The sequence below is a fragment of the Nitrosomonas communis genome, from assembly GCF_900114745.1.
In the GTDB taxonomy this organism is placed as follows: domain Bacteria; phylum Pseudomonadota; class Gammaproteobacteria; order Burkholderiales; family Nitrosomonadaceae; genus Nitrosomonas; species Nitrosomonas communis_A.
The window spans coordinates 1-57,286 of record NZ_FOUB01000022.1 but is presented as its reverse complement, the minus strand read 5'-3'; the positions used below and the strand labels follow the sequence as shown (position 1 = coordinate 57,286).

Sequence of the window (57,286 nt, the reverse complement as noted above, 5' to 3'; positions counted from 1 at the left end):
GGAAAATTGCTGTTTCGAACACATCAATTTTACTCCATCCCCAAGCCCACTCAGGCTTTATCTCTCAAGAGTTTAGGGTTAACCGGACAGTAGTGTATTTATAATTGAATTATCGCTACTTTTAGAAGTATGGTTAATTTCATTATAAAATTCTTGTGGTAAAACCCCCGAGAATTACCCCAATTAGTGGCCAGATATATTTTTTGTTTAACGCTTTCTCTTATGAAGGTATATCAAATCAACTGTTCTGCGGTCTAAAAAATGCCTGACTTGATTGAATCAGACGTTTTTGGAATTACCGGTACTTTAGTTTGTTTTAAATTTATTAAGAAAAACTCTTCTGTAACATCAACCCAAAACGGCTTTCAAGTATAACTTGCCTTCTATAAAAATCAGCCCTAATTTCTAGTGCTTCAATTTCTGCATTACTACTTCATCAGTAATCAAGATTGAATGTGAGCAATCCCAACTAGTTGCAGTTGCTCACTCTCCAGTCCCTATATGGTTTGTCATGGAGTATGATGCATATCTTGAGATGCGGTATTTAGTCATGTACCCAGAACCATCCACAGTCATGCAGGGAAGCATGGTTGCCCCCGGTTCTGATTTTTTAACGGTTTACTTAAAATTTGCACGTTATTTGGTACTGATTATTCAAGTAACGTACAAATTGTTTATCTGCTGTCAAAAATCGATTCATTCATCTAAAGTAGGATAGGTTGATATTTCTATCGGTATTCCAAATGCAGCTAATCGTTCATATGATTTAAGCTGTACAGTGCAAGTAACTGTATTATAGAAAATGCTAATTCGTAATGCCCCTTCGTAACTATTAAAGGTTTTTATCGATGGGCTAAGCGGTTCCAGAATGCCATTATTGTTGCAATCAGGGACATTCTTGAACGTCCGGCGCTATGCAGTGCGCCTTATGAATTGTGCGCGAAATAGGCTTCGGCCAGCGCGTAATCTTCGGGTCGCCAATTTAAATCCGTGGCAGCGGCTGCTTCTTTTAATTTCTTTTCAAAAACAAAGCGCACTGCTTCAGGACGAATCAACGACAGTTCCAATTTCAATAAAAATACCCACCATAGTTAAAAAATATTCTGATATCTCAAAGTGGCACGAGCGCACATGCAAAAATCCGGAAGTATTCGACGAATCAGACCGAATCTATGAACTGAATAATTTTGCAGAAGGCTCACTCATCGTTATTGACGAAGCCTACAAGCTCTGGCCAGCTGCTGGACGTGCCAAAGCGTCAGAAGATATCGAATACCTAAGAGAGCACCGTCATCACGACCTTGATATCTATATAGTCGCGCAAACACCCAGCTACATACATTCTGACGTACTAGGACTGGTCGAAAAGCATTTACACATCACGCCCACATGGAAGGGGAGACGTATCTATGAATGGTCAGAATATTGCAGTACGCCACGCCTTAAAACATCAAAAGAAAATGCAGTTGAAAGCGTTTATAAATTGCCGACAAAAGCGTTCGATCTGTACGAATCAGCATCTATTCATACTAAACAGAGCAAAAAAATACCTCTCAAATTCTGGGCATCTATCGCAGCCATCATACTTGCACCATTAATGGCGTATATGGCTATAGATCGCATCAAATCGCGTGTTACGGGTGAGGATGTTGCAAAACAGGAAGAAATCAAAAAGGAAAAAGAAGCGCCAAAAACGGTCGAAAAAAACGCCTGACCTGATTGAAGCAGTCGTTTTGGAAATTATCAGTACTATATTTTGATTTAGATTTACTAAGAAAAGCTTCTTTGTAATATCAAACCAAAACGACTTTCAAGTATCACTTGTCGCCTGTAAAAATCTGCTCTAATTTCTAGTGCTTCGATTTCTGCGTTACTTTCTTCAAGCTGTCTCTTTAATAACCGTATTTCACTTTCAAGGCTTGCAACAAGCTGACATTTCCAGAATAAGCTCTAATTTCACCTGGAGTGAAACCACGCCGCCATTCAGGCACAAACAGCATTCCGTCTTTGAAAACATGACCCTCCCAATCTTTGCCTAACAAAGCAGTAGCATCACCATTGACATACAGCTTTAATAGCCTGATAGCTGATTCAGGGATCTTCTTTGTTCCTTTCTTCCAGCGCTTAATAGTTTCTTGACTTTCACCCGTTATTTTCTCAATTTCTAGACTGTTTATACTTTTCATTAAGTCGTCCATTCTATTTGCCTCCTTAAGGCAAAATCATTGCAAAACGAAAATCAGGGTGATGCTTTTAAAAGAATGATGATAAGTATCTATCATCTAGGTTGATATGGCTTGTCAGGAATAGGGTTATCGCAGGGGAGCTAAACTTTGAGTGATAAATCTGGTTGGATCAATCTTGAGAATAATCTAAAAATATATTCTAAAAATCTATCCGATGTTTTTTTGGAATTTCTTCTACGATAATTCGTTTTAACATAATATACATTGCTGAAAGCTTGGTGTCCCCAAGACTAGCCGCTTGTACAGATTTGATGGGGGAGAGGGTCAATACTGTAGTTAATAAAATTACCGTAGCTATGCTTGCTGCAGCATTGCTTGTTTTCTTGAAACAGCTTTCAAAAATTCTTCTTCTTTCTTCATCTTTTTCTGTTACTAGATTACTAGCTGCAATCACTTCTAACCGATCAACTTCAATATAATCGGCAAGCTTGATGCAAATTGCGTCTGGTAATCCGTTGTTACCTAATTTAGCAAGTCTTAATGTACTGTCTCTTACGTTCAGGATTCTAGCCAATTCGATTTGTTTTCCGGCTTTCTTTTCGCCCATTTCTATATATTTTCTCATTTCCATAGCTCTATCCTCTTGACAGTTAAAATTTCAACTGTTATTTTCTTGAACAGTTAAATTTTCAACTGTTGAAAATTTAACTGAGTTAATCTTAAAGCTTCAAAATCCCTAAGTCAAATAGGGATATTTATATGAAAGAGCTTTCGAGGAGCCAGAGCAGGCGCCTAGCGCCTGCGAAGCGAAGAAGAAGGCGATGAATAATTAATTAAATAATCGGGAGAAGAAATGAGAGTTTTAGTACTAAATGCAAAACGTACCCACGGTCTTAAAAAAGCAGATGGAAAACCTTATGAAATGTATGAATTGACAGTTGCGTTACCACTTCGGCCAGTTACTCAAGGTAACTACAACATGGAAGGCTTTGGTTACGATGTTGCATCACTCCCTCTTGACTCGGCAGCTTTCCAAAAATTTGCCCCAGCTCTCACACAGCCCAGAATTCTTGAACTGATCAAAGAACCGATGATTATGTTCGGAGAATTGAAGGATACCGTGATCGGTTTTAACGAACCTAAATAGCCCGAACGGATAGTAACACTAGTCCGTTTAGTCTCAATTTGAGACTTTTTCACTGTTAAGTCCATTAACTTTAGGGCGGGAAAATGGGTCATGAAAAAGAAAAAACCGTATTTATTGACTGGATCACCATTAGTCAAATTCATGAGGGCGCAAGCCTCCCAGTCATTGCAGGGGGAGCAGTCGTCTTTTATGACGGATTCGGTATACCACGTTTTGAAAAAGCTAGCCCCGCGCGCTTTAGCGGCTCACATGAAACAAGTTTGCAAATCAAATGTGACGGTAGCTTTGTTTCACTCAATGGAAACGTCGGAAGGTTTTCTCGTAGTGACAACCTTTTCAACCATAGTTGGCGAGAAACTCTCTCGAAATGTAACCGAATCATGTTGGATAAATCGCTCCCAATTTTCACTCCTAGAGGACTTTCGGCTGATCTCACAGAATCATCTGGTGCGCGTCTATCACGTCTGGACATCACCGCTAATTTTGCGTGTGGTTCAGAGTCCCAGGCTCGACACCTTATCCGCTGGCTTGGTGACCGCTCCGTTTCCCGCATGAAAAAAGGTAGGGCAGGTGATGTATCTGTTTGGTGGTCAAATACGCGTCATATGATCAAAGCCTATATCAAACATATTGAAATGGAGAAACATGGCATGAAAACAGATGATCCTGTGTATCAATGGTGCAGAGATAACGGAATAGTGCGGGTGGAAGTAGAACTAAAAAAAAGGATGCTTCATGATGAAGGGCTTAACAAGCTGGAAAATGTTACTGACGAAAAATTACAACAAGTATTTGAGGCAGAAACAGAAATATTCCGCCGTGTTGACCGCAGCGACGAACCGGACATTTTAGATGCTATTCCACCACGTTACCGCTTAACCGCTGCTGCGTGGTTATCAGGTGATGACTTATCTTGCCTCATGTCGAGAGCTACGCTTTTCCGCCATGCCAAAGTGTTGAGGGAGTACGGCCTAGACATTATGGAACCTCGCAATGTCACCAAATTCTCCACCAAGGTTCATGTCATCGAGCTTAAACCAGTTTCTCCTCCTGACTGGTATAGGTTCGATGACGAATTCAATCAACCCTTAAAACTGGTAGTGAACAAATAAGGAATACGTTATGAACTCTTTCTTAAATAGAAGAATGGTGCACAAAGAAAAGATGAGAGAGAAGCAATGTGCACCATATGAGGGGAAAATCCATTGTGGAACCGATACACACCTTTATAACAAGGAGAGAGGAGAGTTACAGGTCTGTACCAATGCTCTTTTTTAACAATGGATATGCAAATGATAATTGTTTTCATTTGCAATTGCAACTTATTATTACAAAAAATATTGGTGCACAAGTGAAAAGGAAAGGAAACCAATTGTGCACCCTAAATAAGAATCAGAAGATTAGAAGTAAAACCGACACACAACTGCAACAGCAAAAGGGAAACGGTTACAGATGTGTATCGAAACCCTTTTTAACTCTTTTTAACAAAGGGTTAAAAATAAGACCCATTAAAACGATAAAAGTTTCAATAGTTTATTGATGATTAGTACCCAGCCTCAAGCCAATAGTTACGCTGTAACGTCGATTTGGGGGTGTGCACAACCAAAACCATTATTAACTTTTTTAAGGAGTTTCAAATGAACCGAATTGTTAATTCGCTTTATATGCTGCACATAGCATTATGCGCTGCTGTCTTGTTTCCCTTTGTTTTGGCCTTCCGCTTAGCTGAAAGCCTGTTCAATCAGTTGTATTATTTATTCAGCTTCAAAATCGCTCCATACCTGCTGAATCTTTACAAGCAGTCTCGTCTATGGCTGAGCTTCAAAGCATCACGTGTAATTTCCGCTTTTATGCTCTTCTTTGCCGCTTTTGCTGCTAAAGCCGAAGTTCCCGCTTCTGTAACGAGTGCTATTACCGGCGCAGTTACTGACGTTGGAACAATCGGCGCTGCTGTATTGGGCGTGATTATCGCGATCATGGCCTTCAAGTGGCTGCGTAAAGCGTTCTAACCATCCCAACCGCCTCGCAAGGGGCGGTTCTTATTTCAGGAGTAAAAAATGTATTCAGATGAAGAAGAACTCGAAGACGAAGAACAAGAAGAAGACGAAGACGAGTAAAACATGAGTTACCTATACAAAGCCCATTGCTACGACACAACAGCCGAACTTCACGCAGTGATTGCGGCAGATTGCTTTCATACGGACGGTCAAAAAATCGTCCAGTGCATGCCAACCGTGAGCGGGTTTGATATGTCGATCTACGACATCCCATCCAATATGACACAAACTATCTCAATCACACCCGTGCAAATTGAATGTGCCCCTGACTTAACCAACATCATTGACCTCTCCTGGAAGATCGTGCTTGTTTTCGTCGTTGCCTGGGCTGCCCGTCAATTAATTTTTACGGCTAAAACATCATGAGTCTAGAATTCTATTACCAAGCTGTCATCATTGCTGTCATAGGTGCCACATGGCTGATGCTGCACTAAAACAAGCTACTTTTGAAAGAATAGTGAATTTCTTAATGCTGGTGATTGCATGCTATTCATTATTTATTGCGGCCTTGATGCCTACCCATGCTTATGCAACCGATACCGCAGAAATCGCCAATATCCCTGCATGGCAAAGCGCCAATGATCTACTATTTGGCCAAGCCAAAGCAGGGGATACCATTACACTCACCACAGATGCGAACGGCCGCTATATCAACATCAAAACCCCAATCGACTATAAATCGACTGCGGGCCGAGTATTTCAAATCGTAGCAGACAAAACCGCACAGATAGAAGCCAGCCGCATGGGTAAAGCGGTGATCGGTGTCGTCAGAACAGTTAGCCCGATTGGATCAGTAGCGATACTGGGGAGTGTATTTGTCTCTCTATTGTGTTCTGAAACCCAAATTTGTCAAAAATCTGGCACGGATGATTTAGAAAAAGTTGGAGATTCAGCGTATAACGGCTATCCCACTGAAACAACATACGGTAGATGGTTTGGTTGGGCAGGCTCTCCAACCTATCCCAGTGCTGAATTAGCCTGTGGCGATCCAACAAGGCTACAACAAAACATAGGTGCAAATACTGTATTTGATCATATAGAAGCCACGACTGACCCTAATGTATATAAATGTTACGGAAAACGCACAACAGATAATACTGTTTGGTATGCATCCAATACGTCCAGAACAGCAAATTCATGCGCTACTGGCTACACCTATAATTCTGCTACCGGTAAATGTGTACTTGACAGTCAACCTCACGCAGTCACCGAAGCTGACTTAACAGCGGCCGAAGCAAAAATAACCTCGCCCAACTGGGATCAAATCTTAATCGACAAAGGCGTAGCATTACCAGTCAAAGACACGCCAATTCTTCAACCCTTAACACAAACCCTTGGTACTGAAACCACCACCAACAAAGACCAAGCAGGCAACGTTATCGGCACTACCACAAAAACAACAAGCCTCACACTCAATGACTCGGCTACTCGTGCGCGTCCTGGCTCGGTCTCCGCCACAGAAACCCAGACGATTACCAATTACAACACCAGCAATCAAGTCATTAATAGCACCACAGTGCAAACCTCCGCGCCGCCGCCGGAAAAACCGCTACCACCCATAACCGTTCATTTTGATAACGCGGAAGATTTCCCGATAGAAACCAAAGATATCAACACGACAGTGAATAGTCCTACATGGGGGGAGAGCACCTGTCCGGCTCCTATAAATGTGGCTACTTCAAACAACAGCTTCACGATTCCAACTCAGCCCTTATGTGACTTTGCCACTGGAGCGCGTCCGATTGTGCTGGTACTCGCTACCATTACCTCAATGCATCATAACAGGCTTTAAATTTTAAGGATAACTATGGATATCATCATTGGTCTTGCTGCATTTCTACAGAACACAATTGGTCCCTTAGCGCGTCGCGTCCTTGCTGCGCTTGGCCTAGGCTATATCACTTATTCCGGCTTATCCACGACCGTAAATAATTTCATTGCCCAAGCCAAAGACTATTTCAATGGTATTCCGGTCATGGTGCTATCTATCCTGGAAATGGCAGGGGCAGGGCAGGCATTCGCACTCATCACGGGCGCAATTATTGTCCGTCTCATTTTTGGCACGGGTACTAAAACCATTGGTATCCTCAATCCATAAGGTAAAAGTTAACATGAGCATTACGCTATTGTCAGCCGTGCCGGGTGGGGGAAAAAGTTCCTATGTCGTCTGGCATGAAATCAAGCCAGCGGTAGAAGCAGGGCGTATAGTCTATACAGCGGGCATTCCTAAGCTCAAACTTCCTACCATCGTAGCTAGAGCTACGACAAATTAAGCCGATGGCATGAGCGCACGCAAAAGAACCCTGAAGTGACCAATGAAGCCGATGCAATTTTTGAACTCAATAATATTGCTGAAGGTTCCTTAATCGTCATTGATGAAGCATGGAAATTGTGGCCAGCAGCAGGGCGGGGAAAAGTATCTGAAGATATCGAATATCTACGAATGCATCGACATCACGGCCTTGATTTTTTGCTGGTCGCTCAATCACCGAACCTGATTCATGCAGAAGTGCTTTGCCTGGTTGAAAAACATCTGCACATCACGCCAACATGGTCAGGAAGAAAGATATACGAATGGCCGGAATATTGCAGCACGCCACGCCTCAAAACATCCAAGGAAAACGCAGTCAAACGCCCTTACAGAGTTCCCACCAAATCGTTTGAGTTGTATGAATCAGCCTCTATCCATACCAAACCATCTAAAACCATTCCATTCAAGCTATGGACTTCTATTGCCGCCATAGTAGCTGCGCCGTTGCTGGTTTATTATTCATATGACCGTATTATGTCCAGGCTTGAACCGCAGGAAACACAACTTGCAGCAAAAGATAATAAAGAGATTGAGACACCCAAGCCAACATCACCAATCAATCAGAACATACCAGTAATGCCAGCAATACCGCTTCGTGTGACCAATGCTATTGTGTCCGATCAAGTAGACTGGTCTAAAGTCATGAGCTGTGTTTCAAGCGAATCAAAATGCATCTGTTACGGTTACAGCGTTGAAAAGCTAGCAATCCCTAATGAAACCTGCCGCTCCGCTGTCAAACATGGCTGGCCTCGCAAGCAAGATCCAGCTTCTCAAAATACCACTCAACAAATCACAACCGTTACTACTATGTAACGATCTGAAGAGGGGTTTAACCGACGACTTGCAGGAAATGTTGGTGAGTTCCTTGACTGAGCGCTTGCCCCGTTAGGGGCGAGCTGTCGAGGTGGCACCGGCTTTCCGTCGCGGGTTTAACCGCTTTTTATCCAGCTTCACGCCGAACCTAACACCCCATCCCGACAAATAATATTTAAATAACGACTAGCTATTTTAAGTTTAAGTATGTTATTGCCGTTATTAGCATCTTAATTAAATTAGATAAGATGAGAAATGGGTATACAAGATCGTGATTATTATTATGAAAAACGTGATGAACAGAACCCAATTAGAAAAGATAGAATACATGCTATAAAGAACTCTTCTAAGAAGAGTTCTTTTAAAGCTATAGCCCGAGTCATTTTTATCTGGTTTTTCATAATATTAATATTTTTTATAATTTTTTATTACTATAACCCACAATTACGGAGCAAGTTACAAGCTATTCAAAAACCACTTACTTATGAAAGTTTAGCTGCTAGTTTTGCAATTCCGCGCAATTGTGAACTCTTGCCTTCTCATGGCTCTTCTTATGTTATTGAGCCATCAGTAATGAAACGTTCAGACATACTTTATTCCGGGTTGGAAATAGAAAATAAACACAACTTCCCAATAGTAGTGGTTTTGTCTGATGTCTCAGGTTCCAAAAGATTCTTAGCTGTTTCAGTAGCATCGTATAACTTTACTCAAGTTAGTATTCCGATTGGTCAGTATGGGATGCAGGTTTTAACTGGGTCTGAATGGTGTAATCTTAATGAGGGATTCTCAGACGGAGTAAATATATCTATTACGGGTGGAATTTTAATCAAGGCAGGCGAAACAAGCTTCTTAAGCCTTAAAGCTACAGGGCAACAACCAGAACAATTCTCAGTTAATTCTAATGTATATCGTTCTTTTAATTATAAAATATTAAATCAACCTGCTGAAGTGTCCAGCTTAAAAAGGCTGGACCTTTTACAAACTCGTGAAGGTCATTATTTCAGCTCAGGAACTATAAACCAATTACCAGTTGTTTTTATGATTGATACTGGAGCTACTAATGTATCAATTTCTTCAGAAGTCGCGTCTAGAGCTGGGATAAAAAAGTGTTCTCCTAGGCTGGTATCAACTGCAAATGGCAATGTTAATGCTTGTTCAGCAATTGTGACTAAAATTACGTTTGGGAAATTTAAACTTGATAATGTAGAAGTGACAATTATGCCTAATATGTCATCTGACTCTTTATTAGGCATGAATGTTCTAAAGAATTTCAGAATTGAACAAGTAGGTAATGTTATGAGAATCTCTTCACAGTAATATCTATATTCTGACTCTAAATTATTTATTAACTTAGGGTCATATTATAATAAAAAACCTAAAGGCGACTAGCAGAAAATAAGGGGGGGTACCCTGACAGGTCGCTTACCCCGAAGGGGTAGGATGTCAGGGGGGAACCCTTTTTTCGTCGCGGGTACAACCGGTATATCGCCAGCTTCGCGTTTATTTCTGCACACCATCTATCACTTTACAAGACCATAACTTTAATTATAATCATTTGTTCGTTATGCATTAATGGATTGCGTTGGGGTAAAATCAAGCAACTTTAATTGGTTACAAGAAGGCTGTTGCTAGTTGATGCAAGGCTGCTGTTGTTTGATGGTGATTGATTACTTGCATAATTAACGATGTTGCTTACGACTTTTTCTAGAGAAGTAGAGCGCTGGTTACTTTTCCAACTGCTTTCCAATGCCCTTGAAATAGCCAATGGATTCTTATTTAATTTCGGTGCGTTTCCATAAGCCGCGCAAGCATTGTCATAATGATCCTTCCAACCCTGGCCAATTTCGTCAGCTACAATTTTACCAAGATCAGTTTTCCATACAACCAAATCATGCTTCCAAATGGTGTCATCTGGCCAGTAACACTTTTCTTCATAGCCCATCAGAGCTAATATATTTTTGTTATCTTTCTCATGTTTTTGAGCTTCACTTCCATTTTTTATATCTGTATCTGCGTCAAAAATTACAAAAAGGGGAATATTTAGCAGCTTTGCCATTGCTAGTGGCTTAATAAGTTCACTTTTTCCACCTACTGGAACAATGTGGCAACCATGCCGACGAAATTCACTCATTATACCGCTGAGGGACAGATAGGCCGTTAGATAAGCAACATCTTCAATGCCTTCTGTTAAAACCAGAACTTTACAGAAGAACATCTCGTTTACTATTGGGTTGAGGGAAGGGTATAGCTTCGCGAGCATTCCAGATTCTTTTAGTAGCGTCTTCCCTGTTGGTTTCAACTTATTGGCTAAATCGCTATATTTAATTTGAGCAACTGAAGAGGTTCCTGGGGTACCTATATCACGTATTAAGCGTATTGTTTCAAAATCATCACCAGGTATAAAAAATGGGCTATGGGAGCAGATAAATATCTGTGAGCCGTGCATTGATAAATCATGAAGAATATCAGCAAGATATTTAGCTTGTGGTGGGTGTTGATAGAGTTCTGGTTCTTCTATTCCCATTATTAATGTTGGGGCATTCACGTCTTCTATCGTTGCAAGCTCTTGGAGTAAAGTAAGCATGTATGATCTTTGCATTCCGTGCCCAAATCTTGCTAGTTCTCCCTCAAAACCTCTTTCACCAATTCTTATATACGCCCAAGGTTCTTCTAATTTCACAGATTTTTCTGGGTCATGTTTCCACAAAACTTTTACGGTGGCGTTAGGATGGGCCCAGTTTTTCAATTTAAGCTCAAGAGACACCGATAAGCTATCTAATACTGATTGCTCTGCATCTAATATCGATTGATATTCACTACGGATATCCTTTCGCAGCGTAGCTACCTTCTCATCAAAGTTAACTTTAGATCGTATTGTGCGTGCGAGTAACTGCCCTAGTGCAGAGTTCTTAGTTTCTTGACTTTCTTCGATTATATCTTTAGCAGCGGGTACAAATACCCATTGGACATGCGGCGCTAGCCTGTTAGCTCCTTTTGATGCCCCATAAAATTGGTCTTCACTAGGAATCAATTCACACTTATCTGGATGTTCAGCTTCATATTTTCTGAGGGCTTCTGCCATTCCTTCTTTTGTTTTTACCTCAGGTAGATCCGTGTATGATTTTCTTAGTTGGTTGTAGATATCCTTGAGTTTAGTAGAGCTTGTGCCAGTTTTCTTGTGCTCATCAAAGTATATACGGAAGTCATCCATACCAAGTCGACTGCCATACTGTTTTACTTCTGCACGTTCTGTAATGGAGTCATACGTAGCTATTGAAGAAATAACCAATTGACCTTGCCGAACATAATCAGCTAGATCACCTTCCGCTTCATCGGATAAGCTATTGAAAGTGACTGTAATTTTTATTGGCTGACTGACATTTTTATGATGAAAATCTTCCACAGATAATTTGCTTAAATCAGTCTTTGAATCTTTATATTGTCTAAAAAAAACATTTAAGGCCGCTAGCACAGTAGATTTGCCTGCGCCATTAGGACCAACAAAGCATGAATAATCGTTAAAGTTTATTTTTTCATCTTTAAAACTACGGAAATTCTCAATGCGCATTGATTCTATTTTCATGCTATCTCTCCCTAATTCGCACGAATACTAATTTTTACCTTTATCAATTAATTTACCCATTTTCTAATATTCTCTTGTTATTAATAATATGATAAATCAATTTTTATTTATGAAAAACTCCTCTGGAGCATCATCCCAAATCTGCTTTCAAGGATGACTTGCTGTCGGTAAAAATCAGCCTTTATTTCCAAAGCTTCAATTTCTGATTGACTTTCCTCAAGCCGCTGTTTTAATAATCTTATCTCACTTTCTAAGCTAGCAACGAGCTGGCACTTCCAGAACATTGCCCTAATTTCGCCAGAAGTAAAACCGCGCCGCCATTCAGGCACATACAGCATATTGTTACTGAAAGTGTAACCCTCCCAATCTTTGCCTAACAATGCAGTAGCATCACCATTGGCATACAGCTTTAAAAGTCTGATAGCTGATTCAGGAATCTTCTTTGTGCCTTTCTTCCAGCGCTTAATTGTTTCTTGACTTTCACCCGTTATTTTTTCAATTTCCAGACTGTTTATACTTCTTATTAGGTCGTCCATTTTATTTGCCTCCTTTAAGGCAAAATCATTGCAAAACGAAAATCAGGGTGATGCTTCTAAAAGAATGATGATAAGTATCTATCATCAAGGTTGATATAACTTGTCAGGAATAGGGGTATTGCAGAGGAGTTAAACTCTAAGTGATAAATCTGGCTGGATGAGTCTTGAGAATAATCCCAAAATATATTCTATAAATCTATTTGAAGTTTTCTTGGAATTTCTTTTCCGATAAATACGATTTAACATAATATACATTATACGCAATTTGATAAATATAAAAATGTCAGGAGGAAATGTAACCAAATGACAAACTTTTCTATCGATTTTTAGATTCGTTCCGCGAAACGGTTTCGTCGCGGGTTAGCCAAATGACGGGTATAAAACTGCAATTCCTCGGGATCATCCTCCGGTTGACTGCATAAGTTCTGCAACTGTAAGGGCCGAAAGAAAAAAAGATCATTAAATCCTTCCAGAAATTGAGCAGCTTTTTCATTTCCTCGAAAGAAGTCAATGAGGATACAATTATCCAGAGATAGTTAGCTATTTTTAACGGTCGAATTCGTCACGAATATTCTGCATGCGTTTAGCAGCTTTTTCATTATTGGCCCAGATGCCTTTCATATTATGTTTTCGGATAGTAGCTAGAGTTTTATTAATCACATTTAAGTACCCTTTATAGCCGAAATATAGCAACAGGAGGAATATGAAAAAGATAAAGTATAGCAAGCTATGGGTACACACTTCTCAAGCTTATATGAAGCGCGAGCTTGTGTCGGCAATCAAACGCGATTTTGCATTTCATCAACCCGATTAAGGAGCCACGTGATGTGTTTTAGGTTGCGTTTAAACTTGCTCTACCTCCCTAATTACAGTTATGTTTAAACTTTCTTTGAAATACGAAGTCATATTAAGTAATCCTGCTTTACGGGGGTTACGGTACACAACTGCTAATGTTCTTCTCTCTCTCTTCTATAGCTGCTGTGTACCGGCTTTCTTTCGGAGCTTTCTCCATTTTTTACGGTGCAGAGCTTGTTGTTTATTAATCCCCTTTCTGCTATGCACCGTCTTTTCGATGTGTTGCTAATTTTTCATTATGTCTAACTCACATTAAAAAGCTATTTCACCCCCGCTTCATGTGCTTGTTGATCGGCATGGTAACTGGAACGAACCATGGGGCCACAGGCAGCGTTACTGAAGCCCATTTCTATGGCAATACGCTCAAACTCCTTGAAGCCCTCGGGTGATACATACCGCATGACAGGTAAGTGTCCGATGCTGGGTTGTAAGTATTGGCCAATGGTGAGCATATCGACATTATGTTCACGCAAATCTCGTAACACCTCAATAATTTCACTATCGGTTTCTCCCAGTCCTAACATTAAACCAGATTTGGTGGGAATAGCTGGAAAAGCAGCTTTAAAATCTTTCAGCAATTTTAAAGAATGCGCATAATCTGCGCCCGGTCGGCATTGTTTATATAAACGTGGCACTGTTTCAAGGTTATGATTGAGCACATCGGGTGGACATGCAGATAATTTTTCCAAAGCCACGGACAATCTTCCACGAAAATCCGGCACCAGAATTTCAATTTTAGTGAGTGGAGAATGAGCACGGATCTCACGCACACAATCGACAAAGTGTTGTGCTCCGCCATCGCGCAAGTCATCACGATCCACACTGGTGATCACTACATATTTAAGCTTCAATGCTGCGATAGATTTTGCCAGATGCAAAGGCTCTTCAGGATCAGGTGGTGATGGTCTGCCATGCGCCACATCACAGAAAGGACAACGTCGGGTGCAAAGATCGCCCAAAATCATGAAAGTGGCGGTTCCTTTACCAAAGCATTCGCCAATATTAGGGCAGGAAGCTTCCTCACAAACCGTATGTAGTTTATGTTCCCGCAGCAAGCGTTTAACTTCGGTATAAGTCTGACTATTAGGTGAGCGTACCCGTATCCATGACGGCTTGCGCAATATCTCACCAGGCTGTTGAATATTTATTTTGATTGGATTGCGCGCTGTTTTAGCAATCCCTCTTTCGTGCCTATCAGTAGTCATGGCGTTAGATGTTTCTCCCTTCAGCAAGTTTTATTTGTAGTTTTTTTATCATTTTCAGGCCTAGCACTTCCATTTCATCGGCAATGCCCAGATCTTTTGTTTGGGTAACACGTAGACCGGCATAACCACATGGATTGATTGCAGAAAAAGGTGTTAAATCCATGTCTACATTCAATGCAATACCATGGTAGCAATAACCATTTTTAATTTTTAATCCCAACGAGGCGATCTTTGCATTACTCACATAAACGCCTGGCGCATCTACGCGGCCTTCTGCATTCACGCGATATTCTTGTAGCAAGTCTATCACAGCCCCCTCCATCTTTCTGACCAACTCCCTTACATGAAGCTTCAAACGGCGCAGATCAAGTAATAAATAGGTGATGAGCTGTCCCGGACCATGGAAAGTAATTTGCCCGCCGCGGTCGGTTTTGATGACCGGAATGTCATTCTGATAGAGCAAATGCTCCGGTCTGCCGGCAATACCTTGGGTATAGACTGGCGGGTGCTGCAGCAGCCAGATTTCATCAGGTGTATGCTCGGTACGGCGAACGGTAAAATCCTTCATGGCTTGCCAGGCTACGAGATAATCTATCGTACCCAGCTTTCTTATTTTCATGGCCGAAGGTACGCGTTCTGGCCTACGCCGTAAATTTTCCACTTTATTGAAACTTCAAAATACCAGCATGATCATTGGGTGATCATGAAGCTCCTGATAGAGTGCATCCAGCTGTGCACGTGAAACCGCCCAAATAGTACAGGTTACACATAAATAGTTACCCTTCTTGCTCGCTCTTACTTCAAGTGCTGTTTCCTTAAAATCCGGTGCATGATTTTTGACAATATTCAGCACTGTTTCAGTAAACCCCTGCTGCGCCCGACCCATAATCTTAATTGGAAAGTCGCAAGGATATTCAATAAGCGAAGGCTGCTCTGTCATAATCTGTGATAAACCGTTTATACTCCAAAACTCATTATTCTGATAAAACGGCAGAATTTCCAGCACGCATGGTAACTGCCTTATATTGCTGATAAAGCTGGTTGAGCTGATTGAACATAGAGCCAGGTTTCCCATTCCCGATCGGTTTCCCGTCAAGCGATACGATTGGCATGACTTCCCTGGTAGATGAAGTCAGCAGCACCTCATCCGCTGTACGAAGCTCCTCTTCCGTTATTTCTCTTACCTCATGGGAAATAGCGTGGGCTTGAGCTAATTCCAGAACGACATCATAAGTTATTCCCGGCAACATCAAATGGCTCTTGGGCGGGGTTAACAATACATTATTTTTTGCAATAAAAATATTGCTGGCGGCACCTTCGGTTAAAAAACCGTCGCGCAGTAGAATCGTCTCCATAGCACCGGAATCAATTGCAAGTTGACGCAGCAAGACATTCGGCAGCAATGAGATAGCCTTGATATCGCACCGCCCCCATCGGTTGTCGGAAGCAGTAATGGCCGGCACACCAGTCAACAATAGCTCCCGGGGTGGAATTAACAACGGGTTGCTCATCATGAACACGGTAGGAGAAACACCTGCCGGGAATGCATGATCACGCTTGGCTACGCCGCGCGTGATATGCAGATAAAGATATTGATCATCAGCAGCATTCCCGGCAATGATCTTCTCTATGAGAGCATGCAATTGTTCATTAGTATGAGGATTTTTAAGCCGGATGCCATTCAGGCTATGTTGCAAGCGAGCCAGGTGCTCTGCGAGGCGAAATGGCTTGCGGGAGTAGACTGGGATGACTTCATAAACACCATCACCGAAAATGAATCCTCGGTCTAGTACCGGCACATAGGCCTCTTCAATCGGCATAAACTTACCATTGAGGTAAATCATATTTTTTCCAAGAATTAATTAAAGAGCAAATGGATGCTATCCCAGGCGCGACCAAAAATACTGGCTTCACCTATCGTTTCCAAGGAAACGAGTGGATAAGCCGCGATTTCCTGATTACCCAGGCTAAATTTAACGGTACCCACTTCTTGCCCTTGATTGATAGGTGCAATGACGGGTTGCTTGTATTCCATTTTAGCCTTTATTTTTTCAGCCTGCCCTTTGGGCAAGGTAAAATAGATATCACGATCAAATCCTACTTTGAGCGTGTTTTGTCCGCCTTTCCAGATTTGGAGAACAGTAATTTCCTGATCCTTTTTATAGGGATGCGCCGTATCAAAGAACTGATAACCGTAATTCAATAAACGTTGACTTTCCTTGGAACGTGCATTAGCTGATGCAGTTCCCATGACGACTGAAATCAATCTGCGCTCATCACGCTTGGATGAAGTAATCAAACAATAGCCAGCAGCCACAGTCCAGCCTGTTTTCATACCATCAACATTGGGATCTACCCATAGCAATCGATTACGGTTGGGTTGAGTGATGCCATTATATGTATATTCACGCAGAGAATAGAGAGGATAATACTCTGGAAATTCACGAATAATGGCGGCCGACAAGAGTGCAAGATCATGTGCCGTGCTGTAATGTTTTGGGTGGGACAGTCCAGTCGAATTGGTGAAATTAGTATTGGTCATATTCAAACGAGCCGCTTCCTCATTCATCTTATGAGCAAACATATCTTCAGAGCCAGCGATCAGTTCAGCCAACGCAACACAGGCATCATTTCCAGACTGCACGATCATGCCACGAATCAATTCATCCACCGTCACCGGCTTATTGGGTTCGATAAACATGCGAGAACCCACCATTTTCCAGGCTGCTCTAGAAACGGGAACAACTTGATCGAGTTTGATACGATTCTGCTTTAGCTCGGTAAAAACAACATAAGCCGTCATCAGCTTAGTTAATGAGGCTGGCTCAAGACGCTCATGCTCATTTTGACTGATCAGTGTTTTACCGGTGTGAAAATCAACCAGCGTGTAAGATTTTGCTGCGACAGACAAAGTAGGCTGCTGTGCAAAAACAGGCAGTACTGCCAAGCATAGCACTAGCCAAAGTATGCTTTTCATAAGAATACGGGAAAATTTCATTATAGCTTGCTCATCAAAATTCATAAATTGACTACATAGAACGGATGGTTTTTAATTTAATTTGCCAGACAGGGAATAACATAATATTTCTTGATGAATAACTGGAGAGAAGAGGAAACCTGCTTGATTGCGTAACCCAAGAAATTCGTGAATATCCAGCTTAAATGATTAGCAAACGTGGATTGGATTTGATTATCCATAATTGCAGTATTGAAATACAAAGATAGTATGATAACAAATAATATTGGCTGTTATTTCAAATTCTCTGAGGCGATGCATCTACTATAAAGAAATGAAGATTAACGTTACCTGAATGGCAAAATAAAGACAGCACGAATTCTCTTGGCCTGGAGAATTTCATCGGCAGGTTTCTTGTCAAAGAACAACACATTTTCCTCCATCTCTTGGATATAAAACAATCCGGACGGTACCGCAGAAGGTATGCATATTGCACTCATGTAGCTGCTCTTCTTACCGAAAGGTGGATTGGTCAGTAGCATGGCAAAGCTATGTTCAGCTAACTAGTTTAGCTCTTTTTCTATACTATTTTTATGGTAGTAAATCGCGCCTGATTCGGGTGGCAGCCTTCTGCGCCGCTTCCACAACGGTTTCAGCATCCACCCCTGTCAATTCTCCTTTTCCTTTCAAGGCTCGTCCATCGACAAATACCCACTCAACATTCACAGGCTGACCGTTAAAAACGATTTGATTGACCCAATCAAAGCTCGGAGCAAAGTTGACATTTCCAGGATTGATGATAATTAAGTCAGCTTTTTTACCAGGTGTCAGGGAGCCAATGCGATCAAACATATCCAACAGCTTGGCTCCATCCACCGTGGCCATGCGCAGCACGTCAGCAACCCGAGGAAATATGCCAGCTTGAAGTGATATGGCGCGTTGCAACCCCAGTGCAGCGCGCATGTCATTAAACATGTCACTCGTGTCATTCGTCCCGCCATCAATGCCTAGACCCACTTGAACACCAGCCTGTTTCAGCTCAGGCAAACGGATGACCCCGGAAGCTAGCCGCATATTACTAAGCGGATTATGCAAAATACGCACATCATGTTCAGCCAGGGTATTAATTTCTTGATCAGTAAGATGTATCCCATGAGCCCCCAGCAAATCTGGCCCCAGTGCATTCGCCTCTTTTAGCACATCAAATGCTTTATCTTCACGTTGCGCAATGTTCTCAAGCAAATGCACATGCAGTTTTACGCCCAATTCCTTGGCCAGCTTAGACATTGCAATAAGATCGGATCGAAATGCCTCCGAAGGGTGTGAAGCCACTTGAAAAGTGGCTCTGGGGTTGGGGTCAATCATTGTCTGCTTGACAAGCTTCATATCAGCTATGCTGGCAGGATCAGCGGTACCAAGATACGCGAACACAAACCGCAATCCAGAGTCACTGAGGGCACGAACATTCCCCCGCACGAACTGGGGTGTAAAGGCATGCGACCAATCGACCGTTGTGGTGATTCCTGTGTTAATCAGATCCAGGGTGCTGAGCCTAACTCCAGCATAAGCCTCGGTTTCAGTAAGCGTAATGTTAGGATTAAACAGTGGGAACACACAAGCATCTAGCCAGCCCATGAGGTTTTTGTCAGTGCCACAGCCACGGATGAGTGATTGCCATAAGTGATTATGCACGTCAACAAAGCCTGGCATGACAATTTTGCCCGTCGCATCCACAACCTGAGCACCATTCGCCTGTAAGTTTTTACCTACTTTAGCGATCTTATCTCTATCCAGCAAGATATCGGCATTCTCGACAACCCCTAACTCACCTGTGCCTATCGTAGAATCCATGGTGAAGATAAGAGCAGCGCCACGAATCAGAGTCTTTGAAGGTGCCGCTAGTGCCAATGCACAGAAGGAACCCGCTATAACGCTCAGCATGAAGGAACCTAGAATCACAGAATACCAGCGCTTATATTTCAATATCATTTCATTCATCTCTAACCGTTGATGTGAGATTACCTAACAATTTGGATATATTTCTGAGCTTGTGATCCGCTTTTATCTATACCTCCTAGTCAACCCAACTTCTGAACCGTCCCAGCACCGCTGCCTAACAAGCCATAGCCAGATCGATGATGGGGATGGTCCCAGTTACAACACAGTAATGTAGAAGTTGGCCACATCATAGCCGTTCCCCTTTTGAGAAAACATCGACATCATTGAGAATCTCACGAAACTGTTCCAGGGCTGCCTCCAGATCCTCTACAATCTCCTGTGCAATCACATCCGGCGGTGGCAGATTGTCGGAGTCCGACAAAGATTCATCCTTCAGCCAGAAAATATCCAGGCTGATCTTGTCGCGCTTGATCAGCTCCTCATAGTCAAAGGCACGCCAGCGACCGTTTACTCCCTCTCCTTCTGGGTTGGGGTGAGGGGCATTACCTCTCCCCTTCCCTTTCACCGTCATTCCGGCCTCCGAGCCGGAATCCATTTCTGGACACCACGTAGGTATACGATTAAACCTGTTCTCAGGTTTGAAGCATTTCACAAACTCATCCAGATCTGCCCGTTTCAAAGGATTTGTCTTCAGGGTGAAATGCATGTTAGTGCGCAAGTCGTAAACCCACAATTTTTTAGTCCAAGGCGTCTCAGAAGCAGGCTTCTTGTCGAAAAACAGCACATTTGCTTTCACTCCCTGCGCGTAAAACAAGCCGGTAGGCAAGCGCAGCAAAGTATGCACATCGCACTCATGCAACAGTTTACGGCGGATGGTCTCACCCGCCCCACCCTCAAACAACACGTTATCCGGCACGACCACCGCAGCGCGTCCATTCTGCTTGAGCAATGCCTTCACGTGCTGGACGAAGTTGAGTTGTTTGTTCGAGGTGGTCGTCCAGAAATCGCCGCGCTCGACAATGTCGCGCTCACGGCTCGCCTTGCCCTCCTCTCCTACGATGGTAGTACTGCTCTTCTTACCAAACGGCGGATTGGTGAGCACCAGATTAAAGCGGTCACCGGGGTCAGCGGCTAGCGAGTCAGACACTACAATGGGCTCAAACTCCTGGCTGCCGATGCCGTGTAGCAGCATGTTCATCGCGCACAACCGCGCTGTGGCCTGCACCAGCTCCCAACCCTTGAAGGTTGCTTCCTTGAGCTGCTTGCGCTGATCCTTGGTCATGTGCGGATTATGCTTCACCACATAGTCGTGCGCTGCGAGCAGAAAGCCGCCGGTGCCGCAGGCTGGATCTGACACGGTCTCACCAGGCTTCGGGGCCATGACATCCACAATGGCCTGGATCAGCGGGCGCGGGGTAAAGTACTGCCCCGCGCCGGATTTAGTATCCTGGGCGTTCTTTTCCAGCAGACCCTCGTAGGCATCCCCCTTCACGTCGGCGCTCATCGATACCCAGGTTTCCTTGTCGATCAGATCGACGATCAACCGTCTCAGTTTGGCAGGGTTCTGGAACTTGCTTTGAGATTTGGTGAATATCAATCCAAGCAAACCTTTCTCCTTACCGAGCGCCTCAAGCATGTGCCGGTAGTGATCAAATAGCTCATCTCCGTCTTTATCAAGCAAAGTAGTCCAGCTATATTCCATCAGAACTGGACTCGGCTGGTGATACGGCGCCCTGGTGCGCTCATCAGCCATCTTGAGAAACAGTAGATAAGTTAATTGCTCGACGTAATCGCCATACGACATGCCATCGTCGAGCAATATGTTGCAGTAGTTCCAGAGTTTTTGGACGATGTTAATTGAACTCATGCGTTGTCTATCTAATTGAACAAGACAAGGTAAAACAAAGTGATTTCTCTTGCGCTACTTAACATGGCTTGAAGCTATAAAAACGTGGAGCGCCTGCTTTCGACTTTTCAAAAGCTAGTATCTCGCCTCCATCTTCGCGCAGTAACAACAGAACCGTAACATGATCATCTAATATCCTTAATAATGATGGCGCATTGGTTTGCTTGCTGTCCAATTCTCGAACAACGTTTGCAATAATCGCCTGTCCTCGCACTGTTCCCTTGTATTCAATTCGATAACGTTCTTTAGTGAACTTAGTGTTTGAATCAGTACCGGCAAATATTGTTAAGTCAAGCAACCCGCCCCCAGAAGATCTCTCATAAGTACCGGTTGCGGTGAATACTGTTCCTTCAAGAGTTACATTCAATACGCAATCAGGTCCCTTCCAATGTGTGGCCAAGGCTTCCGGTGTGGGCATCGCAACAGCTCTGCCGAACTCTTTGTAAAACTCACTGATTTGCCTTGCTTTCTCAAAAGCTTCCGCTTCTATTTTGTCTTCTTCTTCTGGTATCTCTTTTATGCGGCTTAGGGTGCTACCAACATTCTTGTGCGCATCCTTGAGCATGATCGCCTTATTACATATCTCTTGAGCCTCAGGCAAAAAACCCGATCCAATCAGCTTATTCGCGAGATTACTCATGGCGAGCGTTTCGCCCATCTTTTCTGCCTTACGGTAGGCGATGACTGACTTGGCTTGTAGGTTCATTCGATCAAACGCCACACCAAGGTTGTTCCACGTTACGGCTATTCGCTCTGGATAGGAAATCCTTGTATAGTGCATCGCCGCCAGTGCGTCGTTTCCTTGTTCAGAATATTTATAAGCAAGTGCAAAACGAGTATCTGTGTCGGCAGGGTTTATCTCGAGTTGTCGCTCCATTGTGCCAATTATTACTTCATCATCTTTTGTTATCTCAGCCAACTTTCGCATAGCCTGCAGGACATCAGCCTCGCATTCGATTGAGTCCGCACACTTGGTCCTCATTTGCGCAAGAAGTGCAATAGATGCATGAGTATCATTATTTCTTTGATGCGCACACGCTGCCTCCCCGAATAGCTCTAGTTGCTTATGGATATCACCGGCCACACCTGCAGCGCGCTCAAGTGTCAGAGCAGCATTTCCATACTCCTCATACTGCAAATAGACTCGAGCCAAATAATCTGATATTTCCCACACACCAGGATTTTCATTCGCTAGCTTTGTTAAGCATGATAAGGACCCACCTTTCCCAAAAACTAGGTCTATATATATCTTGAAGGCGTTCCAGGTTGTCGGGTTCTGCCCCTGCGCACCTAGTTCAGTCGCAAGGTACTGGTCACTTATTGACTGTGCTTTCTCGGCATCGCCAGTAACAACAGAATACATAAACGCGATCTCATAGTCTTGTCGTTTCCACTCTGGTTTCGAAGTTGCCCAATTATCACCCTCTGGCACTTGCTCTGCGTTTCTTTCTTCAGGTCTTGATGATTGCGACTCGGACTCCACCAAGATTGCTTTGGTGGCTTTGGGAGATAGTGCCGATATCATTTCAAGGAGTTTTCCGAAAGCCTTCTCAGGCGCTTCTCTTTCGAACTCAATTCGCTCTAAATTACCTTGTAGGCTACCTGGCGCTCGGAGGCCTTGTTCAATCAGAAGTATGACGTTCAGCCCTCGCCCGATTGCCAAACCAATCTCTTGAATAATCCAGTCTGACGTCTTCCATACAAAGTCTTCTTCCTTGGTAATTAATCGGCTGAAATTAAAAAGTATGCTCCTCTTCTTTAAAGCACTCGCTGCTATTACGCGTTCTTTTTTTGTACAAATGGCAATGAACAGATTCTTGCTGTCTAACAAACTCAAAACTTTCGCATCAATAACTCTGGGTTCAGCCGACTCTGCATGCGCCCAAGTGAAATTCGGGTTTAATTCGGAGATTTGATCCAGGAATTTAAGAAACTTATCGACGACAATTTTATCGTCCTCAGTAAAACTATGTCCAACAAACGCCTGAATCGGTGTCATATATGAAATCCCATGGCTGGCCTTAAGGGGGTGGTGAGAATGCCGATGCCAATACTGATTGACGAAAGTGTTTAACACGCTGGAGGTTGGCGTCTACCTGGGATTCAGTTTCGCGCAGAATGGAGAGGCGGCGATCGACTTCGGCGATAATACGTTTTTGCTCTGGGTTCGATGGTAGTGGCACTGTTATCCACACCATGCGCGTAAGCCCAAGATCTTGGTTGCCCACGCCATGGGTGAGCTTTTGCGCCTGTCGATAACAATGTGGAGAATTTAATGGTTTGAGCACTGCCACGTGAACCCACACACTGAATTCACGTGTTTCCGTGTTTACTCTTGCGATACCTGTCGTGCCTCCTTTCGTGTATAGCAAATCACCATACTCAGGCTTACATCGCTTGGAAAATTCATCGTGCAATTCAGACGATATGAATTTCGTAGATGAAAAGTCGATACCTTCTGGACGTATGTTGCCGCCAGAAATAAAGGGGATTCCTTCTTCCGAGTACTTTGGGCTGAAATGGGGTCCATCTTTAACAGACCATACCAGTTGCCCAAGCGTGGTCCATACCCACCCCTCCGGCAATTTAGGCAGATCGGTAGTATCAGGCGCAGCGGGTTCTTTGTATTTGCCCTTGCCTTGCCACTGGTTGCGGCGGGTTTCGAGGATGCGTTGCAGGAGTTGCTCACCGGTCTCAAAACTGCGGCCTTCGCGGCGGGCGAGTTCGGCTTCGGTTTCGACAAGTCGACCTTCGACAGCGGCTTTTAGGACGGCAGCTTTGTAACGCTTGAGGTTAGCCTTGACGCGCTTGAGATTGGCGACGGCTTCGTCGAGGCGGGAGAATTGTTTTTCGATTTCCGCGACGATGTGTTTTTGTTGGTCGATGGATGCAACCGGAAATTCATAAGGTGCCAGTTGATCGAAGTCGACACGAGGGCGATCACCGGTGTTCAAATGTGATGCGAACGAAACAAACGCAGATGAATTCAAAAAATATTGCAGATACCGGCTATCCACTCCATCCGCCTTCGGAAAAACAATGAACTCCGCTGAACAGAGTCCTTCGAAATCCGGTCGGTAAACTTTATTGAGATAGGGGCGCAGCCGCCCATAAAGTACATCACCCGGCTGGAAGTGCACCGCTGAGCTTTTCATGGTACCAGCGCGTACCGTGCCTAGGAGTCTCATCGTGTGAGCCTCAACGTGCTCCATGCCGATAAACGGAAGATTAGGTTTTTCCGATGGCTTAACGCGAGGGCGTGCTGGCCTCACAACTTCACCTAGCGGCCGCATCTCCCAACCTTGTCCCATAACTTCCTTGTGTACCACATTCGTACTCATGCCGCCAACGTCTCGTTCAGCTCTTCAATGATTGCATTCAACTGATCACCGAACAGTTGATGCACTTTGCCGAGGCCGCCCTGTTGCGTAAATGGCGGCAACTCGAAATCAACTGGCTCGATGCTGAGGTTAGCAGCAACGTGGTCACGGATCATTTCGAGCCAGTGGAATTGTTCGCGGGTAAAAGGCTCTGGATTCCGGCCTTCGCCGGAATGACGGGCCTGAGTGGCTACCCAGGCATTAAAGTTGGCGTTGACACGCTCGGGGAACGGGATGAGTTCGTTGTCCTGGTGGATGGCGAAGCGCACCAGCGAAACAAGATCAGTAAGGATGCGGCGACCAGAGGCACCTTTGACTTTAGATTTTTCCAACGCAGCGTAGGCGCTCCACAGTTGCGATTCGTTCCACAGATACGGCGGCTTTTCGATGGCATCGGCTAATTCTTTTATGGCCTCGAAGGTGAGGCGCTGTTTGTAGGGTTTGCTGTAGAGCACTTGCAAAGCGGTGATTTCATCCTTGTGCGCTTGGATGAATTGCTCGAAGGATTGGACCACACCCTTGGCACGGTTGAGGGCTTCAGGCGAGAAGCCGACGTCGATGATTTCATCGGCACTGATGATATCGATGACGACTTCATTTTTCTTTTTGATTTCGGTGAGTAGCGCGCGTAGCTCTGGATCGTGGAGCGGCTTTATTGCATTCTGGATGATACGCACACGGGCTTCGTTTATCTGGGTTTCTGGATTCCGGCTTTCGCCGGAATGACGGCTTGCCTCACCTTTATCTTCTGCAGTAAAAAGAGGAAGAACGATGTCAGGATCGAGCGATTGAATAATGTTGTGGGCAAGATCTTTGAGGCTGTAGCCGCCACTGAGTTGGCGAATTTGTTGATCATCTTGCGGTTTGAGACGATGTTCCATACGTGCCAGGCGACCAGCGAGCGAGGTCAGTACGTCATCTTCAGTGTTGCCGAAGGCGACGGCCTGCAGAAGTTTTTCAAAGCTGACGGTGGGCTTCTGCTCCATCGGGCGGGAGTCAGTTTTGTCCTGCTCGCAGACGCCGACGGCGTCGACGATGACGAAGTGGTCCTTGGCCTTGGCATCGGGGGTGACGCTTTGCAGGTCGTCGGGTTTGATGACGCGCACGCCGCGGCCTTTCATCTGCTCGAAGAAGGCACGGGATTTGACAGCGCGCATGAACATGACGATTTCCACCGCCTTGATATCGGTGCCGGTGGCGATCATGTCTACTGTGACAGCAATGCGCGGCATGGGGCTGGTGCGGAATTCGTTGATGAGGTCTTTGGGTTTCGCGCCCCCTGCCCCATAGCTGCGGTAAGTGATCTTCTGGGCAAAATCGTTACCTTTGCCGAATTCCTCACGCACGATCTCGACGATATTTTCCGCGTGCGCATCGTCCTTGGCAAAGATGAGCGTCTTGGGAACCCAGCTGCGGCCAGGGAAAATTTCGGTGAACAGTTTGTCACGATAAGTCTGGATAATGGTGCGGATCTGGTCCGGGGCGACCACATTGCGGTCTAGCTGGTTTGGGTCGTAGCTGAAATCGTCGTCGAGTTGTTCCCAGCGCTTTTTGCGTGTGTCGCGTTCCATGATCTGCACGGCGTAGCCGGATTCCACCTTCGAACCCTTCTCAGTGATCTGGGTACGGATGCGGTAGACGTCATAGTTGACGTTGACACCGTCGGCCACAGCCATTTCGTGGTTGTATTCCATTACCAGGTTCTGGTGGAAGAAGCCGAAGGTTTGCTTGCTGGGTGTGGCAGTGAGGCCGATGAGATAAGCGTCGAAGTACTCCAACACCTGCGCCCACAGGTTGTAGATGGAACGGTGGCATTCGTCAGTCACAATGATATCGAAGGTTTCAATAGGGATTGCCGGATTATACTCAATCGGTTCTGGTCGTTTGAACAGGCCACCGAGCTTGTCCACTGATTCTTCTTCGAGATCTTCCGCCAACTCCTTGCCTTTAAGCATGGCATACATACGCTGGATGGTGCAAATGCATACGCGCGCGGTGGTGTCGATTACATTCGATTGCAGACGTTGAACGATGTATTCCTCGGTGAACTTGAAATTGTTGTAGGGCGAAGCGTATTGCTGAAATTCCTTGAGCGTTTGGTCGCCAAGGTTGCCGCGGTCGACCAGGAACAATACCCGCCGGGCGCCAGCGAATTTGATCAGACGGTAGATGAAGGAGATGGCAGTAAAGGTTTTGCCAGAACCGGTAGCCATCTGAATGAGTGCGCGTGGGCGATTTTCCTTGAGTGATTGTTCCAGATTCTGGATGGCTTTGATCTGGGCAGGCCACAGCCCTTCTTCTCTCAGAGGTGGCATCTGTTGCAGGCGAGCAAGGAAAGTACTGCCCGTTTGATAATACTGTGGCAGGCTCTGCTGTATAGTGTGTGTTGGTGGATTAGGTGGATTGTTCAGCCATTCCGCTAGCAGTCCGGGTGTATGGAATGCAAATACTGACCTCGAACGTGGAGCGGGATCAAGACCATTGGTAAAGCGGTTTTCGTTTCCCGTCGATTGATACGAGAACGGTAGCGGATTGCTCCAGTGCGGCAATCCATCCGGCAAGCCTTGTGTGTATTTGTCCGATTGCGTTTCAACGCCGGTAAGGGTCACCCCTGCTTTCTTGGCTTCGATTACCCCTACTGCTTTACCATCGATATACAGCAGATAATCTGCAAAACCATATCCAGTTTTCAATGGAAATTCGCGAATAGCCACGCCGCGTACGGCATGGATATTAACTTTTTCCGCATCGCACACCAACCAGCCTGCTGCCGTCAGCAGACGATCGATATTCTCCCTTGCGTGTTGTTCCAGTGGCAATTTTTATTAGTATTGTAGGTAGATCATCAAGTCATGAGCGGCAAGACAATAGCATAAAAAGCTGTCACTCAGCTAGTCTTTCTACAACTTACTCGCGCACTGTTTCCCAGAACTTCTGCAGGCGTTTGACGGATACTGGATAAGGGGTTTTCAACTCTTGGGCGAACAGGGAGATGCGCAGTTCCTCGATTTGCCAGCGGAATTCGGTCAGATTGGGGTCGCTGATACCGGCCTTACGATGTTTTTCCAGGCGCTGCAGATATTGATTCCACAGTGCCGCGATACTGGCCCCATGCTGGCCATCGCGTGAGGGGTTGCTGGCGTATTTATCGAGGCGCAAGACCATGCCTTTTAAATAACGCGTAAGATGCGGCAGTCGTTCCCAGCTAGTTGCATGCAGAAAGCCGGGATAAACCAGGTGATTGAGCTGATCGGCCAGTTCAGTCTTGAGGCGAGGATTGCTGATCGGGCTGGCAGCGAGGCGTTGTTTCAGTGTCTGGTATTCCTGCGCGATATCCTGGATGAGCCGGGCGACAGCATCGGTCACGGGGCTGAGGCGTAGCCGCGCACGCTGTTTCTGTGCGTTAAATTCGTTTTCGCTACGCGGCAGCGCATCATCGCCGATGAAAGCCCGATCGCTGATGGCATCGAGCATGTCCCGTTTGAGCGTTTCCGGATCGATCAAGGTGCTCAACTGCATGATGGCCTGCTTATACCCCGGCAGATTTTTTTCAAGCTGCTTCATCCTGTCTTTAAGCTCGAAATTCAATAATCGCCGCACTCCTGCCCGCATGTTGCTTGCGGCAGCGTCACGGGTATCGAATAGGCGTATGGCGACATGATCCGTTTGATCGACCAGAGCAGGATAGCCGGTAATTTGTTTGCCTGCGCGCGTGAAAGTGATTTCCTCGGGCAGATCACCAAAATCCCAGCGCGTGAGTTGATCGCGTTCAATGCCGATTTGCTCGGCTGTGTCTGACTGGGCAAAGGTCAACTGCGCGGCTTGTCCCAATTGTGCCTGCAATTCTGTGAGATTGCGGCTCATGGCAAGTTCCTGGCCGGCGTCATCGATGACTTTGAAATTCATCTGCAAATGCAGCGGTAAAGGTTTGTCATCCCAACTGTCCAGCGGCACTTTGATGCCTGTTTGGCTCTGGATAAAGCGTGCCAACGCTTCTGACATCAGTATGGTCTCTCCTTGTTCCTGCTGTTCCAGAAAACGGGTGACATAGTCGGGCACGGGTACCAGATTGCGCCTGATCTGCTTGGGCAGCGATTTGAAATACCAGGTTATTTTTTCCCGCACCAGTCCCGGTACGAGCCAGTCAAACTGCGCTATAGTTAACTTGTTGAGAAAAGGCAGCGGTACGGTGATGGTCACGCCATCCAGCACATGTCCTGGTTCAAAACGATAGTTCAGTGGGAAAGCATGGCCATCTATGCTAACTGTTTCAGGAAATTGCACTTCGTTAACACTGCCTGCTGCATGGCGCATCAGGTAATCACGCGTGAGATAAAGCAGTTGTGGATGGGTTTGTTCCGCCTGCTTGCGCCATTTTTCAAAAGCTGCTCCGCCATAGATGTCTGCCGGAATAATGGCATCGTAGAACGCAAAAATTTCCTGCTCATCGACCAGCACATCCTGTCGGCGTGCCTTGTGCTCGAGTTCTTCGATGGTTTCAATCAGCTTGCGGTTGTGCTCGAAGAACGGCGCTTTAGTCACGTATTCCCCTGCTACCAACGCATTGCGGATAAAGATCTCGCGCGCTTCCTTGGGATTGATTCGGCCATACGCCACGCGCCGCTTCGGCACGATAGTCAGACCATAGAGCGTAACACGTTCATAAGCGGCCACCTGGGCAGGTTGTTTTTCCCAATGAGGGTCAAAATAATGTTTTTTACAGAGCCTGCCAGCGATGTTTTCCAGCCAGGACGGATCAATGGCTGCCACACAGCGGGCATACAATTTGGCGGTTTCGGTCAGCTCTGCCGCAACGATCCATTTGGGTTTGGTTTTTTTCAGCGATGAGCCCGGAAAAATCGAGAATTTGATGCCGCGCGCGCCGAGGTATTCGCCTTCACTTTCAGATTTGAAGCCGATATTACCGAGCAGTCCTGCCAGCAAGGCGCGGTGGATTTCGTCATAATTTGCCGGCACCTGATTCGGCTTGAACCCCAGCTCCATTACCAAAGTATGCAATTGCCCGTGAATTTCACGCCATTCACGCATGCGGCGATGGGAAATGAAATGCTCCTGGCACTGGGCGATCAGTTTTTTGTTGGATTTTTTATGCTTGAGCTGCTCATCAAAAAATTCCCATAGCTTCAAGAAACTCAGAAAATCCGAGCGCTCATCGCGGAAAGGTTCATGCGCGCGGTCAGCTGCTTCCTGCTTCTCGAACGGCCGGTCGCGCGGATCTTGCAGACTTAGGGCAGAAGCGATGATCAGTATTTCGCTCAGGCAGTTCTCCTGTTTTGCCGCCAAAATCATACGCGCAATTTTCGGATCGATCGGAAATTTGGCCAGCCGCCAGCCGATCGCGGTCAGCGCATTGTTGTCATCCACTGCGCCCAGTTCGGCCAGCAGTTGATAACCATCCGCGATCATGCGTGGTAGCGGCGGCTGAATAAACGGAAAGTTTTCCACATCGCCGATTTTGAGTGATTTCATGCGCAAAATAACAGCCGCGAGCGATGAACGCAGAATTTCCGGGTCGGTAAACTCGGGGCGCGCGCGATAATCCTCTTCCCCATACAGGCGCACGCAGATACCACTCATGACCCGTCCGCAGCGCCCGGCACGCTGATCAGCGGAGGCTTGGGAAATCTTTTCGATCAATAGCTGCTCGACTTTATTGCGGTAACTGTAGCGGTTAACGCGTGCCAGACCCGTATCGATCACGTAACGGATACCCGGCACGGTCAAGGAGGTCTCCGCCACATTGGTCGCCAAAACGATGCGCCGTACCTTACCGGGCTTGAACACGCGTTCCTGTTCGGCAAACGATAAGCGCGCAAACAATGGCAGGATTTCCACCCCTGCCCCACCACCCGGACGGCTAAAAGCATGTTTGCGCAGCGATTCAGCAGTTTCTCTGATTTCACGTTCGCCCGGTAGAAAGATCAAGGTATCGCCCCACCCTACCCGCATCAGCTCATCGGCTGCATCGATAATCGCCTGCTGCAAGTCCACCTCTTCCTCATCTTCAGAAGCCAACGGACGATAGCGTATTTCCACCGGATACAGCCGGCCGGATACTTCGATCACCGGGGCGTTATGGAAATGCCGGGAGAAACGTTGCGCATCAATGGTGGCAGAAGTCACAATCAGTTTCAGATCAGGCCGTTTCAGCATTAATTGCTTGAGATAGCCCAGCAGGAAGTCGATATTGAGACTGCGCTCATGCGCTTCATCGATGATAATCGTGTCATAAGCGCGCAATAGCGGATCACCCTGCGTCTCTGCCAGCAGAATACCGTCTGTCATCAGTTTGATATAGGTATCCTTGCTGACACTGTCGGAAAAGCGCACTTTATAACCTACCGCATGACCCAGCGGGCTATTCAGCTCAGAAGCAATCCGCATCGCCACCGTGCGCGCGGCAATGCGGCGCGGCTGGGTATGCCCGATCAGTCCTGCCACCCCGCGCCCAAGCTCGAGACAGATCTTGGGTAACTGTGTGGTCTTACCTGAACCTGTCTCACCACACACAATGACCACCTGATTCGCCTCAATGGCGCGTGCGATTTCTTCCCGCTTGCCAACGACGGGCAGCTCTTCTGGATAGGTTGGTTTGGGCAGATTGGCTAGACGCCGATCCAGCTCAGTGACAGCAAGTGGTAATTTCATGAAAAACTTATTGACAGAAACTTAAGGATAGAACGAAGGCAAGCATCAATAATAAGCTTGCAGAATTAAAGGATTAGACAGTTAAAAGCCATTACGATTCTCTGCTCACGATCACGGTTTCTTTTTGATTACTCAATGTACCCTGTTCAATGATTGCCACGGTCAATCTGGAAATCGCCACACGCTTGCCAGTTGATTCTTCGGCGATATCTGTTTGCCAGACTTGAGTGCGGCGGCCGATATGCAGCGGTGTACATATCCCGATGACATTACCCTTCGTGACCGCGCGAATATGATTGGCATTGATATCAAGCCCAACTGCGCGATATTTTTCCGGATCAATCGTCATCCAGGCTGAGACACTGCCTAATGTTTCTGACAAGACGCAGCTTGCGCCGCCGTGCAAAATGCCAAACGGCTGGGTTGTCCTTTTATCCACCGGCATCCTTGCTTTCAGAAAATCCGGGCCAATTTCTGCAAAATGGATGCCGATATGCGCACCCATATTAGCGTTGCGTAGCCCTTCCAGATAATCGAGTGTGTACTCCTTGAACCAAATCGTGCTCACTAGTTCCCCTTTATTGATTGATCGTTTAAAAAATTAAAAGCGTTCTATACCGCAAACTCTGCTAAACAGAATATTATAAAGGCAATGGCCAAATTAATTGACAGGTTACTTTGTTATAGCCATGCTTTTCAGGGTGGTTATGGCGGTTTGGTTCTTGAGCAGCCTGTTACAGCCAAGACAAATCATTCAGGAGCGAGCGATATGATGGAAGGTGCGATTTTCATCGGAACATCCGGCTGGTCATACTCTCACTGGCGAGACCTATTCTATCCGCCGGGTTTTTCCCAGAAAGAATGGCTGTACTATTATGCAAAACACTTTAAAACTGTCGAGATCAATAATTCGTTCTATCAATTGACTGATAAAAAAACATTGCTGCGATGGTATGACATGGTCCCTAAAGACTTTATCTTTACCGTCAAAGCCAGCCGTTACATCACTCACATACAAAGACTGAACGATCCGGAGCAAAGTACTGATACTTTCCTGGAACGAATACGCATGCTGGAAGATAAACTAGGGCCCATTTTGTTCCAGCTCCCGCCTCGCTGGCATTTCAATCCCGAGCGCTTGTCTGCTTTTCTCGATACGCTCAGCAATGATTTCAGATATGTCTTTGAATTTCGCGACCGTAGCTGGCATAACGCACAAACTTATCAACTGCTCTCAATGCATAAGGCAGCCTTCTGTATCTTCGATCTGGATGGTTTTCTTTCACCCAGGGAAATCACTACCGATCTTATTTATGTGCGCCTGCATGGCCCAAACGGTCCTTATGAGGGCAGTTATAGCAAATATTCTTTATCTGAATGGGCAGCTACTTTTGCTAACTGGTCAGCACAGGGTCATACCATTTATTGCTATTTTGACAATACCAAGAGTGGTTATGCCGCTGCACAAAATGCGCTAACCTTGCAAACTATGCTGCACAGTACCCAATAATTGAAACCGGGGTTAATACCATTTCCAAATCAAACCTGACGTGAAGGCGAGCCGCAGACATAAATAACTTATAAACAATGAATTTCTTATCACGTCGTATCGCCCATCTTGATATGGATGCATTTTTTGCGTCTGTTGAGCTTCTCCGTTATCCGCAATTACGCGGGTTGCCCGTTGTCATTGGCGGGAAATCGGAGCATAAACCGGTGCGACTGGAAGATGGAAGCTTGCATTTCTCACGGTTGCGTGATTATGTGGGTCGTGGTGTGATCACGACAGCTACCTATGAAGCGCGGGCAGTTGGCGTATTTTCTGCGATGAGTATGATGAAAGCGGCTCAACTCGCCCCTGATGCCATTTTGCTGCCAGTTGACTTTGATGCGTATCGCCATTATTCGCAGCTGTTTAAAATTGCCGTGGCAAACATTACACCTCAAATCGAAGATTCCGGCATCGACGAAATTTATATTGATCTCAGCAGTCTGCCAGAGGATAGCTTGACGCTCGCTAAACGTATCAAACAAGCGGTATTCGATGCCACGGGTCTCACCTGCTCAATTGGTATTACGCCGAATAAACTGCTTTCGAAAATGTGCTCTGATCTTGAGAAACCAGATGGTATTACTATTCTGGACATGTCTGACATTCCAGAGCGCATTTGGCCGCTACCGGTACGCAAAATCAATGGTATTGGCCCCAAAGCAGAAAAGAAACTGGCATCACTAGGCATTTCGACCATCGCCGAGCTGGCCGAGATCGAATTAAGTTTTCTTCAAATACACTTTGGCCGCGGCTATGCAACCTGGCTCTCTGAGGTTTCGCATGGCATTGATCATCGTCCAGTCATGGCTCGCTCGGAACCTAAATCGATCAGCCGGGAAACTACTTTTGAGCATAACCTTCATCCACGCTATGATCGCACTGCTTTATCGGAAGCACTTACCGCCCTGTGTACACGTGTTGCAGAAGATTTGAAACGTAAAGGCTACCTTGGTCGCACCATTAGTATTAAATTGCGCTTCGAAGATTTCCATACTGTCACCCGAGACATCACCTTGTCTACATTCATTGCCGATCCTATTGCTATCCGCCAGGCTGCGCGAGAATGTTTACGACGTGTACCACTGGAAAAAAAGCTTCGATTACTTGGCGTACGGGTCAGTATGCTGTCTTCTACCCACTCGCTGCAGGTAGCGAATGTGTTAACTCAGGGTGAATTGCTCCTTGCATTCCAGGAATAGGCATCATGGGGTGACCCATTCAAATTTTCTGTTAATTCTGCTAATTAAGCGAATTGTATTCCTATTCCTTGTTTATGCCTTTATCATTATCTCAGGGAATAATTGTCGTGTTTCCATTTACTACCAATGGGTACGCTAAATTTGTTATTTCCTTGTTAAATATGACCTATAAAGTTCGAAAGAGTATAATAACCGCTCCGAAAGTTACAAATAAGCAGGTTTGTCAATATTTTATGTCAAAAAAACTTTTTCAGAGAACACCGATACTCGATGGTAACGACGTTAATGCTAAACGTGAAGAAATACGATCCTATTTTCATACTACGCTCGATTATTACGAGCAACTTTTTGAAACGTTACGCAATGATGAGGCTTATTACGCTAAGCCGATCACGCTGAGGCATCCTCTGATTTTTTATTTGGGACATACTGCTACTTTCTTCACTAATAAACTGATTCTGGCCGGCTTGATTACTGAGCGAATCAATCCCAAAGTGGAATCAATGTTTGCAGTCGGCGTCGATGAAATGAGCTGGGATGATTTGGATACGACTCATTACGATTGGCCATCCGTAGAAGAAGTACTGACATATCGCCGCACCATGCGCAGTATTGTCGATAAGCTCATCAGCGATACGCCCTTGACTCTGCCGATCGGCTGGGAAAGCCCCTGGTGGACCATTATAATGGGTATTGAGCATGAGCGTATCCATCTGGAAACCTCTTCGGTATTGATTCGCCAGCATGCACTGCAATACGTTCAACCCCATCCTGCCTGGCAACCCTGCCGCAAAAGCGGAATCGCCCCGGAAAATCAATTGGTGACTGTGCCGGCTGGCAAAGTGCAGATAGGTAAAAACAAGACTGACCCTGTTTTTGGATGGGACAATGAATATGGTCACCATTCAGCAGAAATCCCGGCATTCCAAGCAAGTCGTTATCTGGTTAGCAACCAGGAATTTCTTGCTTTTGTTGAGGCCAATGGTTATGGCTTAGAGGATCACTGGGAAGAGGAAGGCCGTGGCTGGTTAAAACATACTCGTGCACAATACCCTACCTTCTGGCTCAAACGAGGCAATGAATGGTATTTCCGCTTGATGACCGAGGAAGTGCCTATGCCCTGGGATTGGCCAGTAGAAGTAAATTATCATGAAGCCAAGGCATTTTGTAACTGGAAAGCGAAAACCAGCGGCCTACCGATGCGTTTACCGAGCGAAGATGAGTGGTACCGATTATATGATGTAGCCAATTTATCCGAGGTACCTCATAATGCTCCAGCCGTTGGCAATATTCATCTCGATTATTATGCTTCGAGTTGTCCCATTAATGAGTTTCCTCAGGGTGAATTCTTCGATATCGTAGGTAACGTTTGGCAATGGACAGAAACACCAACTTACCCATTTGAAGGGTTCGATGTTCATCCACACTATGATGATTTCACCATGCCTACTTTTGATGATCGGCACAATCTCATCAAAGGCGGCTCCTGGATTGCCTGTGGTAATGAATCATTGAAGGCATCGCGCTATGCCTTTCGTCGTCATTTCTTTCAACATGCCGGATTTCGCTATGTCGTTACTGATACGCCTGCCTTCCAGCCCAGTTCTCATTATGAGACAGACAAATTGTTGTCCGAGTATGCTGAATTTCATTATGGTGATACGTATTTCGATGTACCCAATTTCCCGGCTGCTGTGGCTAAACTTGCCATTGCTGCCATGGGCAATCGACCCGCACACAAGGCACTTGATCTGGGATGCGCCTCAGGACGAGCCACATTTGAATTGGCAAAACATTTCGATCATGTCACAGGTGTTGATTTCTCTGCACGTTTTATCAATCAAGGTGTGCAGCTCATTCAACAAGGTGTGCTGCGTTATACCCTAACCGATGAAGGTGATCTGGTTTCTTACAAAGAGCGTTCGCTTGCCAACCTGGGACTTGATGATGTCAAGCATAAGGTTGAGTTCTTTCAAGGTGATGCTTGCAACCTCAAACCCATTTTGACTGGCTATGATCTCATCCTTGCAGTCAATCTGATCGATCGTTTATATGATCCGGCCAAATTCCTGGCAAACATACACAGCCGGGTCAATCCTGGTGGATTGTTGCTGATTGCCTCCCCTTATACCTGGTTAGAAGAGCACACTAAGCGGGAAGCATGGATCGGTGGATTTAAGCGGGATGGTGAAAGCTTTACTACATTGGATGGTTTGAAAGATATACTGGGCAGCCATTTCAAACTGATTCAGGGTCCACAGGAAGTCCCCTTCGTAATCCGTGAAACTAAACGTAAATTTCAGCATACACTATCAGAAGTAACGATCTGGGAGAAAATCGCGTGAGTGATCCATTCGACCGCGATATCAAACGGGTCGGAACGAATAGCACCAAGTTTGATGGGCGTCTGAGTACATTCGGCAATGCCAATGTGATGCCGTTGTGGGTAGCTGATATGGATTTCGCTGCCCCTGCAGAAGTCACGCATGCTCTGATTGGACGTGCCACCCATCCGATCTATGGTTATACGCTTATCCCGGAAAGCCTCTACCAGTCGCTCATCGACTGGTTATGGCTACGCTATCATTGGAAGGTAGAGCGTGATTGGATCATTCTCAGCCCTGGCGTGGTTCCCTCGATAACCAGTACGATCATGGCACTCACTCAAACAGGTGAGCAAGTCATCATACAGCCACCGGTGTATTTTCCCTTTTTTTCGGCAATAACCAAAACAGACAGGCAATTGATACTCAATCCTTTGCAACTGGTAAATGGCCGATACACGATCGATTTCGATCAACTGGAGCAGATCGGTATGAATGCGCGCATGCTGCTATTCTGCTCTCCCCACAATCCTGTGGGGAGAGTGTGGAGCAAATCTGAATTAGCGCAGCTTATTAAAATGACTGACAGACATAACTGGGTGATTATTTCGGATGAAATTCATGCTGATCTGGTTTATCCAGAAAACCAGCATCGCCCCTTGGCAAGTCTAACTGAAAATCCAGAAAATATCATTACGGCTATTGCACCGAGCAAAACTTTCAATATCCCAGGACTTCATCTGTCTGCCCTGATCGTACCAAATAAAATACATCGTGCTGCCATTACGCATTTTTTTGATATGATTCATATCAGTGCGGCTAATCCCTTCAGCATAGTTGCATTTGAAACTGCTTATCGGACAGGAGCAACCTGGCTGAATGAATTGATGCTGTATCTAACAAATACACGTGATCAGGTCGACGACTACCTGTCCGAACATCTACCAGACATTCAATTAATTAAGCCTGAAGGAACGTATTTACTTTGGCTGGATTGTCGCGCCCTGAATATGAACGATAAGCAGCTTAAGCATTTTTTTGTGCATGAAGCTGAAGTCGGATTAAGTCCTGGCGCATTATTTGGGAAAAATGGCAGCGGTTTCATGCGCATGAATATTGGCACTCCCCGCCACAATATTATGACAGCACTTGAAAATATTAGAAAAGCTTACAATCGAGTAAAGATAAGATCAGGAAGAATATTATAAAACGGCTATCGTTGTAATCTACCAAGAAACATTGCGATGTTGGAGCTGTTCCATGGCAGGATATCTTCGTCTTTCAAAAGATCAGGAAATTTCCTGGCTGGCATGTCACAGGCTTCCTCATCGCCAATCAGCATAACCTTCATTTTTGCTTCAAAAGCACAACGAAGTTCCCATAATTGCCCATCAGCCCGAATGGTGTTAGGGGTGATGAGACCAATTGCCCCATTACACCCTCTAACCTTTTCCCGGCATTCTTCTTTCCATGCGCTCTCCCATGATCTCTTTTCGGGCATGAAGACACATGTGATTTCCGGACTCTCTTTGTTTATCTGCTCTATAAGCTTATCTCTAAGCTCAGCATCCTTGAGTGCAAAGCTGACGAAAAGCTGATTTGTTGGTTCCATTTTGCTCCTCCCTGATTTGTTTTCAGCAAGGGATACCCATCTATCCCTTGTAGATTCTTTCCTAACTGGACGGAATATAGCATTCAGCCAATTAAGCGTCAACGCGCAGGCGTTGCAGTAATCCTATACCCAGGCTCGCCATTACCACAGAAACAATAGGATTAAGCACATTCAAGAAAGCATAAGGAGCATACTCTAATACTGAAATCCCGAGTGTTGCTGCATAAAAAGCGCCTGCCGTAGTCCATGGAATCAACGCTGTTGTCATCGTCGCCCCTTCTTCTACCGAGCGGGAAAGCATCGCACTATCCAGTTGGGCTTTATGATAAGCGTCCTTAAATAATTGACAATTCAGAATGATCGAAATATACGCTTCCCCCATTCCTATATTGCTGATAAATCCAGACACTATCGTCATGACAATGAGCGTGCGCACACGCTTAATACGTAAAATTACATGTTCAAGAATAACGGAAAGAAATTTTGCGTGGTGCAAGATACTGCCCAACGCCAACGCCATAATCGATAACAACAAGGTCCAGGCCATGCTATAAATGCCCCCACGACCAAGCAAGGAATCGATATGGTCTATGCCTGTGCTACCAGGCTGATTGAGCCAGAGTGCGTTTAATACCTCGATGAAGTTTCTTTCTTGATAAAAAATGGCAATCACCATGGCCAGTACGATACTGCATGACATGCTTATTGCCGCAGAATAATTTTTGATACTCATACCCAACATGCACAACAATGGTAACGACGTGACCCATAGATTTAATTGGAATGTGCTTGCTAGCACAGTTTGAATCGCTGTTATCTCCTCTGCAGGCAGTGCATAGTCTTCATATTGAAGCCCTACAAAGATAAATAGGATAAGCGTCAGTATAAAGGCTGGGATGGTAGTATACAGCATGGCATAAATGTGGCGATAGAGGTTGGTGCCGGAGCTGATAGCGGCGAGATTCGTTGTATCTGACATAGGTGATAATTTGTCACCAAAGGTTGCGCCTGACACAATCACGCCCGCTACGATAGCCAGCGGAATACCGATAGCCTCTGCAATACTGATGAGTACCACCCCTATCGTTCCTACCGTTCCCCAGGAAGTGCCCGTTGCCAGTGACATGAGACTACATAAAATTAATCCGGTTGCAAGAAATACTGTAGGGTTGAGTAATTCCAGTCCATAATACAGAAGACTGGCAATTGTGCCACTGTGCATAAAACTTGCGATGATCATTCCAACCAGGATAAAAATGTAAATAGCAGGCAGCGCGTGACTGATACCCGTATTCATCATATGCTGAATATCAGTGAAAGTATGGCCCAGCATAGCTGAATGGATACCCACCCATAGCAAGCATATGAAAATGATGGTATGAATATGGATCTCCAGTACGAAGAGTCCCAGTGAGATCATTAAAAACACACCAAGCAAACAAATAATCGCTTGGAAAATAGAGGGTTCTTTGAGATCTTCTTGTTTAATAGTATTAATCTGTGTCATTTTTACTCAGTTATTGATCAATCTAATCAGTTCTTGTGTACTGAATCTTGTATCCGATTCCATTTCTAAATCAAAAATGACGCGAAGGCGAGCGGCAGACAGTAAAAATAATACGGCAAGGCCACACACAAGGTTTAGCCGACAAAGTCAGTTTTGATTTCGAGATGGAGTGAGGCATCATTCGCATGGCCACTGATCTCTAAAAACAGAGAAATTCAAGGCGAATTTGTTAATCAAGCTATATCCATTTAAACATCGGTCATGCAATTTCTCCCAGCATAAGCGGCCTGAAGAATGACACTTTTTTCCTTAATTTCTACCTTAAAAGAGAGAAATAAATATTTATATGAACATTAATATTCAAATCACAAGCTTCAACAGCAAATCTCAATATCAAACACTAAAAATTTTCAGATACTCATGACATTCTAATATTTAATCCTAGCCCATCTGTACAAAAAAATAATAAATATCCTGTTTCGCAAATATATCCATTAAAATTTCTTGCGCACTGAGAACGGCAAGGTGTAGTATTTTTTTATAGTTAATTTAAGAAGAATGAGGGAAACTAAGAGTCATAACTTGTTTTTTTCGTGAATAGCTTAATAGAAACTATTCTTCTATTAATAGCTACTTTCAAGTTGAATCTTATCACTTAAGGATCTGTTGACATTAGCTGCTCTTTAATTGAATAAAGGAGATGGATATGACACAAAGAATTGCCCACGTTGATGATGATCCTGATATTCGAGATACTGTTCGTCAAATCCTCAAAAAGCATGGTTATGAGGTCGACAGCTATCACACAGCAAATGATTTTCTCAACTCACTGAATGATCCTGCTGTAATTCCTGATTTAGCTATTCTTGATGTGATGGTTGAATCGATGGATGCAGGCTTAAATACATATGTGGAATTGCACAACCGTTTCCCTAAAATGCAGGCAATTTTTATGACTTCACTCGGTGATATGATTTTGCCTTATTTCGAAAATAAGTCACAAGAATGGATCTGTATCATTGAAAAGCCTATTGAGCCATCCGTTTTGTTGTCAATCGTCCGTGAGCGTCTGAAGACAGTCAAGCCCGAAATGAGTGCTTCTTAGGATAGGTAATCATGGCTACTGCCGATTTCTCCTGGAGCACGCCTAAACAGCAATTTAACCTAGACGGGAAAAAAGAAAGTAAGCAAAAATTAAGTGATGAAATATTAATAGATAATATTCGCTGGTTTATCATTTTTCGATGGGCTGTCATTGGTGCACTGATTCTTTTTCAGATCGTGGCTTTGATAGCATCTGAGGAGCTTACTCAACTGGGAATCAGAGAACAGCAAGTTTGGCCGCTTGCTCTTACAGTCATTTTGAGTGCTGCCAATTTTGCCTATATTTATGCATTGGATTTCTGCCAACCTTCAAAGTACAACTCACCTTCAATCAACATTTGGCTGCAGATCATTGTTGATTTATTATGCTTATCGATAGTTGTGCATTATGTAGGCAGTACCGCAACGCCTGCTCCCTTCTTCTATATCCTCCATATTGCTTTAGCATGCATCTTTTTCTCGGCGCTGGAAAGCTTATTTGTTGCAATCCTGGTTTCTGCGATGTACACGATTGTTTTACTCGTTGAAAATGAAATGTTCTTTCAAGTCTCACAATCAATTCTTATAGAGCCACGCTTTTCGAATGAAAGCTTACAAAAAGGTAGAGTTCTAGTATGGATGATTGCACTCGATACTTTATTTTTTATTGTATGGTATGTTGTTTCACGCCTTACGCTTGTTGTTCGTAAGCATGAGCAATATCTCCGGGATGCTTATGATCAAATCAATCAAGCTCAAATTGCAAAAGATCAGTACGCTATGCTTGTTACACATCAACTTAAGGCACCGCTTGATGCTATACGTAGCAAAATTAATCTGGTCAAAGAGGGATATTGTGGAGAGGTGTCGCGTGAAATTGAAGATGTGCTAACCAGAATTGATAAACGTGGCCATAATATGTCAAATTTAATTCTGGATGTACTTAGACTTGAAAGACTAAAAACCGCCGGACAAAATACCAATGCAATGGAGTACGTTGATATTTCGGCAACGATCTATAAGTGCATTGATAAATTAGAACCAGTAGCAAATTCAAGAAATATTAAAATAAAGCTATCGATCCAAAATTTTTTTGCCTTTGGTATTCCAGATCAGATAGAAATATTATTTGAAAACATTATTGCTAATGCCATTAATTATTCTTATGAAAATGCAGAAATTGATATTACTTCTATCGTTAAACTGCCAGGTAACTTAGCAATTGTAACAATTGCTGATCATGGAATTGGAATTGAAGCAAAGGATTTACCGAATATTTTTGACGAGTATTTTTATTCTCCAAGAGCGGTGATGCATAACCAGTCCTCTAGCGGCATTGGTCTGTCACTAGTCAAAATTGCCGCAGCTAATAATAATCTACAACTTAAAATTGACAGTGAGCCAGGCTTGGGGACAGCATTTTCTGTGATTTTCCCGAATATAGAATTTCTAAAAGAGAATCATAACGATCTTGAATATTGATGCTCTATACCAAAGATAAGTAAATTAAGCAGAAAATAGATAAAATTTAGGAGATTTATGAATTTTAAAAGCTGACTACTCTGAATTCTATCAGAATAGTATTTTATGCAAATATCGAGAAGGCTAAGATTCTCTCCAGCTGTATCACAACACCCAACACTTTGTAAGTTTTGGACAAATAACCTATTAAAAGGTAAAATTCTAGGTTCTTGAAATAGGTTAATTAACAAAACTGGAGAAAATTAATTATATGGGAGTTACAACCGAGCAAAAAGCCCAAGTAGTGCGTGATTATCAAAGAGCCGCAGGCGATACTGGATCTCCTGAAGTACAGGTGGCACTTTTGACTACTCGCATTAATGATTTGATCAATCACTTCAAAACACATGTTAAGGATCATCACTCCCGCCGCGGCTTACTTAAAATGGTCAGTCATCGGCGTAAACTACTGGATTATTTAAAAAAGAAGAGTAACGATCGTTATCTTGCGCTAATTGAGCGCCTTGGTTTACGCAAATAATTAATTTATTAGCTTTCTTCCCTAAGTCAGAGAAAATTTAAGTAATCGTTTAATTAAACAATAAAAATGGGTTATAAAGTAGGGAAATAGCCAATCAAACAAGGATGATTACATCAATAAAGAAGGATTGCTAATTGGAACTAATAAAGAAGAGTATTACCTACGGTCGCCATAAACTTACTTTGGAAACCGGAGAAATTGCGAGACAAGCTCATGGTTCAGTGATAGTTTCGTTGGATGATACAGTCGTATTGGTGACTGTCGTCGGAGATAAAAATACCAAACCTGGACAAGATTTTTTTCCGTTGACCGTTGATTATCAAGAAAGATTCTATGCTGCAGGTCGTATTCCCGGAAGTTTCTTTAAACGTGAGGGGCGCCCTTCCGAGAAAGAAACCCTTACTTCAAGATTGATCGATCGTCCTATTCGGCCATTATTTCCTGCTGGCTTTTATAATGAAGTGCAAGTGGTTGCAACTGTTTTATCGGCTGAAGTTGAAGTGGATGCTGACATAGCAGCAATGATTGGTGCTTCTGCTGCGCTAGTACTTTCGGGTATTCCATTTGATGGTCCCATTGGGGCCGCCCGTGTTGGTTATATCAATAATGAATACGTACTCAATCCAACTACCACCGAATTAAAAGAAGCTCAACTCAACTTGGTTGTTGCTGGAACACAGCAAGCGGTCTTAATGGTTGAATCAGAAGCAATGGAATTATCTGAAGAGATCATGCTAGGCGCTGTTATGTTTGGTCATGAGCAAATGCAAACAGTCATTAATACCATTAATGAATTTGTTGATGAAGCTGGCGTTACCGCATGGGATTGGAAACCAGCTGAAAATGATCCGGTATTAATTGAAAGAATTTCACAATTGGCAGAAGCAGATTTGCGTAATGCTTTTCAATTAAAACAAAAGCAAATTAGAAACGAAACCATTAGAGAAATTTGGCAACGCGTCTACACAGAATTAAATGTCGGTGCTGAAGAAGGTCCTGATGAGCACTCAGTCAAAGAAATCAGCTTTGAACTCGAAGCTCGCATTGTTCGTAGTCAGATTCTTGATGGAGAAGCCCGTATAGATGGACGTGGAACAAGAACTGTGCGCCCTATCTCGATACGCCATGGTGTACTTCCACGAACACATGGCTCAGCATTATTTACACGAGGTGAGACACAAGCGCTGGCCGTGGCTACATTAGGAACCGCACGCGATGAGCAGAAGTTTGATACCCTACAGGGAGAATATACCGAGCGCTTCATGCTTCATTACAATATGCCTCCTTTTGCTACCGGAGAAATTGGGCGCGTCGGTACGCCAAAGCGACGCGAAATAGGCCATGGTCGTCTCGCAAAACGTGCATTGGAAGCAGTGCTTCCTCCACCTGAAGAATTTGGTTATTCGTTAAGGGTCGTTTCGGAAGTTATGGAATCTAATGGTTCCAGCTCTATGGCTTCGGTTTGTGCAGGATGCCTTGCATTGATGGATGCAGGCGTTCCCTTAAAAGCGCATGTGGCAGGTATTGCCATGGGACTGATTAAGGAAGGGAATCGCTTTGCCGTGCTTACTGATATTCTTGGTGATGAAGATCACTTGGGCGATATGGATTTCAAGGTGGCAGGTACTGAGAAAGGTATTACTGCACTGCAAATGGACATAAAAATTCAAGGGATTACTAAAGAAATTATGCAAGTAGCCTTACTACAGGCTAAAGAAGGCCGGTTGCATATCCTGGATATCATGAAGAACGCTCTTCCCGCTACCCGGGAAAACATTTCGACTCACGCTCCGCGTATTATCAAATTTAAGATTAATCCGGAGAAAATTCGTGATGTTATCGGTAAAGGGGGCGCTGTCATCCGCGCGCTAACTGAAGAAACTAATACGACAATAGATATCAGTGATGACGGCACAGTTACGATTGCCTGCATCAATAGTGAGGGGGGAGAACTTGCAAAGAAACGTATCGAGGATATTACCGCAGAAGTAGAAGTAGGTAAGATATATACTGGTGTAGTATTGAAACTGCTGGATTTTGGAGCAATTGTCAGCATACTGCCTGGAAAAGACGGCTTATTGCATATTTCTCAAATTGCTCATGAGCGCGTTGAAGATGTGGCTACTCATCTTAAAGAAGGTCAAACTGTTCGAGTAAAAGTCCTGGAAGCTGATGAAAAAGGCCGGCTCCGTTTAAGCATGAAAGCAGTTACTGAGGTCGAAACAGAGAGCGTAACTTCTTAATACGATATTAGTCTCATTCTGATGTAACTCCTAATTTGCCAAAATAAGCGTTATCTTGTATTCACTTCAAACATGGTAACGCTTACTTTGTATCTTCTATTATTGAAATTTTCTAGTCATTCTCTAATGTTTGCAATCCACTTGCTCATAAGGGGTGCCTCTAAAAATTCAAAGTTCTAAACAAGACAATGCGAGAACAAAAAATGTTGACGCAGCATATAACTGATATGTAAGGAAATATTTTTTGTGAACAATGAAGTATTGTAACGAAATATGAATTTTTAGAGGTGCCCATAAGATAAATACTCAAAAAAGCCACAGGAGTGTTCAGGATTACTTTTTTTTCACCCGTCGGCGCAGACGCTTCACTCCGAAATAAACGATCGTGAGCACTACTGGAATCGCAATGCCAGTAATTAATTCCACATTAATAGCATATCCTGCAGCTTTCGTTGCCTTAAGCCCATAACCTACTATACCGAGCAAATAATAACTCAGTACGACCACTGATAATCCTTCAACCGTCTCTTGCAAGCGCAATTGTAAACGTGCACGATTATCCATAGATTTCAATAAATCACGGATTTGTGATTCCGTGGAAATATCGACGCGGGTACGCAGCATGGATGAAGCGCGTGTTACCCGTAAAGAAAGCGTCTCCAAATGTGAGCGAACGATATCAAACGTTCCCATTGCCGAAGTCACACGCTGTTTTCTAAACTCATAAAGCATCTGCAACCCTTCGATACGCTCCTCCCTCAATTCAGCGATACGCTGCTGCATGATAGCGTAATACGTCTGTGATGCACTAAATCGATGGCTAGTTTGGGCAGAGATTTTCTCAATTTCCGAGGTTAATCTCGTCAATTCCCCCAGGAGACGCTGCTCATCTTCAATTCCGGCCAAATCTGTACCAGTAATCAGCTCCGATAAGCGATCATCATAACGCTCCAATTGAGGAACTATCCTACGCATGAGCGTCAACGGCAGTATGGTTAGCATACGATACGTCTCAATTTCCAGCAAACGTTGCACCAGCCTTCCAACCTGACGGCTACGTAGATTATCATCATGAATCAAGATTCGACTAAAACCATCTGCATGAATCTGATTGTCGCTCCAAACACTGGCACTGCCTCCCGATACTTTGGAACCAATGACAGTGTTTGATGCAAATAGACTGGCTAGCTCACTTAGACTACGGCTAGGGCGAGATCGATCATCCAGTGCAATATGCGTCGCAACCAACACTTCACCCGGCAGGCTGGCTAACCAATCTTGTGGTACAGAGGTAATGGCTGGTCTAGCAAAAGGAATATCGAACGGACCTTTACAATAAACTGTATAGGTAGAATATTCGGTATGGCGTTCCCACCGTAAACGAAAATCTCCAAAGTCGGTACTGAACTGATCAAAGTGAGCATTAGGTGGCAAAATATCGTAACGATAACAAAGTTGAACCAATAATTGGCGCTCTTGATCGACCCATTGTCGATCAGACAAAAGTACCAAATGCGATAGTTGTGCAGGAATACCCACCAACTCATAAACATCCGCATTAAGCTCAGTATGAAGATCCTGTCGTTCTGAATATTCCGAAATACCTAAGGGGTGCTTTCCGAGCAAAGCGTGTTTATGAGTAATTGTTTGTGAAGCCAAAGGAGGAAAATCCATATTGCTTAGCATCCCTAAAATTTATGAATATCTAAAATAAAGATTACCACGACATTGGTTAAAGCGATATTTCAGTATCTCCTATTAATCAAAAGAATTTTTTAATGGAAAATCCGAGATTAATTATCAGAGTTTAACAAGTGATTAACATACGCCCATCTCATCGTGCTAGCGAGCTGGGAATTTATAGACGCGCTAATTGATCTGATATGCAATCTGCTCGGTATTCTTTTATTCCTGGAAATTATTAATTGCTTTAGCAAATATTGAAAAACATGTGAGAGGCAGTCGAGGATAGGCAAAAACAGGTGAGAAGAGCGAAGCTTATATCAGATAAATGGATAATTTTGTGTTTGTTTTTAACACCGCAACTGCAACGTAAATAGTTTTTAAATGGTTTTTTTAGACCATACCAGCAGTGTAACTCATGCCGCTCATAATATATTCTCAGAACATGATCTCTTAATGTATTGTCGGCCCGGCTTCGCGAAAGATGGCATCGATAGCTAGCGCGTCAAAACGATATTCGCGATTGCAGATGTCGTCATGTACAATAACTTCGCCGCATTCCTGCAAAATAGCATTGACTTCTGCACGGCCTAAAGACTGCAACATATTATAAATTTTGGCTGGATCTTCGCGACAGCCGTAGCTGACCTTCTGAGCTTCAAAAATGCGGATGGCTTCTTCCATAAACAAGCGAGTAAGGATTTCTTCAGCATTTAGACTGAACATAGGTTGGTCTTGCACCGTTGAGGCAAGTGCTTCTATACGAGTCCATCCATCTGGATCCTGTTGATCGGCGCTGGGGAGCTTCTGCAACAGGATGCCGAAAATGGCATTATCTGATGTCGCTAGGAACAAACGTGAAGGAAGTTGTTCAGATTGCTTGAAATAGTGCTCAAAGATTTCAGCAATCGTGTCACCGTCAAGTGGCACAATGCTCTGGTAAGCCTCGCGCATGGACAACATGTCCAAGGTCAGCACAAGCTGACCATGTCCGAGTAAATCAGGTGCTGGTAACATTCCAACCTGAGGGACATGTTTAGCCATGCCGCGCAAATGAAGGCTTTCATCACAGTCGATAACTAACATAGGAACCGGACCATCACCTTTTAGCTGCACGGTTAGGCGTCCAAGCTGCTTAAGGTTACCACTCAGTAAAAGTGTAGTAGCACTCATATCTCCAAGTAGCTGGACAACAGATTCCGGATAATTCCTGTCTTGCAGCATTTCCTGCCACACGCTATCCAGATGCACTACTGCACCTCGTATATCCAGATTCTCTAATAGAAAACGTTGTACATAATTGTTCATTTTAGTCATTCCTTTGCAATGCTATTTAAATCTGTAAAATTGCTAATTCACGATATCACTTAATCAGATGAATATTTGTTGTAATTTTTGTGGATAAGTTTGTGGGTAATTTGTAAATATTGATGCCAGGATGGTTATCCGTGATAATATTTACTCATTCGATTAAACTTTAACTATATGAATTTAATTAATTATTTGTAATTATGTTATATGCTGAGGTAAATTTAATTGTAGTGATGAATATTGTTTAACAAACTGTGGATTATTTTATAATGTCAATATTATTTTAGAATTCAATTAGATAATTTCATATCTAAGATATTAGGAATACTAATGCTGCTTTAAATAAAATTGAGTAATTGCTTATGGTTATATTGAATTATAAGACAAATTCGTATTAAAACCTTACCTGGTTATCTCACTAGGGATGAAGAGAGGTAACGTTAATCATACATATCCAACAAATAAATTGAGACAACGCAGCAGGCCCCCTCCTCGACTAAATTTGACTTGGCTTTTTTTCCTTAATTCAAAAGTTTTATATTGACGATGATAAATACTATCCTTAACTATATTCTTTATAGAAAACATACTCATACTCAAATTGGTTCTTTTTCATGGGGTTACGATTAATGCTAACCGGTTCCAGCACCACACCCTGGACTAAATAGTATCGCAACTCAAGAATTTCTTGCATGGTATTACCGTGGTGCTATACCTACTTTTGTAAGATAGTACATATAATGGATCATTATTCGAAAAAAGCTTTTTTTGAAACTCAAGTCAAGCCCCAACAAGAGCACGTCAAGCAAGCCGACCGATCTGTCCAAATCAGTCAGTCCGACAGTCAGGCGGAAATGTTTGCCAATCGTTTACGTAAGAATCTGAAAAAACTAGCGAAATGGGCCAAACAGAATCAGGTGTATTGCTATCGATTATACGATGCTGACTTGCCGGAATACTCTATAGCAATAGACCTTTATCAAGGTGAGCAAACCTGGGTCAATGTTCAGGAATACGAGCCACCGAAAACTATTGATCCTATCAAGGCCCACCAGCGGCTAGCAGGAGCGATGGCAGAAATAACCAAGGTGTTAGAAATTTCCACTGAGCAAGTTTTTTTAAAGGTTCGCCGCAAACAGAAAGGCACCGATCAGTACCAAAAACACGGCAATTCCAGCCGCTTTTATATCGTTGAAGAAAGCGGCTGCAAATTCTGGGTAAATTTTGAGGACTATCTGGACACCGGCTTGTTTCTCGATCACCGGCCAATGCGTATGCTGATTCAACAACAAGCCAACGGCAAGCGTTTCTTAAATTTATTTGCCTACACCGGTAGCGTTACGGTACATGCTGCGATCGGTAGAGCGGCGGCGAGTGTCACGGTCGATATGTCCAAAACTTATCTGAACTGGGCCAAACAAAATTTCGACCTCAACGGTATCCGTGGCGATCACAAGCTGGTGCGTGCCGATTGTCTTGAATGGTTGGCTAAGCAGGCTGATTCAAAACAAAAGCAGCACTTTGATCTGATTTTTCTTGACCCCCCAACTTTCTCCAATTCCAAGAAAATGGGCAAAGCCTTCGATATCCAAAGTGATCATGTACAATTGATCCGCAACGCTGCCGCGTTGTTGGCACCAGGTGGAGTGTTGTATTTCTCAACCAACTTCCGTCGTTTCAAAATGGATAGAGAAGCGCTGATAGGTTTGATCATTGAAGATATCAGCTCAGAGATGATCCCCTTGGATTTCGCTCGTGATACCAAAATTCATTATTGCTGGAAAATTTCTCGATGAACGAGTGCTTGCGTATCATCAGAAAACACTGATAAAAGATAGGTATATGGATTTCGTGCCTCTCCCCTACAACAGCGGGACAAACTAATTCCATTTCCAAATCAAAAATGACGCGAAGGCGAGCCGCAGACAGTATAAATAATATGGCAAGTTGAAGCCGACAAAATCAGTTTTGATTTAGAGATGGAATAAAATAGTAATTCCTTATGTTGAATAACTACAAACCGGTATGCAATCCTGGTATACCGACGCGTTGTATATAAGTAGCATTATTTCCCTCTTCGTAAGAGAGTAATTTACCTTCCGCTTGCCAAAGACGAAATGCTAAGGAGTAGGATAATACTCGTATCGGATAATCACGCGGCAATGTTTGTAAATATGGTTGAATGGTTGTGAAATCAGAAGCACCGTATTGCTGCATGATAAAACGTAAACCACCATTAACAGGACCGATATTGTAGGCTAATAGAGCCAGAAAAAGATCGCCTTTCATTTCTGTCAAATAGTGTTTGAATGTAGCTGCAGCAATAAAGGCGTTGTGCCGCGGATTTTCCAGAGAAATTCTTTCAACATTTAGATGTTTATGCGCTTGAGCGACAGCTGTTCTCGGAACTTGGTTGATTTGAAATAAACCACGTCCACCGTCATTACTATCTCTCGGTATGAAAGATGACTCTGTTGCTGCGATACCCAGTAGCAAATTGCTATCGATATCGAAAGCATTAGCTGCGTCTTTGATGGCTTGGCGATATTCCTCGGCTCGATTAATCATTTTTTGCAGCTGTGTTACATTTTGCCTGCGATAAGCTGCATATACTTGATGCGCGATTGCCATTCGACCTGCTTCTTCCTTGCCTCCAATTAAAGTACGGAAATCGCCATAAGCCAAGGTAAGCTGGCCATGAATAATAGACCACGTAATCACCAAGGCAAATGAAAGAGATAAAATCGGGGGCAATAATTTAGAATGAACCTGTAGCCTTTTTCTCAGTCTCCACCAGCCGATGGAAAAAATAGAAGTGGCCACTATCAATACTACTACGCCGATAGAAAACGGCAGCAAGCTGCCGAAAAAACTGGTGCCCGAGAACCGGTTCGCGGAATAACCTAACAGCACCATGATGGTCAAAACTACTGTAACACACAAACTAAGGATTTCTATACTTAGCAACAGCAATTTTCGCTTGAATTCACTGAAAGGGTATTTTCTTAGCCATTTCCTGACCCTGCCTTTGTTAGTGTGCGCTATCTGGCTACGCTTACGCCTGGGTTTTAGCGCTATATTATCTGGCTTAGAATTACTGAGATTAGCTATTTTACCCATTAGAATATGGATCTAAGCTGTTCAATAAGAATAGAGATTTATCGGATTAGCATCTGCTATTGCTAATTTAAAGTATTTATGGATGGCCATTCGCGCGGGTAAAATGACGTACTCGAGTCTCATAAAAGGAGAAATGATAAATAAAATAATCGATCTGGAAAAGTTGAAAACAAACTACTTCCAGTAAAAATTACAAATAAAATCATGAAAAGATATTCATAATATTTTGATTGATTTACCAATCAGATATCCAGCAGCAACTAGGTTCTGACTTCAGTTTATATTAATTAAGGCTATTGCCCTATTCTCCTACTACCCTATTCTTCGAATGAATGTATACTTTAGTGGCAGAATCTGTCTACTAAAACGCGCAAAGAGGAAGCCGACGTTGTTGCCTTCCGTCATATATGCTTCTGTCTTTGGATGATTTCCTGTATGTTTTTGCAGCCGACCTTCCCGGCCTGATTCGGTCAAACCTGCAACGCCACGGTATATCCCGCTTGCCGGAGATTGAAGGTGATAAAACCATGAAAAATAAGTTTAAAGGTTATCCCATCGGCTACTTTCATGCCGATATCGCGGAAGTTTAAACGGAGGAAGACAGGCTGTATCTGTTCATTGCCATTAACCGCACGTGATAGCTTACCCAATATCACAGCCTGTAACGTCAATCACTTACAATCCAGTACTTTTTCGGTATTATTTGTCTGAATAACCCATACCAGCAGTTTATTGCGTTACGATTTTTTCCTGGTAACAGAACAGCTCTGCTGACAGGAATATCAATGCAAAAGTATTAAATTATTTTTTGATGTAAGTTTCTTAATTTACTGTTTCTTAACATCTTATTCCATTTAAAAATCAAAATGACGCGAAGCCGAGCCGCAGACAGTATCAATAATACGGCAAGGTGAAGCCGACAAAGTCAGTTTTGATTTAGAAATGGAATTACTAGACTAACAGGTCATTTCTGCTAGTCTAGAGCCGGAATAAATAGCTTACGATTAATCAATATAGTGATCTATTGTCACTTAACTTGTAGGGCATTCTTAACAGATTTTACGCCTTCGACACTACGCGCAACTTCGGTCGCTTTGTCAATATCGGCTTTGGAACTGACGAAGCCGCTCAGTTGAACGATACCCTTAAAAGTTTCGACGCTGATTTCAGAGGATTTTAGTGTAGGCTCCTGGAAAATTGCCGTTTTGACCTTCGTGGTAATGACAGAATCATCGAAATATTCTCCAGTTCCCTCTTGCTTGGGGGTTGAGGCGCAGCCTAAGAAAAAAGTCATTAGAACAATTAAAAAGAAAGTGGAGAAACGGTTATTAAGCTGTGTCATAGCAATGCTCTCCTAGAGGATTGATGGAACAAAAAAACGTCCCTGGATACTTTTAAAGTAAATTAAAGGACGTTCGGTTTATAAATTAAATGCTCACATAAACTATTGGATGTGTAGACAATGCTATAAGTTCATACACATCAGGCATTGACACAGGATATTACACAAGCTGTGGATAGAGGAGGAAGCATTTTTCCTTTATCAGATTATCTAGATAATCCGCCCAAGCTTGCATTATTTTTTTACTCTGGCGAGAGCTGAGCATAATTATAAACGCAGATACTACGTTCACGTTCAACGTGAGCAAGCTGACGTTCAATCACATCATGCGGCCACCCGCACTCATGCAGCAGGGTTGATGCCCTACCTCTGAATCCGCACTTGGTCATTTCTTCCCTGCTATAACTAAACCTTCACAAATCTATGTTAATAGTGTTCTCGCTCATTGGGCAAGCACTTGACCGGATACTTGAAAATAGACTCTACCCTCCTCTGTCAATGACTGTATTTCACGCACTATCTCAATTACTTGTCTTGCTAATGGGACTATGTGAATTTCTTTTATTTTCATTCGATCCTCAAGTGTGTGCCATATTGCTTAATTAGTGCTAGTCTGAAAAACCCCATTTTTTTACCTTTAAACTGCCTAATTTTTAAGCCCCTTTTTAAAAAATACATTGAAACCATGCATTCAAAAAAGCCCCTGATTGTATCTTTTGTGTGGTATGGCATAAAAAAATACGATTTCTAGCCGGCACTCACCACCGATTGCTCACAATCAGGCGGTTTTTTGCGTTAGCTGGAGAGCTTAAGCTGCTTGTGGGTACTTTAAATTACGTTTTATAGCTTTGCCGCACACGCTCCACATCCTGCTGCCATAGCGTATCACCTATGCGGCGGATGTTTCTGGTGACAATAGCCAGTGCAACGTAACGTTTAAAATCAACCATGCCATGATTTGGGCATTTGTCCAGTCCGTGCACGCACCTCCAGCGCATGGATTGCCGACTCTACTGCTGAGTGCGCACGACGGACTTTAACCAATTCTTCCGTTTGTTCTACCGCTTTGCGCTCTTTGGATAGTTTGCCTTTTTTGGGGAGCGTGACCTGGTCGAGATGTTGGGCTAATTCAGCCTGGTTGGAAGGTGAATAAAAATCTTTATCGAAGCTGCAGGCATTGAGTATGGGAAAGCATTTTTTAGCTTCCGTGACCATAGTTACTGCAATTTGATCATAAGTTTTTCTTTCCATTACATGATGGTGCAAGATGAATTGATGCTGGTCTCCCAAGATGCACACTTTGACGCCCAGCTCAACAGCCACACCTGCTTTGCCTTTACTGACCCATTTTACAGCAGCTCGCGAGTAGCACTCGCAGCCAACTTAGTCAAGGTAGTTTTAATTTTGTTCAGGTAATTACAGAACGTTACTTTGGCAGCCTGAAACGAGACAATGACGAACAAACAAGCGTTGCATATCAAACCAGAGATTCTGCCAAAACTAATATACAAGCATATATTTTTACTACAATGTCCATCACGTTCATACCACTATAGGGGATAGGTCACCAATAGAATTTGAGAAGGAGCTTAACAAAGTATCTAATTTTATTTGACTAATCGCATTACCTATATTGCAGCGATGGAAAAGCATCTGTAATTAAATAAGATTGGCTGCGCTGACCAGGCAGTAAATTGGATGACTTATTAGTTCTTTCGAATAGCACTCTTCAGAGATTATATTACCAATAAAGGGGAGCAATAAATGGTATCGAGACGCAACTTCCTTAAAACTTCTGCAGCCTGCCTGGCTATTCCAGCGGCGCTTGGAATGAGCAATACTTTGTGGGGTCAACCAACCAACTTGCGGGTGCGTAAAAACTTAATGACCCTTGCAGACAATGATCCATTCTTTGAAAAATATGGTGAAGCGGTAAAGGCAATGCACGCATTGCCTGATACTGACCTGCGTAGCTGGTGGGGTCAGGCAACCATTCATGCAAATTATTGCCAGCATGGTACACTTAACTTCGTATCGTGGCACCGACCATATATCGCGATGTTTGAGGAAATTTGCGGAGAGCTGATTGGTGACAGTAATTTTGCCTTGCATTACTGGGATTGGAGCCAAAATAATGGGATTATTCCCAACCCCTTTTACGACAACCCTCTTCTCAACGTTACACACTGGAATGATCCAGGGGAATATAATGGGATTAACTGGGGGCAAATCGACAGCCTTCCAATAAGGGCTCTGCAAAAGGGCACAGGACTGCAAAGTGATCCAGTACGTAGTGGTAGTTTTACGGAAAGAAACTTGCAGAACATTTTGCGTCAATCTTCGTTTCTCAACTTTTCCAACATGCTGGAAAGACAACCACACAACAATGGACATGTAATCGCTGGTTTCCCGGCAAGAGGGTTACCCGGGCACATTGGCGATGGCTTATCTCCACTAGACCCGGTATTCTGGATGCACCACAGCATGGTGGACTACATGTGGGCAGAATGGCAATCTGCGGGTAACACTACTCAGGACAACGACGAAACCTACAGCGATATGTTTGTAGACAAGAACGGTAATCCCATAACCTTCACCTCCCGGCAAGTGCGTGACTTTACTAAACTGGGTTATACCTATGACGATTTGATTGGCAAAGAGCGTTTTGAAGCGATGTTGAAGAACGTCGAAATTTCCAGTGCCTTTCAAGCGACGCTAGCGGAACAGCTAAAAAGCGCGAAACCTGTGTCTTTAGGGACGAAAAAAGCAAGTATCACCGCAAGTGTTGGCGAAGAAACCAGTCTTTCGGCTAAAACCACGAACTTACTCAGAAATCTCCAGAGCAGCCGCGTGTTTCGCACTACCCTTGCCGGCAAGAAGCTCCTGGCTACAGAAGGTGCGCGCATTATAGCTGTCCTAAAAAATGTCGGTTGGCCGCAAGGCGGGAATAACGGTCTGGTAGTGAATGTTTTTGTTAATTGCCCTTATCTGACTCCAGAAACGCCTTCAACCGATCCCCACTATGCCGGTAGTTTCGGTTTTTTTGGCTCTGCAAAGATGACAAGCATAGAGCATGGCAGCAGAGTGATGGTAGACATTACTGCGCCGTTGACGGCACAGGCTGGAGCAGGCAGGCTGAATGATGATATCAAGGTGCAACTGATGCCGATCAATGCGGCAGCTGAAAGTAAGAATACTGCCTCCTTTACTGTTACAGATTTAGAAATTCTACGGCTTGATTGATGCTGAATGGAGCAATAACCTCTTATCATCTCGAGCGTACTGCCGGTTATAACGGAACTTTAAACTGGGCACTTACCTCCTGCTATAGAATAGGGTGAACATGGAATCATCAAGACGTGTTGCCATAGGGAATCTGGTCGCAGTACTGCTGGTGTTCTTATGCCAAGGATGTTATGCGGATGCGGTCGTAGATAAGGACCGCATCGTGCAGATGCCTCTGAAGGAGGTAATGGAAGGCAAAAAACCACCTACTATCTTGGTCGTGCGCTATAAAGTACTTGCTGCCCCCGAGCAAGAACACAGCATGATCCAAATCATATTTTCTCCTATAAAAATCAACACAGACTACAGAATATTGACGCAGCAGCAGGAAGACTGGATGAACGAGAATACCATCGGATGGATCACTCATTACCCTCCTGCCCGACAGGGTAAAGCGGGAGAGGTTCGTTTACCCATTCCATTACCCGCCCGTGAAACAGCAGAGCAGCATTTTGTGCTATTTCGAATGCTGCCGGTCCATCCTGAAGGAAAATTAGAAAAGAGTCGCCTCCAGATTATTTCTGTCCACCTGGAGTAAATAACGAAAGTTCGGGATAGGAAAAGCAGCAAAAGACATCTGAATTCCTTATGATGAAAGGGTTTACAATGCTCGATCATTGAGACCGTCAATGTTCAATTGAAGAATATCTCGCAATTCGAGCGTTCCCGCCATCATAGCCTCTTTAACTTCTTTGTTAATCTGATAGCCGGGTTGGAGGCTTACACCTTTCGGGAGAAGAAACCTTCGCTTAATATCAGATTTCCTCAAGCTTTTCTAACCATAATGTTAATGATTCTTATGTCGAACTCACGTTAAATAATAAAATCAAACTGGCGATAGTCTGTTCGAATCCTATGCATCTTGAATCATTCTTAACCGCTTAGGCTATAGATTTTCAAGCCTACTATCCTACTTGGCCAGTATGAATACCTCCATCGACCTCAATCTCACCTGGATCATCCGAGCCGGCCCCGTGGTGACTCCGCCATCAATCTCATGGATCTCTAGGCCAGCTCAAGTTTCGACTACTCCCCGAACCTGCGCATTTGAATCGTTTAGAACATATGTGTATTTTCGTTCTGACAAAAACCGTGTTACTTGATCATGACTCATCTCCCCGCCTAACATGGCCGATAATTCGGTCGCCCTCGCATAGCCGGTAGTACTGATCAAATAATCCGTGTATAAATCTAAATATTTTGTTTTCATGCCAGGAATATACGCTATCAGCGTGAGGCTGCGTAACATCAGTAAGTTATTAGGATATAATTCTGGATAAATTAAAATTTCGAAATGACGTTACGTTATCAGCTTACCGCACAAGAAATTGCCGAGTTAAATTACCTCCGGCAAAGCCGGAGGCTTATTACTGTTAGCCCCTCAAAGGGGCAAGAATTGGAGCCACCTAAAGGTGGCATCACATACCAAGCTTGAGCTGATCATAGTGCTCATCCTCTTTCTCTTGGTGCTGGATATATTCTCTGACCATCTCTTCATCTAATCCTACCGTGGATACAAA

The 57,286-nt window shown here is 44.0% G+C and carries 44 protein-coding genes and 4 pseudogenes; 23 read left to right on the top strand and 25 right to left on the bottom strand.

Features of this window, described 5'->3' with window-relative positions; genetic code table 11:
• Window positions 1-928 precede the first annotated feature (928 nt).
• Entirely contained in the window at window positions 929-1,714 is a 786-nt protein-coding gene (locus BM122_RS09850) for a zonular occludens toxin domain-containing protein (protein ID WP_177198092.1), read from the top strand.
• Between the two features lie 178 nt (window positions 1,715-1,892).
• Here BM122_RS09850 and BM122_RS09845 read toward each other — a convergent pair whose 3' ends face one another.
• Both BM122_RS09845 and BM122_RS09840 read right to left on the bottom strand, forming a co-directional pair.
• Window positions 1,893-2,198 (bottom strand): hypothetical protein, encoded by a 306-nt coding sequence (locus BM122_RS09845; RefSeq protein ID WP_256211985.1) that lies wholly within the window; start codon window positions 2,196-2,198, stop codon window positions 1,893-1,895.
• Between the two features lie 187 nt (window positions 2,199-2,385).
• Window positions 2,386-2,817, bottom strand: coding sequence for a hypothetical protein (locus BM122_RS09840; protein ID WP_074905399.1), 432 nt, complete (start codon window positions 2,815-2,817; stop codon window positions 2,386-2,388).
• 222 nt (window positions 2,818-3,039) lie between these two features.
• Here BM122_RS09840 and BM122_RS09835 point away from each other — a divergent pair, with 222 nt between their 5' ends.
• The 9 genes from BM122_RS09835 (at window position 3,040) to BM122_RS09795 (ending at window position 9,831) form a co-directional block, all read left to right on the top strand.
• Window positions 3,040-3,333 (top strand): hypothetical protein, encoded by a 294-nt coding sequence (locus BM122_RS09835; protein ID WP_074905398.1) that lies wholly within the window; start codon window positions 3,040-3,042, stop codon window positions 3,331-3,333.
• A gap of 83 nt (window positions 3,334-3,416) precedes the next feature.
• Window positions 3,417-4,445, top strand: a complete 1,029-nt coding sequence (locus BM122_RS25060) for a phage/plasmid replication protein, II/X family (RefSeq protein ID WP_143083390.1) — start codon at window positions 3,417-3,419, stop codon at window positions 4,443-4,445.
• 525 nt (window positions 4,446-4,970) lie between these two features.
• On the top strand, window positions 4,971-5,342 hold the full coding sequence (locus BM122_RS24140; RefSeq protein WP_218152055.1) for a major capsid protein: 372 nt from the start codon (window positions 4,971-4,973) through the stop codon (window positions 5,340-5,342).
• A 225-nt stretch (window positions 5,343-5,567) separates the two neighbouring features.
• Window positions 5,568-5,756, top strand: a complete 189-nt coding sequence (locus BM122_RS22375) for a hypothetical protein (RefSeq protein WP_143083389.1) — start codon at window positions 5,568-5,570, stop codon at window positions 5,754-5,756.
• A 49-nt stretch (window positions 5,757-5,805) separates the two neighbouring features.
• A complete protein-coding gene (locus BM122_RS09810; RefSeq protein ID WP_074905395.1) occupies window positions 5,806-7,182 on the top strand; it encodes a virulence factor TspB C-terminal domain-related protein in 1,377 nt (458 codons plus the stop codon).
• A gap of 15 nt (window positions 7,183-7,197) precedes the next feature.
• The gene (locus BM122_RS09805; protein ID WP_074905394.1) at window positions 7,198-7,488 is read left to right on the top strand and encodes a DUF2523 domain-containing protein; all 291 of its coding nucleotides are present in this window, start codon (window positions 7,198-7,200) and stop codon (window positions 7,486-7,488) included.
• 13 nt (window positions 7,489-7,501) lie between these two features.
• Entirely contained in the window at window positions 7,502-7,663 is a 162-nt protein-coding gene (locus BM122_RS23255) for a zonular occludens toxin domain-containing protein (RefSeq protein ID WP_177198091.1), read from the top strand.
• Window positions 7,664-7,698: 35 nt separating this feature from the next.
• A complete protein-coding gene (locus BM122_RS09800; protein WP_074905393.1) occupies window positions 7,699-8,514 on the top strand; it encodes a zonular occludens toxin domain-containing protein in 816 nt (271 codons plus the stop codon).
• A 255-nt stretch (window positions 8,515-8,769) separates the two neighbouring features.
• Window positions 8,770-9,831 (top strand): retropepsin-like aspartic protease family protein, encoded by a 1,062-nt coding sequence (locus BM122_RS09795; RefSeq protein ID WP_074905392.1) that lies wholly within the window; start codon window positions 8,770-8,772, stop codon window positions 9,829-9,831.
• Between the two features lie 286 nt (window positions 9,832-10,117).
• Here BM122_RS09795 and BM122_RS09790 read toward each other — a convergent pair whose 3' ends face one another.
• The 15 genes from BM122_RS09790 to BM122_RS09725 form a co-directional block, all read right to left on the bottom strand.
• Window positions 10,118-12,097, bottom strand: a complete 1,980-nt coding sequence (locus BM122_RS09790; protein WP_074905391.1) for an AAA family ATPase — start codon at window positions 12,095-12,097, stop codon at window positions 10,118-10,120.
• A 107-nt stretch (window positions 12,098-12,204) separates the two neighbouring features.
• The gene (locus tag BM122_RS09785) at window positions 12,205-12,633 is read right to left on the bottom strand and encodes a hypothetical protein (RefSeq protein ID WP_074905390.1); all 429 of its coding nucleotides are present in this window, start codon (window positions 12,631-12,633) and stop codon (window positions 12,205-12,207) included.
• A 1,115-nt stretch (window positions 12,634-13,748) separates the two neighbouring features.
• Complete coding sequence (gene lipA, locus BM122_RS09780) at window positions 13,749-14,693, bottom strand: lipoyl synthase (RefSeq protein ID WP_074905389.1); 945 nt, start codon at window positions 14,691-14,693, stop codon at window positions 13,749-13,751.
• Window positions 14,694-14,697: 4 nt separating this feature from the next.
• Window positions 14,698-15,312 carry a lipoyl(octanoyl) transferase LipB gene (gene lipB / locus BM122_RS09775; protein WP_074905405.1) on the bottom strand — a complete coding sequence of 205 codons (615 nt, stop codon included), beginning with the start codon at window positions 15,310-15,312 and terminating at the stop codon, window positions 14,698-14,700.
• Window positions 15,313-15,366: 54 nt separating this feature from the next.
• Window positions 15,367-15,633 (bottom strand): HP0495 family protein, encoded by a 267-nt coding sequence (locus BM122_RS09770; protein WP_074905388.1) that lies wholly within the window; start codon window positions 15,631-15,633, stop codon window positions 15,367-15,369.
• Between the two features lie 34 nt (window positions 15,634-15,667).
• Window positions 15,668-16,537, bottom strand: a complete 870-nt coding sequence (locus BM122_RS09765; RefSeq protein ID WP_074905387.1) for a D-amino acid aminotransferase — start codon at window positions 16,535-16,537, stop codon at window positions 15,668-15,670.
• A gap of 14 nt (window positions 16,538-16,551) precedes the next feature.
• On the bottom strand, window positions 16,552-17,691 hold the full coding sequence (locus BM122_RS09760) for a D-alanyl-D-alanine carboxypeptidase family protein (RefSeq protein WP_218152054.1): 1,140 nt from the start codon (window positions 17,689-17,691) through the stop codon (window positions 16,552-16,554).
• 305 nt (window positions 17,692-17,996) lie between these two features.
• On the bottom strand, window positions 17,997-18,149 hold the full coding sequence (locus tag BM122_RS23250) for a hypothetical protein (protein ID WP_177198090.1): 153 nt from the start codon (window positions 18,147-18,149) through the stop codon (window positions 17,997-17,999).
• A 91-nt stretch (window positions 18,150-18,240) separates the two neighbouring features.
• The gene (locus tag BM122_RS09755; protein WP_218152053.1) at window positions 18,241-19,590 is read right to left on the bottom strand and encodes an amidohydrolase family protein; all 1,350 of its coding nucleotides are present in this window, start codon (window positions 19,588-19,590) and stop codon (window positions 18,241-18,243) included.
• A gap of 244 nt (window positions 19,591-19,834) precedes the next feature.
• The gene (locus BM122_RS09750) at window positions 19,835-21,415 is read right to left on the bottom strand and encodes a class I SAM-dependent DNA methyltransferase (RefSeq protein WP_074905386.1); all 1,581 of its coding nucleotides are present in this window, start codon (window positions 21,413-21,415) and stop codon (window positions 19,835-19,837) included.
• Between the two features lie 58 nt (window positions 21,416-21,473).
• Entirely contained in the window at window positions 21,474-23,453 is a 1,980-nt protein-coding gene (locus BM122_RS09745; protein ID WP_074905385.1) for a tetratricopeptide repeat protein, read from the bottom strand.
• 22 nt (window positions 23,454-23,475) lie between these two features.
• Window positions 23,476-24,795 (bottom strand): restriction endonuclease subunit S, encoded by a 1,320-nt coding sequence (locus BM122_RS09740; protein ID WP_074905384.1) that lies wholly within the window; start codon window positions 24,793-24,795, stop codon window positions 23,476-23,478.
• On the bottom strand, window positions 24,792-27,653 hold the full coding sequence (locus BM122_RS09735) for a type I restriction endonuclease subunit R (RefSeq protein ID WP_074905383.1): 2,862 nt from the start codon (window positions 27,651-27,653) through the stop codon (window positions 24,792-24,794). The genes BM122_RS09740 and BM122_RS09735 overlap by 4 nt, the downstream gene beginning before the upstream one ends.
• Window positions 27,654-27,741: 88 nt before the next feature.
• Window positions 27,742-31,503: an ATP-dependent RNA helicase HrpA gene (gene hrpA, locus BM122_RS09730; protein ID WP_074905382.1), complete on the bottom strand. Its 3,762-nt coding sequence runs from the start codon at window positions 31,501-31,503 to the stop codon at window positions 27,742-27,744.
• Between the two features lie 91 nt (window positions 31,504-31,594).
• Window positions 31,595-32,071 carry a hotdog fold thioesterase gene (locus BM122_RS09725; protein WP_074905381.1) on the bottom strand — a complete coding sequence of 159 codons (477 nt, stop codon included), beginning with the start codon at window positions 32,069-32,071 and terminating at the stop codon, window positions 31,595-31,597.
• Between the two features lie 84 nt (window positions 32,072-32,155).
• Between BM122_RS09725 and BM122_RS09720 the strand changes: the two genes are divergently transcribed.
• The 4 genes from BM122_RS09720 (at window position 32,156) to BM122_RS09705 (ending at window position 37,786) form a co-directional block, all read left to right on the top strand.
• Window positions 32,156-33,013 (top strand): DUF72 domain-containing protein, encoded by an 858-nt coding sequence (locus tag BM122_RS09720; RefSeq protein ID WP_218152052.1) that lies wholly within the window; start codon window positions 32,156-32,158, stop codon window positions 33,011-33,013.
• 77 nt (window positions 33,014-33,090) lie between these two features.
• Entirely contained in the window at window positions 33,091-34,254 is a 1,164-nt protein-coding gene (gene dinB, locus BM122_RS09715) for a DNA polymerase IV (RefSeq protein ID WP_074905380.1), read from the top strand.
• Window positions 34,255-34,487: 233 nt separating this feature from the next.
• A complete protein-coding gene (gene ovoA / locus BM122_RS09710; RefSeq protein ID WP_074905379.1) occupies window positions 34,488-36,599 on the top strand; it encodes a 5-histidylcysteine sulfoxide synthase in 2,112 nt (703 codons plus the stop codon).
• Window positions 36,596-37,786: a MalY/PatB family protein gene (locus BM122_RS09705; protein ID WP_074905378.1), complete on the top strand. Its 1,191-nt coding sequence runs from the start codon at window positions 36,596-36,598 to the stop codon at window positions 37,784-37,786. Before ovoA ends, BM122_RS09705 begins: the two co-directional genes overlap by 4 nt.
• A 5-nt stretch (window positions 37,787-37,791) precedes the next feature.
• On the opposite strand, the gene BM122_RS09700 is transcribed toward BM122_RS09705, so the two are convergent.
• On the bottom strand, window positions 37,792-38,190 hold the full coding sequence (locus BM122_RS09700; RefSeq protein WP_074905377.1) for a TIR domain-containing protein: 399 nt from the start codon (window positions 38,188-38,190) through the stop codon (window positions 37,792-37,794).
• A gap of 91 nt (window positions 38,191-38,281) precedes the next feature.
• The gene (nhaC, locus tag BM122_RS09695; RefSeq protein WP_074905376.1) at window positions 38,282-39,697 is read right to left on the bottom strand and encodes a Na+/H+ antiporter NhaC; all 1,416 of its coding nucleotides are present in this window, start codon (window positions 39,695-39,697) and stop codon (window positions 38,282-38,284) included.
• A gap of 706 nt (window positions 39,698-40,403) precedes the next feature.
• Between nhaC and BM122_RS09690 the strand changes: the two genes are divergently transcribed.
• From BM122_RS09690 to pnp, 4 genes are all read left to right on the top strand, one after another.
• Window positions 40,404-40,802 (top strand): response regulator, encoded by a 399-nt coding sequence (locus tag BM122_RS09690; protein WP_074905375.1) that lies wholly within the window; start codon window positions 40,404-40,406, stop codon window positions 40,800-40,802.
• Window positions 40,803-40,813: 11 nt separating this feature from the next.
• Window positions 40,814-42,262 (top strand): sensor histidine kinase, encoded by a 1,449-nt coding sequence (locus BM122_RS09685; RefSeq protein ID WP_074905374.1) that lies wholly within the window; start codon window positions 40,814-40,816, stop codon window positions 42,260-42,262.
• A 250-nt stretch (window positions 42,263-42,512) separates the two neighbouring features.
• Complete coding sequence (rpsO, locus tag BM122_RS09680; RefSeq protein WP_074905373.1) at window positions 42,513-42,782, top strand: 30S ribosomal protein S15; 270 nt, start codon at window positions 42,513-42,515, stop codon at window positions 42,780-42,782.
• Window positions 42,783-42,916: 134 nt separating this feature from the next.
• Window positions 42,917-45,025, top strand: a complete 2,109-nt coding sequence (gene pnp / locus BM122_RS09675; protein ID WP_074905372.1) for a polyribonucleotide nucleotidyltransferase — start codon at window positions 42,917-42,919, stop codon at window positions 45,023-45,025.
• Between the two features lie 333 nt (window positions 45,026-45,358).
• Here pnp and BM122_RS09670 read toward each other — a convergent pair whose 3' ends face one another.
• Entirely contained in the window at window positions 45,359-46,699 is a 1,341-nt protein-coding gene (locus tag BM122_RS09670) for a DUF3422 family protein (RefSeq protein WP_083398437.1), read from the bottom strand.
• A gap of 462 nt (window positions 46,700-47,161) precedes the next feature.
• Entirely contained in the window at window positions 47,162-48,016 is an 855-nt protein-coding gene (hslO, locus tag BM122_RS09665) for an Hsp33 family molecular chaperone HslO (protein ID WP_074905371.1), read from the bottom strand.
• Window positions 48,017-48,759: 743 nt separating this feature from the next.
• Between hslO and rlmKL the strand changes: the two genes are divergently transcribed.
• The gene (rlmKL, locus tag BM122_RS09660; protein WP_256211982.1) at window positions 48,760-49,815 is read left to right on the top strand and encodes a bifunctional 23S rRNA (guanine(2069)-N(7))-methyltransferase RlmK/23S rRNA (guanine(2445)-N(2))-methyltransferase RlmL; all 1,056 of its coding nucleotides are present in this window, start codon (window positions 48,760-48,762) and stop codon (window positions 49,813-49,815) included.
• A gap of 217 nt (window positions 49,816-50,032) precedes the next feature.
• Here rlmKL and BM122_RS09655 read toward each other — a convergent pair whose 3' ends face one another.
• Window positions 50,033-51,139, bottom strand: coding sequence for a lytic transglycosylase domain-containing protein (locus tag BM122_RS09655; RefSeq protein ID WP_074905370.1), 1,107 nt, complete (start codon window positions 51,137-51,139; stop codon window positions 50,033-50,035).
• Between the two features lie 366 nt (window positions 51,140-51,505).
• On the opposite strand from BM122_RS09655, the pseudogene BM122_RS23245 reads away from it, so the two are divergent.
• Window positions 51,506-51,726, top strand: a pseudogene (locus tag BM122_RS23245) (IS481 family transposase); the annotation flags it as partial.
• Window positions 51,727-52,166: 440 nt separating this feature from the next.
• On the opposite strand, the gene BM122_RS09645 reads toward BM122_RS23245, so the two are convergent.
• Window positions 52,167-52,481, bottom strand: coding sequence for a BON domain-containing protein (locus BM122_RS09645; protein ID WP_074905368.1), 315 nt, complete (start codon window positions 52,479-52,481; stop codon window positions 52,167-52,169).
• Between the two features lie 758 nt (window positions 52,482-53,239).
• Window positions 53,240-53,896: pseudogene (locus BM122_RS21635) on the bottom strand (ISNCY family transposase); the annotation flags it as partial.
• 349 nt (window positions 53,897-54,245) lie between these two features.
• Here BM122_RS21635 and BM122_RS09635 point away from each other — a divergent pair.
• The 3 genes and pseudogenes from BM122_RS09635 to BM122_RS25050 form a co-directional block, all read left to right on the top strand.
• Window positions 54,246-55,724, top strand: a complete 1,479-nt coding sequence (locus BM122_RS09635) for a tyrosinase family protein (protein WP_074905366.1) — start codon at window positions 54,246-54,248, stop codon at window positions 55,722-55,724.
• A gap of 100 nt (window positions 55,725-55,824) precedes the next feature.
• Complete coding sequence (locus BM122_RS09630) at window positions 55,825-56,304, top strand: hypothetical protein (protein ID WP_074905365.1); 480 nt, start codon at window positions 55,825-55,827, stop codon at window positions 56,302-56,304.
• 72 nt (window positions 56,305-56,376) lie between these two features.
• Window positions 56,377-56,583: pseudogene (locus BM122_RS25050) on the top strand (hypothetical protein); the annotation flags it as partial.
• Window positions 56,584-57,184: 601 nt separating this feature from the next.
• On the opposite strand, the pseudogene BM122_RS25045 reads toward BM122_RS25050, so the two are convergent.
• Window positions 57,185-57,286: pseudogene (locus BM122_RS25045) on the bottom strand (IS200/IS605 family transposase); the annotation flags it as partial.

Excerpts from the sequence above, each read along its gene's own strand:
- BM122_RS09750 (WP_074905386.1), bottom strand. The coding sequence starts at position 21,415 with ATGAGTTCAATTAACATCGTCCAAAAACTCTGGAACTACTGCAACATA.
- BM122_RS09630 (WP_074905365.1), top strand. The coding sequence starts at position 55,825 with ATGGAATCATCAAGACGTGTTGCCATAGGGAATCTGGTCGCAGTACTG.
- BM122_RS09655 (WP_074905370.1), bottom strand. The coding sequence starts at position 51,139 with ATGGGTAAAATAGCTAATCTCAGTAATTCTAAGCCAGATAATATAGCG.
- BM122_RS24140 (WP_218152055.1), top strand. The coding sequence starts at position 4,971 with ATGAACCGAATTGTTAATTCGCTTTATATGCTGCACATAGCATTATGC.
- BM122_RS09740 (WP_074905384.1), bottom strand. The coding sequence starts at position 24,795 with ATGAGTACGAATGTGGTACACAAGGAAGTTATGGGACAAGGTTGGGAG.
- dinB (WP_074905380.1), top strand. The coding sequence starts at position 33,091 with ATGAATTTCTTATCACGTCGTATCGCCCATCTTGATATGGATGCATTT.
- BM122_RS23250 (WP_177198090.1), bottom strand. The coding sequence starts at position 18,149 with ATGAGTGCAATATGCATACCTTCTGCGGTACCGTCCGGATTGTTTTAT.
- BM122_RS09765 (WP_074905387.1), bottom strand. The coding sequence starts at position 16,537 with ATGATTTACCTCAATGGTAAGTTTATGCCGATTGAAGAGGCCTATGTG.
- BM122_RS09745 (WP_074905385.1), bottom strand. The coding sequence starts at position 23,453 with ATGACACCGATTCAGGCGTTTGTTGGACATAGTTTTACTGAGGACGAT.
- BM122_RS09635 (WP_074905366.1), top strand. The coding sequence starts at position 54,246 with ATGGTATCGAGACGCAACTTCCTTAAAACTTCTGCAGCCTGCCTGGCT.
- BM122_RS09645 (WP_074905368.1), bottom strand. The coding sequence starts at position 52,481 with ATGACACAGCTTAATAACCGTTTCTCCACTTTCTTTTTAATTGTTCTA.
- BM122_RS09795 (WP_074905392.1), top strand. The coding sequence starts at position 8,770 with ATGGGTATACAAGATCGTGATTATTATTATGAAAAACGTGATGAACAG.
- lipA (WP_074905389.1), bottom strand. The coding sequence starts at position 14,693 with ATGACTACTGATAGGCACGAAAGAGGGATTGCTAAAACAGCGCGCAAT.
- rlmKL (WP_256211982.1), top strand. The coding sequence starts at position 48,760 with ATGGATCATTATTCGAAAAAAGCTTTTTTTGAAACTCAAGTCAAGCCC.
- BM122_RS09845 (WP_256211985.1), bottom strand. The coding sequence starts at position 2,198 with ATGGACGACTTAATGAAAAGTATAAACAGTCTAGAAATTGAGAAAATA.
- BM122_RS09770 (WP_074905388.1), bottom strand. The coding sequence starts at position 15,633 with ATGACAGAGCAGCCTTCGCTTATTGAATATCCTTGCGACTTTCCAATT.
- BM122_RS09700 (WP_074905377.1), bottom strand. The coding sequence starts at position 38,190 with ATGGAACCAACAAATCAGCTTTTCGTCAGCTTTGCACTCAAGGATGCT.
- BM122_RS09720 (WP_218152052.1), top strand. The coding sequence starts at position 32,156 with ATGGCCAAATTAATTGACAGGTTACTTTGTTATAGCCATGCTTTTCAG.
- BM122_RS09810 (WP_074905395.1), top strand. The coding sequence starts at position 5,806 with ATGGCTGATGCTGCACTAAAACAAGCTACTTTTGAAAGAATAGTGAAT.
- nhaC (WP_074905376.1), bottom strand. The coding sequence starts at position 39,697 with ATGACACAGATTAATACTATTAAACAAGAAGATCTCAAAGAACCCTCT.
- BM122_RS09805 (WP_074905394.1), top strand. The coding sequence starts at position 7,198 with ATGGATATCATCATTGGTCTTGCTGCATTTCTACAGAACACAATTGGT.
- BM122_RS09785 (WP_074905390.1), bottom strand. The coding sequence starts at position 12,633 with ATGGACGACCTAATAAGAAGTATAAACAGTCTGGAAATTGAAAAAATA.
- BM122_RS09840 (WP_074905399.1), bottom strand. The coding sequence starts at position 2,817 with ATGGAAATGAGAAAATATATAGAAATGGGCGAAAAGAAAGCCGGAAAA.
- BM122_RS09790 (WP_074905391.1), bottom strand. The coding sequence starts at position 12,097 with ATGAAAATAGAATCAATGCGCATTGAGAATTTCCGTAGTTTTAAAGAT.
- ovoA (WP_074905379.1), top strand. The coding sequence starts at position 34,488 with ATGTCAAAAAAACTTTTTCAGAGAACACCGATACTCGATGGTAACGAC.
- BM122_RS09690 (WP_074905375.1), top strand. The coding sequence starts at position 40,404 with ATGACACAAAGAATTGCCCACGTTGATGATGATCCTGATATTCGAGAT.
- BM122_RS09850 (WP_177198092.1), top strand. The coding sequence starts at position 929 with ATGAATTGTGCGCGAAATAGGCTTCGGCCAGCGCGTAATCTTCGGGTC.
- BM122_RS09670 (WP_083398437.1), bottom strand. The coding sequence starts at position 46,699 with ATGGATTTTCCTCCTTTGGCTTCACAAACAATTACTCATAAACACGCT.
- BM122_RS09755 (WP_218152053.1), bottom strand. The coding sequence starts at position 19,590 with ATGCTGAGCGTTATAGCGGGTTCCTTCTGTGCATTGGCACTAGCGGCA.
- BM122_RS09835 (WP_074905398.1), top strand. The coding sequence starts at position 3,040 with ATGAGAGTTTTAGTACTAAATGCAAAACGTACCCACGGTCTTAAAAAA.
- BM122_RS25060 (WP_143083390.1), top strand. The coding sequence starts at position 3,417 with ATGGGTCATGAAAAAGAAAAAACCGTATTTATTGACTGGATCACCATT.
- BM122_RS09760 (WP_218152054.1), bottom strand. The coding sequence starts at position 17,691 with ATGAAATTTTCCCGTATTCTTATGAAAAGCATACTTTGGCTAGTGCTA.
- hrpA (WP_074905382.1), bottom strand. The coding sequence starts at position 31,503 with ATGAAATTACCACTTGCTGTCACTGAGCTGGATCGGCGTCTAGCCAAT.
- rpsO (WP_074905373.1), top strand. The coding sequence starts at position 42,513 with ATGGGAGTTACAACCGAGCAAAAAGCCCAAGTAGTGCGTGATTATCAA.
- BM122_RS23255 (WP_177198091.1), top strand. The coding sequence starts at position 7,502 with ATGAGCATTACGCTATTGTCAGCCGTGCCGGGTGGGGGAAAAAGTTCC.
- lipB (WP_074905405.1), bottom strand. The coding sequence starts at position 15,312 with ATGAAAATAAGAAAGCTGGGTACGATAGATTATCTCGTAGCCTGGCAA.
- BM122_RS09685 (WP_074905374.1), top strand. The coding sequence starts at position 40,814 with ATGGCTACTGCCGATTTCTCCTGGAGCACGCCTAAACAGCAATTTAAC.
- hslO (WP_074905371.1), bottom strand. The coding sequence starts at position 48,016 with ATGAACAATTATGTACAACGTTTTCTATTAGAGAATCTGGATATACGA.